This is a genomic window from Actinoplanes sp. NPDC051411 (assembly GCF_040682075.1).
In the GTDB taxonomy this organism is placed as follows: Bacteria; Actinomycetota; Actinomycetes; order Mycobacteriales; family Micromonosporaceae; genus Actinoplanes.
Genome location: NZ_JBFBAD010000076.1, coordinates 1 through 50,284, shown reverse-complemented (window position 1 = coordinate 50,284; position 50,284 = coordinate 1). Strand labels below are relative to the sequence as shown.

50 protein-coding genes are annotated in these 50,284 nt (G+C 71.5%); 30 read left to right on the top strand and 20 right to left on the bottom strand.

The features are described 5' to 3' along the window. Positions 1-93 precede the first annotated feature (93 nt). The 4 genes from AB0M88_RS34190 to AB0M88_RS34175 all read right to left on the bottom strand — a co-directional run bounded on the left by AB0M88_RS34190 (position 94) and on the right by AB0M88_RS34175 (position 4,130). Positions 94-1,272 (bottom strand): glycosyltransferase, encoded by a 1,179-nt coding sequence (locus AB0M88_RS34190; protein WP_364109855.1) that lies wholly within the window; start codon positions 1,270-1,272, stop codon positions 94-96. 47 nt (positions 1,273-1,319) lie between these two features. Then, on the bottom strand, positions 1,320-2,693 hold the full coding sequence (locus tag AB0M88_RS34185; protein WP_364109859.1) for a helix-turn-helix transcriptional regulator: 1,374 nt from the start codon (positions 2,691-2,693) through the stop codon (positions 1,320-1,322). 89 nt (positions 2,694-2,782) lie between these two features. Beyond that, positions 2,783-3,622, bottom strand: coding sequence for an aminotransferase class IV (locus AB0M88_RS34180; RefSeq protein WP_364109853.1), 840 nt, complete (start codon positions 3,620-3,622; stop codon positions 2,783-2,785). A gap of 31 nt (positions 3,623-3,653) precedes the next feature. Next, a complete protein-coding gene (locus AB0M88_RS34175) occupies positions 3,654-4,130 on the bottom strand; it encodes a carboxymuconolactone decarboxylase family protein (RefSeq protein WP_364109851.1) in 477 nt (158 codons plus the stop codon). Positions 4,131-4,315: 185 nt separating this feature from the next. On the opposite strand from AB0M88_RS34175, the gene AB0M88_RS34170 reads away from it, so the two are divergent. The 6 genes from AB0M88_RS34170 to AB0M88_RS34145 are packed head-to-tail and all read left to right on the top strand — an operon-like array spanning position 4,316 to position 10,130. Next, complete coding sequence (locus AB0M88_RS34170; protein WP_364109849.1) at positions 4,316-5,536, top strand: NAD(P)/FAD-dependent oxidoreductase; 1,221 nt, start codon at positions 4,316-4,318, stop codon at positions 5,534-5,536. 38 nt (positions 5,537-5,574) lie between these two features. Further along, complete coding sequence (locus AB0M88_RS34165) at positions 5,575-7,347, top strand: tryptophan halogenase family protein (RefSeq protein ID WP_364109847.1); 1,773 nt, start codon at positions 5,575-5,577, stop codon at positions 7,345-7,347. A gap of 24 nt (positions 7,348-7,371) precedes the next feature. Next, the gene (locus AB0M88_RS34160) at positions 7,372-7,935 is read left to right on the top strand and encodes a flavin reductase family protein (protein WP_364109844.1); all 564 of its coding nucleotides are present in this window, start codon (positions 7,372-7,374) and stop codon (positions 7,933-7,935) included. Continuing rightward, a complete protein-coding gene (locus AB0M88_RS34155) occupies positions 7,932-9,407 on the top strand; it encodes an AMP-binding protein (RefSeq protein ID WP_364109842.1) in 1,476 nt (491 codons plus the stop codon). The genes AB0M88_RS34160 and AB0M88_RS34155 overlap by 4 nt, the downstream gene beginning before the upstream one ends. Before the next feature lie 31 nt (positions 9,408-9,438). Continuing rightward, positions 9,439-9,915: an ester cyclase gene (locus AB0M88_RS34150; protein ID WP_364109839.1), complete on the top strand. Its 477-nt coding sequence runs from the start codon at positions 9,439-9,441 to the stop codon at positions 9,913-9,915. Continuing rightward, a complete protein-coding gene (locus AB0M88_RS34145; RefSeq protein WP_364109837.1) occupies positions 9,912-10,130 on the top strand; it encodes a DUF6059 family protein in 219 nt (72 codons plus the stop codon). The genes AB0M88_RS34150 and AB0M88_RS34145 overlap by 4 nt, the downstream gene beginning before the upstream one ends. 76 nt (positions 10,131-10,206) lie before the next feature. Here the strand turns inward: AB0M88_RS34145 and AB0M88_RS34140 are convergent, their stop codons facing one another. From AB0M88_RS34140 to AB0M88_RS34125, 4 genes are read right to left on the bottom strand one after another with little or no spacing between them, the layout of a single operon-like run. Then, positions 10,207-11,673 (bottom strand): FAD-dependent oxidoreductase, encoded by a 1,467-nt coding sequence (locus tag AB0M88_RS34140; RefSeq protein ID WP_364109835.1) that lies wholly within the window; start codon positions 11,671-11,673, stop codon positions 10,207-10,209. Further along, positions 11,673-12,074: a nuclear transport factor 2 family protein gene (locus AB0M88_RS34135; RefSeq protein ID WP_364109831.1), complete on the bottom strand. Its 402-nt coding sequence runs from the start codon at positions 12,072-12,074 to the stop codon at positions 11,673-11,675. The genes AB0M88_RS34140 and AB0M88_RS34135 overlap by 1 nt, the downstream gene beginning before the upstream one ends. An 18-nt stretch (positions 12,075-12,092) precedes the next feature. Next, positions 12,093-13,106, bottom strand: a complete 1,014-nt coding sequence (locus AB0M88_RS34130; protein WP_364109829.1) for an alpha-ketoacid dehydrogenase subunit beta — start codon at positions 13,104-13,106, stop codon at positions 12,093-12,095. 11 nt (positions 13,107-13,117) lie between these two features. Then, entirely contained in the window at positions 13,118-14,110 is a 993-nt protein-coding gene (locus AB0M88_RS34125; RefSeq protein ID WP_364109827.1) for a thiamine pyrophosphate-dependent dehydrogenase E1 component subunit alpha, read from the bottom strand. A 561-nt stretch (positions 14,111-14,671) separates the two neighbouring features. Between AB0M88_RS34125 and AB0M88_RS34120 the strand changes: the two genes are divergently transcribed. The 14 genes from AB0M88_RS34120 (at position 14,672) to AB0M88_RS34055 (ending at position 25,417) form a co-directional block, all read left to right on the top strand. Further along, positions 14,672-15,322, top strand: a complete 651-nt coding sequence (locus AB0M88_RS34120) for an ATP-binding protein (protein WP_364109825.1) — start codon at positions 14,672-14,674, stop codon at positions 15,320-15,322. Positions 15,323-15,368: 46 nt separating this feature from the next. Next, positions 15,369-16,004, top strand: a complete 636-nt coding sequence (locus AB0M88_RS34115; RefSeq protein ID WP_364109823.1) for a response regulator transcription factor — start codon at positions 15,369-15,371, stop codon at positions 16,002-16,004. A gap of 197 nt (positions 16,005-16,201) precedes the next feature. Beyond that, a complete protein-coding gene (locus AB0M88_RS34110; RefSeq protein ID WP_364109821.1) occupies positions 16,202-16,540 on the top strand; it encodes a TcmI family type II polyketide cyclase in 339 nt (112 codons plus the stop codon). Continuing rightward, positions 16,537-18,285: an acetyl-CoA carboxylase, carboxyltransferase subunit beta gene (gene accD / locus AB0M88_RS34105; protein ID WP_364109818.1), complete on the top strand. Its 1,749-nt coding sequence runs from the start codon at positions 16,537-16,539 to the stop codon at positions 18,283-18,285. The genes AB0M88_RS34110 and accD overlap by 4 nt, the downstream gene beginning before the upstream one ends. Further along, positions 18,285-18,800 carry an acetyl-CoA carboxylase biotin carboxyl carrier protein gene (accB, locus tag AB0M88_RS34100; RefSeq protein ID WP_364109816.1) on the top strand — a complete coding sequence of 172 codons (516 nt, stop codon included), beginning with the start codon at positions 18,285-18,287 and terminating at the stop codon, positions 18,798-18,800. The genes accD and accB overlap by 1 nt, the downstream gene beginning before the upstream one ends. Positions 18,801-18,806: 6 nt before the next feature. Next, positions 18,807-20,177, top strand: coding sequence for a biotin carboxylase N-terminal domain-containing protein (locus tag AB0M88_RS34095; RefSeq protein ID WP_364109814.1), 1,371 nt, complete (start codon positions 18,807-18,809; stop codon positions 20,175-20,177). 98 nt (positions 20,178-20,275) lie between these two features. Continuing rightward, the gene (locus AB0M88_RS34090; protein ID WP_364109812.1) at positions 20,276-20,536 is read left to right on the top strand and encodes an acyl carrier protein; all 261 of its coding nucleotides are present in this window, start codon (positions 20,276-20,278) and stop codon (positions 20,534-20,536) included. Between the two features lies 1 nt (position 20,537). Beyond that, a complete protein-coding gene (locus AB0M88_RS34085) occupies positions 20,538-21,005 on the top strand; it encodes an SRPBCC family protein (RefSeq protein WP_364109809.1) in 468 nt (155 codons plus the stop codon). Continuing rightward, a complete protein-coding gene (locus AB0M88_RS34080) occupies positions 21,002-21,421 on the top strand; it encodes a cupin domain-containing protein (RefSeq protein WP_364109807.1) in 420 nt (139 codons plus the stop codon). The genes AB0M88_RS34085 and AB0M88_RS34080 overlap by 4 nt, the downstream gene beginning before the upstream one ends. After that, complete coding sequence (locus tag AB0M88_RS34075) at positions 21,418-22,695, top strand: beta-ketoacyl-[acyl-carrier-protein] synthase family protein (protein ID WP_364109805.1); 1,278 nt, start codon at positions 21,418-21,420, stop codon at positions 22,693-22,695. The genes AB0M88_RS34080 and AB0M88_RS34075 overlap by 4 nt, the downstream gene beginning before the upstream one ends. Further along, positions 22,692-23,954: a beta-ketoacyl synthase N-terminal-like domain-containing protein gene (locus tag AB0M88_RS34070; RefSeq protein WP_364109803.1), complete on the top strand. Its 1,263-nt coding sequence runs from the start codon at positions 22,692-22,694 to the stop codon at positions 23,952-23,954. Before AB0M88_RS34075 ends, AB0M88_RS34070 begins: the two co-directional genes overlap by 4 nt. A gap of 2 nt (positions 23,955-23,956) precedes the next feature. Then, positions 23,957-24,304: an antibiotic biosynthesis monooxygenase family protein gene (locus tag AB0M88_RS34065; protein WP_364109857.1), complete on the top strand. Its 348-nt coding sequence runs from the start codon at positions 23,957-23,959 to the stop codon at positions 24,302-24,304. Beyond that, positions 24,301-24,771, top strand: a complete 471-nt coding sequence (locus AB0M88_RS34060) for a hypothetical protein (RefSeq protein ID WP_364109801.1) — start codon at positions 24,301-24,303, stop codon at positions 24,769-24,771. The genes AB0M88_RS34065 and AB0M88_RS34060 overlap by 4 nt, the downstream gene beginning before the upstream one ends. 10 nt (positions 24,772-24,781) lie before the next feature. Beyond that, the gene (locus AB0M88_RS34055; protein WP_364109799.1) at positions 24,782-25,417 is read left to right on the top strand and encodes an NAD(P)H-binding protein; all 636 of its coding nucleotides are present in this window, start codon (positions 24,782-24,784) and stop codon (positions 25,415-25,417) included. A 62-nt stretch (positions 25,418-25,479) separates the two neighbouring features. On the opposite strand, the gene AB0M88_RS34050 is transcribed toward AB0M88_RS34055, so the two are convergent. From AB0M88_RS34050 to AB0M88_RS34030, 5 genes are read right to left on the bottom strand one after another with little or no spacing between them, the layout of a single operon-like run. Beyond that, complete coding sequence (locus tag AB0M88_RS34050) at positions 25,480-26,388, bottom strand: LLM class flavin-dependent oxidoreductase (protein ID WP_364109796.1); 909 nt, start codon at positions 26,386-26,388, stop codon at positions 25,480-25,482. Beyond that, positions 26,385-26,765 carry a SchA/CurD-like domain-containing protein gene (locus AB0M88_RS34045; RefSeq protein WP_364109794.1) on the bottom strand — a complete coding sequence of 127 codons (381 nt, stop codon included), beginning with the start codon at positions 26,763-26,765 and terminating at the stop codon, positions 26,385-26,387. The genes AB0M88_RS34050 and AB0M88_RS34045 overlap by 4 nt, the downstream gene beginning before the upstream one ends. Before the next feature lie 11 nt (positions 26,766-26,776). Then, positions 26,777-27,550: an SDR family NAD(P)-dependent oxidoreductase gene (locus AB0M88_RS34040; protein ID WP_364109792.1), complete on the bottom strand. Its 774-nt coding sequence runs from the start codon at positions 27,548-27,550 to the stop codon at positions 26,777-26,779. Further along, entirely contained in the window at positions 27,547-28,515 is a 969-nt protein-coding gene (locus tag AB0M88_RS34035; RefSeq protein ID WP_364109790.1) for an amidohydrolase family protein, read from the bottom strand. Before AB0M88_RS34035 ends, AB0M88_RS34040 begins: the two co-directional genes overlap by 4 nt. A gap of 12 nt (positions 28,516-28,527) precedes the next feature. Further along, positions 28,528-29,013: a cupin domain-containing protein gene (locus AB0M88_RS34030; RefSeq protein ID WP_364109788.1), complete on the bottom strand. Its 486-nt coding sequence runs from the start codon at positions 29,011-29,013 to the stop codon at positions 28,528-28,530. A gap of 245 nt (positions 29,014-29,258) precedes the next feature. Here AB0M88_RS34030 and AB0M88_RS34025 point away from each other — a divergent pair, with 245 nt between their 5' ends. From AB0M88_RS34025 to AB0M88_RS34005, 5 genes are read left to right on the top strand one after another with little or no spacing between them, the layout of a single operon-like run. Continuing rightward, positions 29,259-30,149, top strand: a complete 891-nt coding sequence (locus AB0M88_RS34025) for an NAD(P)-dependent oxidoreductase (RefSeq protein WP_364109786.1) — start codon at positions 29,259-29,261, stop codon at positions 30,147-30,149. Positions 30,150-30,175: 26 nt separating this feature from the next. Next, positions 30,176-30,805 (top strand): NAD(P)H-binding protein, encoded by a 630-nt coding sequence (locus AB0M88_RS34020; RefSeq protein ID WP_364109784.1) that lies wholly within the window; start codon positions 30,176-30,178, stop codon positions 30,803-30,805. 28 nt (positions 30,806-30,833) lie between these two features. After that, a complete protein-coding gene (locus AB0M88_RS34015; RefSeq protein ID WP_364109781.1) occupies positions 30,834-31,844 on the top strand; it encodes a zinc-binding dehydrogenase in 1,011 nt (336 codons plus the stop codon). A gap of 35 nt (positions 31,845-31,879) precedes the next feature. Next, positions 31,880-33,097 carry a histidine kinase gene (locus AB0M88_RS34010; protein ID WP_364109775.1) on the top strand — a complete coding sequence of 406 codons (1,218 nt, stop codon included), beginning with the start codon at positions 31,880-31,882 and terminating at the stop codon, positions 33,095-33,097. After that, positions 33,094-33,753 (top strand): response regulator transcription factor, encoded by a 660-nt coding sequence (locus tag AB0M88_RS34005; protein ID WP_364109773.1) that lies wholly within the window; start codon positions 33,094-33,096, stop codon positions 33,751-33,753. Before AB0M88_RS34010 ends, AB0M88_RS34005 begins: the two co-directional genes overlap by 4 nt. 129 nt (positions 33,754-33,882) lie before the next feature. Here AB0M88_RS34005 and AB0M88_RS34000 read toward each other — a convergent pair whose 3' ends face one another. Together AB0M88_RS34000 and AB0M88_RS33995 are read right to left on the bottom strand one after the other, a co-directional pair. Continuing rightward, entirely contained in the window at positions 33,883-34,728 is an 846-nt protein-coding gene (locus tag AB0M88_RS34000; protein WP_364109769.1) for an ABC transporter permease subunit, read from the bottom strand. Next, positions 34,725-35,678, bottom strand: coding sequence for an ATP-binding cassette domain-containing protein (locus AB0M88_RS33995; protein ID WP_364109767.1), 954 nt, complete (start codon positions 35,676-35,678; stop codon positions 34,725-34,727). Before AB0M88_RS33995 ends, AB0M88_RS34000 begins: the two co-directional genes overlap by 4 nt. A 231-nt stretch (positions 35,679-35,909) precedes the next feature. Between AB0M88_RS33995 and AB0M88_RS33990 the strand changes: the two genes are divergently transcribed. Genes AB0M88_RS33990 through AB0M88_RS33975 form a run of 4 tightly spaced genes read left to right on the top strand, consistent with a single transcriptional unit; the run spans position 35,910 to position 42,172 of the window. Further along, positions 35,910-37,295 (top strand): 3-deoxy-7-phosphoheptulonate synthase, encoded by a 1,386-nt coding sequence (locus tag AB0M88_RS33990; protein ID WP_364109765.1) that lies wholly within the window; start codon positions 35,910-35,912, stop codon positions 37,293-37,295. A gap of 29 nt (positions 37,296-37,324) precedes the next feature. Further along, complete coding sequence (gene pabB / locus AB0M88_RS33985; protein ID WP_364109762.1) at positions 37,325-39,412, top strand: aminodeoxychorismate synthase component I; 2,088 nt, start codon at positions 37,325-37,327, stop codon at positions 39,410-39,412. A 27-nt stretch (positions 39,413-39,439) separates the two neighbouring features. Beyond that, positions 39,440-40,579, top strand: a complete 1,140-nt coding sequence (locus AB0M88_RS33980) for an AMP-binding protein (protein ID WP_364109760.1) — start codon at positions 39,440-39,442, stop codon at positions 40,577-40,579. Between the two features lie 27 nt (positions 40,580-40,606). Further along, the gene (locus AB0M88_RS33975; RefSeq protein ID WP_364109757.1) at positions 40,607-42,172 is read left to right on the top strand and encodes a class I adenylate-forming enzyme family protein; all 1,566 of its coding nucleotides are present in this window, start codon (positions 40,607-40,609) and stop codon (positions 42,170-42,172) included. A gap of 51 nt (positions 42,173-42,223) precedes the next feature. Here AB0M88_RS33975 and AB0M88_RS33970 read toward each other — a convergent pair whose 3' ends face one another. The 3 genes from AB0M88_RS33970 to AB0M88_RS33960 form a co-directional block, all read right to left on the bottom strand. Then, positions 42,224-43,357 carry an MFS transporter gene (locus AB0M88_RS33970; RefSeq protein WP_364109754.1) on the bottom strand — a complete coding sequence of 378 codons (1,134 nt, stop codon included), beginning with the start codon at positions 43,355-43,357 and terminating at the stop codon, positions 42,224-42,226. Positions 43,358-43,422: 65 nt separating this feature from the next. Next, the gene (locus tag AB0M88_RS33965) at positions 43,423-44,649 is read right to left on the bottom strand and encodes a VCBS repeat-containing protein (protein WP_364109752.1); all 1,227 of its coding nucleotides are present in this window, start codon (positions 44,647-44,649) and stop codon (positions 43,423-43,425) included. A 114-nt stretch (positions 44,650-44,763) separates the two neighbouring features. Further along, positions 44,764-45,795, bottom strand: a complete 1,032-nt coding sequence (locus AB0M88_RS33960) for a methyltransferase (protein WP_364109750.1) — start codon at positions 45,793-45,795, stop codon at positions 44,764-44,766. A gap of 293 nt (positions 45,796-46,088) precedes the next feature. Here AB0M88_RS33960 and AB0M88_RS33955 point away from each other — a divergent pair, with 293 nt between their 5' ends. Further along, positions 46,089-47,285 (top strand): cytochrome P450, encoded by a 1,197-nt coding sequence (locus AB0M88_RS33955; RefSeq protein WP_364109747.1) that lies wholly within the window; start codon positions 46,089-46,091, stop codon positions 47,283-47,285. 17 nt (positions 47,286-47,302) lie between these two features. Here AB0M88_RS33955 and AB0M88_RS33950 read toward each other — a convergent pair whose 3' ends face one another. Continuing rightward, positions 47,303-48,793, bottom strand: a complete 1,491-nt coding sequence (locus tag AB0M88_RS33950) for an MDR family MFS transporter (RefSeq protein ID WP_364109745.1) — start codon at positions 48,791-48,793, stop codon at positions 47,303-47,305. Then, positions 48,790-50,284 (bottom strand): FAD-binding oxidoreductase (locus tag AB0M88_RS33945; RefSeq protein WP_364109743.1); only part of this gene is annotated, 1,495 nt, incomplete at its 5' end. The genes AB0M88_RS33945 and AB0M88_RS33950, both read right to left, overlap by 4 nt.

Below are 50,284 nucleotides of genomic sequence, written 5' to 3'. Positions count from 1 at the left end.
CCGCGTGGTCCCGCTGCCCCGCTGCCCGGCGGACCCGGGTGTCGGCGGCCGCCCCCGCCAGCACCGCGGCCGCCGACGTTACGGCGAACGCCCTCAAACCTCGCATTTGATCTCCTCCTCGATCGACGGCGCGGTGGTGGCCAGCCGCGCTATCAGTACGGCGATGTCGTCGGCGGCTTCCGGGCGGGCCAGCCGGGCGGACGCCGCGCGCATGGCGGCCACCGCGCCCGGATCGAGGCGCAGGTCCCGCACTTCGCGCAACAGGTGCTGGATGCCCCGCACCCGGCGCCCTGCGCCGGCCGCGACCAGCACCTCGGCGTTGCCCCGTTCTTGTCCGGGCACATGCCAGGTGATCAGCAGCGGAGTGGCACAGCAGGTGGCCTCGGCGATCGTGCCCGGGCCGGCCTTGGTGACCAGCACGTCGGCGCTGCGCACCCAGTCAGCCATGTTGTCGACGTACGCCCGGACCGTCAGCCGGGCGCCGGTGCGGAGGGCGAACCGTTCCAGCGACCGCCGCACCCGTTCGTTGCGGCCGCAGATCGCGACCACGTCGATGTCGGGCAGCCGCCGGACCAGGGCCCGCGCCTGCCGGCCGAGCTTGGCCGCGCCTTCGCCGCCGCCGGTGAGCACCACCACGAACCGGGAGCCGCCGAGGCCCAGCCGGCGTCGCAGCCGCCGGCGGGCCGCGTCCGGAAGGGGCCCGGCTCCAAACGCGGCGGCCACCGGAAGCCCGAGGTCGACGCAGCGGTTCCCAGCCGAACCGGCCCGGCGGTACCACGCCTGCATCGCGCGGGACGGCACGACCACGACGTCGGCGTCGTTGCGTCGCCAGCTGCAATGACCGGTCACCAGGTCGGTCACCACGGTCATCGCCCGCGTGCCGGTGACCCGCCGGACGTCGGCCACGCAGCCTCCCAGTAGGGGGTGGAAGGAGACCAGCAGTCGTGGCCCGTGCCGGGTGACCGCCTGCCGGACCGGGCGCCCGGCGAACGTGCGGACCAGCCAGCCGAGCAGCGAGGCGATCGGGTGCCGGTCGGTGCCGTGGTAAAGCATTGACCAGAGCCAGGGTGCCCGGCGGACCGTCGGGCCGTAGAGCGTCACCAGGCGGCGTACCCACGGGTGTGCCTCGGGACCGCTGAGCGGGTCGCAGAAGATCGGGGTGAATGCGCCCGGAAAGCCGCGTTCCAGGGCCTGCTGCACCGCGGTCGCCGCCGCCCGGTGTCCGCTGCCCGTGTCGGCCAGCAGGAAGAGCACCGGAACGGGGGAAGCCATGAGCATACTGTGCCCGGCCGGCCCGTCGGCGTCATCGTCGTCGCCGGTTATCCGTCGTACGCAGATCTGCGTAGACCGGCCAGCTCGGTCCGCGAGCTGATCCCCAGCCGCCGGAACATCTTGCGCAGGTGGTAGTTCACGGTGTGCGCGGAGAGGCCTATCCGGTTGGCGATCTGCCCGTTGGTGAGGCCGTCGGCCACCAGCTGGGCGATGCGGCGCTCGGCCGGGCTGAACCCCGACCAGTCGGGCTGTGGGCTGGGCGGCGGGCCGGCGTCCCCGGCGGCGGCCGCCTCCCGTACGCGGGCGGCCTGCTCCGCCAGCGCGGCCGTCCGCGGGTTGCGCCGGGCCAGCTCGTCGGCGGTCGCCACGGCCGCCTCGACCAGCCGCTGGGCGCCGATCTCCCGGCCGGTCCGGGCGAACCACAGGGGAGCGCCCGGATGCTCGGCGGCCAGCGCGGTGTCGCCGGCCGCCCAGTAGCGGTCGGCCGCCAGCAGACGCGCGCACGCCTCGGCGCCGTGCTGCTGCAACGTTATCTGCAGGTCGAGCCAATGCGGATGCAGCGGCCACAGAGCGACCCCACCGGTCTCCAGCAGGACGCGGATCGCGTGCACGTGGTTGCGAGCCTTGTCCCAGCAGCCGTTGTGCAGCGCGACCTGGGCCAGCACCCGGTGTACCTGGGGGAGTACCAGCCCGGCTTCGCCGGCGCGGGCCGCCCGCAGCACCCGTTCGGCGATCTCGCCGGCCTCCGGCGTGTTACCACTGAGCAGATGGGCCTCGGCCGCTACGACGTCGGGCAGGTGCCGGTAGGCCGCGGCCGGGCCGGGTCCCGAGCAGGTCGCCGCGGTCGCCTGGACGAGGTCGGCCGCCTCGTCGAGCGCGCCCACCGCCAGCAGATGCCGGGCGTGCCCGGCGGCCACGGTCACCCACCAGGCCGGCAGGGCCGCCGGCTCGGCCGCGGCCACCGCTCGGGCCGACATGCGCACCGCCTTCTCCAGGTCGCCGGTCTGCCGCAGGTGACCGGCCATGGTGGACAGTACGACCGCGAGCGTGGCGCCGCCGCCCGGCCCGTCGGCACCGATCGGGTGGCCGGCCAGGGGATCGGCGAGGGCGAGGGCGAACGCCTGCATGGCCTGGAGGTCGTCGACGGTGGCGCCGTCCAGGCCGATCCGGGTCAGAGCACGGGCGGCGGCGTTGGCGGCCTCGCCGGCCCGGCCGCTCATCAGCAGGGTGTGGCACAACCGCGCGGTGAGCGCGGGGGTCGGTGCCGGGCACCGTTCCAGCAGCGCGAGGGCCGGTTGCAGATGCCCCGCGTAGAGCTGCGCGTCGACCAGGCGCAGCAGCTCGCTGTCGGTCCGGCGCGGCGCACTCTCGCGCGCTGTCGGCGACAGCGCGAGCAAGCTCGACCCGGCCTGCTTCAGCATGGTGCCCACCCCCCGATGGTCCCGACGTTCGGCGTATCCGGCACGAACGCTAACGACAGCGCGGGGGCCCGCGGCCGATTCGGGGACGATTACACGCGGTGGGGACCGGAGTTCCCGGCGTCGCCGGGACGAGGGCCGGGCCGGCCCGGGACGAGGGCCGGCGCCTCGGCGCGCGGCAGAATCCGGGCCCGCGCCGTCAGCCAGGCCTGCCACTCCGGCGCGTTGCGGGCCGGGCCGGCGATCATGTCCGTCCCGGCCCAGCCGCGCACCGGCCGGATGCCGTGCAGGGCATTGACCAGCCACACCTCACGACCGGCCAGCTGGTCCGGGGTTGATCGCCGATGGCGCAGCGGGATGCCGAGCTCGCGCGCCCGGGCCTGAATCCGCCCGGTTGTCACGCCGGGTAGGCAGGGCAGGCCCCGCGACGGCACGCACAGCTCACCGTCCACCCACCACACCAGGCTGGTGGTGACACCTTCCAGCAGCAGGCCGTCGGCGTTGCGCAGCAGCAGCTCGTCGGCACCCTGGGCGGCCGCGGCCGCCCGCAGCTCGGACAGCAGGATCAGATCGGGACCCTTGAGCCGGGGCCGGGAGCGGGGGTCGCCGGGCGGGGCGAAACGGGCGATCAGGCTGGTCCGGGCCGCGGGCACCGGCCGGACCCGAAGCCGGAGCCGGCCGGTGGCGGAGAGCTCGACGCGCGGGAACCAGCGCCCGGTACGCGGCAACGCCTCGACGGCCGCCGCCCAGAACCGGTCCACCGACCCCGGATCGGTCAGCCCGGCGCAGGCCGCACGGAACCGGGTGCGGTGGTCGCCGAGGAATCGCACCGCACCCTCGTCGACCAGCCAGGAATCGGCGGCCAGGAGGTCGTCTTGAGGCTCGGCGCCGGGCTCGAGGCGCCCGTTCGTGAATACGCTGACAACAGACACGGCACTCCCGACAGCCGACGCGGAAAATAGTCTAGGAAGTGGTCTCCGGCGGGCGCGGCAGCAAGCGCGCCGAGATGGCCAGGCGGTTCCAGGAATTCATCACGGTCGCTACAAAAATCAAATGCGCGACCAGCTCCTCGGGGAAATGCTTGCAGGCGGTCTCATAGGAGGAGTCGCTGACCGCCCCCGGCTGCAGGACGGTGACCGCCTCGGCCAGTTCCAGCGCCGCCTGCTCGGCCTCGGTGAAGAAGCCGGGCGAGTGCCGCCACGCGTCGAGCTGGAAGATGCGCTGCTCCGAGACACCGTCGGCGCGTGCCTCCCGACAGTGCATCTCCACGCAGAACGCACAGGCGTTCACCTGTGATACGCGAATCTTGACCAGGTGCACGACGGCCCGGTCCACGCCGGCGCCGAGCGCCGTCCGCGTCACCGTATCCGCGAAGTTCTTCATGGCGGAATAGCTTTCCTTGGCCTGTGTGAACAGCGGAAGCCGTGGCCAGTTGCTCATCCGTAGTCCTTACGCCCGATGGTCCGGTCCGGCGAATGCCGACCGGCCCACTTTACGGCCGCGCATTCCGGACGCTCCACTACCCGGGTTGGCAGAGGAACGCTACCCGCACTGGTAGTGGACGGTTCCAAAGGTATTGCCGAAGGCTGGGGAAACCGGACCGAGGATGGTGGGAGGGAAAGCCGATGGTGAATGAGCAGCCGGCCGAGTTGCTCGTCGTGGGGGCGGGCCCGGCGGGTCTGACCGCGGCGCTGGCCGCCCGGTCGCTCGGCATCGACGTGACCCTGATCGAGGCGGATCCGCAGGACCGCGAGCGGGCCGGCAGCCGTGCCCTCTTCGTCCACCACGAGACCCTGAACCGGCTGCAGCGGTTGAGTCCCGGGCTCGGCGACAAGATCGCCGGCTTCGGCATCACCTGGGAGTACGCGCGGACCTTCTACGGCGACCGGGAGGTCTACAGCCGGCGGTACACCTCGTCGCCAGGCGTGGGTCTGCCGCCGTACGCAAGCCTGCGCCAGCTCGACACCGAGCGGTTTCTGCGCGATGCCTGCCAGGGAGCGGGGGTTCGAGCGGTCTGGGACGCGGCGGTCGAGGAGGTGCGCAGCGGGCCGGAAGACGTCACCGTGCGCACCCGCGACGGCCGGGAGTGGACCAGTGACTACCTGATCGCCGCCGACGGTGCGCGGTCCACCGTACGTACCCGGATGGGCATCGAGATGGACGGCGACCGTTCGGACGACTACCGGATCGCGGTCGACCTCGCCGACGACCCCGCGAACCACGGCTCGGCGGAGTGTGTCATGTACTACCGGCATCCGGCCCTGGACGGCCGCAACGTGCTCGTCGTGCCGTTCGCCGGTGGTATCCAGGCCGACGTGCAGTGTCGCGGCCGGGAGGACAGCGAGCGGCTGAGCACCCCCGAGGCGGTCCGCCGGTGGATCCCGCAGGTGGTCCCGGCCGGCTACCGCGACCGGGTGCTGTGGATCGCCCGCTATCCGTGCCTGCAACGGGTGGCGACCTCCTTCGTCGACCGGCACCGCCGAGTACTGCTCACCGGCGAGGCCGCACATTTGTTCGCGCCGCTCGGCGCCCGGGGCATGAACAGCGCCATGGCCGATGCCGAGTCGGCCTCCACCGCGGTCGGCGTGGCGCTGCGCGCGGCCGGCTCGGAACGCGCCCGCGCCGCCGTCGAGGAATTCGACCGGTTGCGCCGGCAAGCGGCGCACCACAACCGCGCCCGTGTCGAACGAGCCGTCCGACATCTGCGCGCCGACTCGCCGGTGCAGCGGCTGCGCCAGGCCGGCGCCGCCCGGTTGGCGCCGTTACTGCCGGGCGCCGGCGCCTGGTTGCACCGGGCGCCGTACGGGCCGCGCGGCTCGGTGACCGTCACTACCGGCCTCTACTGACACCCGCCCAGCTTCTTAGTCGAAGGGAACGATCTGGCATGACCGGAAACAACTCCTACGCGATCGGGGACTCCTGGGCCGAGCGCATCGGTGCGCTCGCCGCCGGCCTGCCATCGGTCGAGGGGGACACGCTCGCCGCCCTCCTCGCCGACCCGGCCGACAAGGGCTCCGACGGCGGGTGGCGCTCGCCCCTGCCCGACCGCGAACGCGAGGCTATCGGCCGCGCGCCGGCCCGCCGCGAGGACGACCCCGATGCAATCCGCACCGTCGGCGTGATCGGCGGCGGGACGGCCGGCTATCTGACGGCACTGGCCCTGCGGGCGCGGCGGCCCTGGCTCGACGTCACGCTGATCGAGTCGAGCGACATCCCGGTGATCGGCGTGGGTGAGGCGACGACCCCGCCGCTGCTCGCCTTCCTGCACCACTATCTCGGCATCGACCCGCACGACTTCCTGGAGAAGGTGCGGCCGACCTGGAAGCTCGGCATCAAGTTCGACTGGGGGCCGTACGCCGACGGAATCATGGCCCCGTTCGACTGGGGGGCCAACTCGATCGGCGTGCTGGGCTCGCTGGCTGAGCGCAACGACCCGAACGCGTACACCCTGCAGTCGCTCTTCATGCTGCACAACCGGGTGCCGGTGTTCCGGCTCGACGGCGAGCGGTACGTCTCGCTGATGGACGACCTTCCGTTCGCGTACCACCTGGAGAACCGGGCCCTGGTGAAGTATCTGACCGATCTCGCCCGCGAGCGCTCCATCAAGCACCTGGACGCGCAGATCTCCGACGTCGAGCTCTCCGGCGAGGACTGGATCGACTCCCTGCGCACCACCGACGGGCGGACGCTGGAGTTCGACCTCTACATCGACGCCACCGGGTTCCGTTCCAAGCTGCTCGGCCAGACGCTGAAGACCGAGTACACGAGCTACTCGGACAGTCTGTTCACCGATACCGCGGTCACCGGCTACACCGAGCAGAGCGAGGCGATCGAGCCGTACACCACCGCCGCCACAATGGACGCCGGATGGTGCTGGTCGATCCCGGTCCACGACGAGAACCACGTCGGTTACGTGCACTCGTCGGCGTTCATGTCGGCCGACGCCGCCGCCGACGAGATCCAGCGGCAGCACGGCACGGTGAAAGACCTGCGGACGGTCAAGTTCCGCTCCGGCCGCTACGACAAGACCTGGCGCGGCAACGTGATCGCGGTCGGCAACGCCTACGCCTTCGTCGAGCCGCTGGAGTCCAGCAGCCTGCTGATGCTGGTCTTCACGCTGATGTCGGCGATGCCGCTGCTGCCCGACTCGTGGAAGCAGCCGGCACCGCGCGAGGTGCTCAACCGCGTCACCGCCGAGCGCTGGGACGGGTTGCGCTGGTTCCTCGCCTTGCACTACCGCTACAACCGCCGCCGCTCGACACCGTTCTGGCAGGAGGTGTGGACCCGCACCGATGTCTCCGGCATCGAGCCGTTGCTGGAGATCTACGCCGGCGGCGCGCCGCTGCACCTCCGCGATCCGCTGACCCGGCGGCTGGCCCGGGCCGCTGCGCCGACGTTCTACGAGCTCGACGGCGTGGATTGCATGCTGCTCGGCCAGAACTACCCGGCCACGCTGGTCGAGAACAGTGAGCCGCCACAGGCCTGGCGGGCCCGCAAGGCGGCGGCCGACGTCCTGGTGTCCCGGGCGCTCACCCAGCGCGAGGCCCTGAAGGCTTTCCATGCCCGCCCGGAGCTGACCCAGAACCTGGTCTTCGGCCGGCACAGCTGGGTCACCGGCTACGGCGAGGAACGCTGGCTGCGGCAGAGCCGCGCCTGACGACGGAGTGAGGCGGTGCGATCCATGCCCGGACCCTCGACGCCGGTCGGCCCGACGGCCAGCTGTCACCCCGACGACTACCGGTCGCTGATGAGCGCCTTTCCCACTGGCGTGTCGGTGGTGACGAGCGTCGGCGTCGACGGCCTGCCCCGCGGTCTGACCTGTTCCGCGCTGACCAGCGTGACGGTCGCCCCGCCCACCCTCCTGGTCTGCCTCAACGACCGCAGCGCGACGTTGGAGGCTTTGGAGATCAGCGGCCGGTTCGCCGTCAACCTGCTGCATCACGAGGCACACCGGGCCGCGCGGATCTTCGCCGGCCCGGCGGTGGACCGGTTCGGCCTGGTGCCGTGGGACCTCTCGCCCCATGGCGGCCTGCCGCGCCTGGTCGAGGACGCATTCGCCGTCGCCGAGTGCCGGGTCACCCGGACTTTCCGGGTGAGCGACCACGCGGTGATCGTCGCCGAGGTCACCCACGCGGAGCGGCAGACGGCCGTGCCTCTGTTGTACGGCCTGCGCCGCTTCGCGTCCTGGCACGACATGCCGGTCGCCGTGCCCGGCGACGAACCGCGGTCCGAAGGACAGTCATGAACGCCGTCACCCGCATCGAGGAACTGGCCGAACGCAACGGATGGCGCGACCGGGTGGCGTTCCGCGTGGACGCCGAACAGTACACGCACAGCGAGATCCACTGGCTGGGCGCGACCGCCGCGGCCGGCCTGGCGGCCCACGGTGTGCGTCGCGGTGACCGGGTGCTGCTGGCGCTGCCGGACGGCGCCGGTCTGGTGGCGGTGTTCCTCGGCGCGGCCCGGCTCGGCGCGATTTCGGTGCTGGTCAACCCGGCACTCACCGCGGCCGATCACGGCGGCTTCGTCGCCGACTGCGAGCCGGCTGTGGTGGTCGCCGGAGACGAGCTGGCCGACCGGTTCCCTCCCGGTCGGCGCCGCACCTTCGAGCAACTGCTGGCACTCGCCGACGGACTCGAGGCGCCCGAGCCGGTCGAGGTGGCCGAGGACGCGCCGCTCTACGTCCAGTACACCTCCGGGACGACCGGGAGGCCGAAGGGCGCCCTCCACACCCATGGGCAGCTGGAGACATACGTGCGGTGTGTCGGTCGCGGAGTCCTGGCGATCGGGCCGGAGGACCGGTTGCTCTCGGTCTCCAAGCTCTACTTCGCGTACGGGTTCGGCAACGCGCTCGTCTTCCCGCTCTACACCGGGGCCAGCGCCGTCTTGTTCGACCGGCGCCCGTCGCCCAAACAGGTCGCGGCGGCGGTCGAGCGGCATGGGGTGACGCTGCTGTTCTCGGTGCCCAGCTTCTACGCCAAGTTGCTCGGCCACCTGCCACAGGGCACCGCCGGCACGCTGCGGGCAGCGGTGTCGGCCGGCGAGACGATGCCACCGGCGCTCGGCGAACAGGTGGCCGAGGCGCTCGGCGCGCCGGTGCTGGAGCAGATCGGCTCGACCGAGGCCGGGCACGCGTTCTGTGCCAACTCGGTCTTCCACAACGCGCCCGGCACGCTGGGCCGGGCGGTGCCGGAGTGCGACCTGGAGCTGCGCGACCCGGCGGGGCAGCCGGTGCCGCCGGACGGCATCGGAGAGCTGTGGGTCCGGAGTCCGATGATCATGACGGGTTATCTGAACCGCCGCGCGGAGACCGACGCGGTACTGGCCGACGGCTGGCTCAACACCCGCGACCGGGTCAGCCGGCGGGACGACGGCGCGTACGTGCACCACGGCCGGACCGACGACGTGGAGGTCGTCGGCGGAATCAACGTGGCGCCGGCCGAGATCGAGGCGGTGCTGCGGCGGCACCCGGCGGTCCGCGAGGTGGCCGTCGTAGCCGTACGCACCGACATCGGCGCCACGGCGTTACGGGCGTACGTGGTCTCCGGCGGTGCGTCCGGGGGCACCGCGCTGGAGACCGAGCTGATCGCGATGGCCCGCGCCGAGCTGGCGCCGTTCAAGGTGCCCCGCTCGGTGCGGCTGGTCGGCGAGCTGCCGCGGACGCCGTCCGGCAAGGTTCGCCGCTTCCTGCTGCGCCAGGTGGGCGCGGAGGCGTGAGGGTACGAATCGACGAGTCGAGGAGACGACCATGTCCGAAACCACGGAAGAGCTAGTCCGCTTCATCACCGAGGAGGGCCTGAACAACGGCGAGTGGGGCTTCATCCACGACGTTTTCGCCCCCGACTACGAAGTGCACACGGCCGGGCTGGCGCTGCCCAAGGGTCCGACGGCGTTCCAGCTGGCCGTGCAGTTCTGGAAGCGGGCCTTCCCCGACTTCACCTGCTCCATTCAGCAGCTGCTCAGCTCGGGTGACTTCGTCACGCTTCGGTTCATCACTACCGGCACGCACACCGGCCCGCTGATGTGGATGCCACCCACCGGCCGGGGCTTCGTGGTGGAGGGCGTCGACCTGCACCGCATCGAGAACGGCAAGGTGGCCGAGTCGTGGATCAGCGACGACTTCCCGCGCATCCTCATCGAGCTCGGCATCGTGGAGGAGCCCAAGCCGCCGGCCGACGCCGCGCCGCCGACGTTGGTCGTGCCGGCGGCGACGGGCGGGGTGTGACGGGCTGGCGGGCCGCCCTGCGCTGTTGCACGCGGGTGGTCCATCACGGGCTGATCCACCTCGGTGCGTCCACCGTCGGCTTCGACGCCCGGGCGGCCATCGCCGCGATGCAGCGGCCGCCGCTCTGCGGACCGCCCCCGGACCACCCGGAGCGGCTGACGCCGGGGGTGCCGATGACGCAGAGCGAGATCCAGGTCTGGGCCCAGCTCTACTGACAACCAGATCTGAGCCCCATACGAAACTGCTCGGCCGGTCCGACCGGCCGAGCAGTTTCGTATGGGGCTCAGTGGATCAGGACGGTACGGCGCTCACCGCCGCCTCGACCGCCGCGACCAGTTCGGCCCGACTGGCCCCGGGCAGCTGCGGCGGCGGGCCGCCGGCCATCACCTTGCCGATCCGGGCTCGCACGTCGTCGTCGGCGTAGAGCGTCGAGGGCGGCTGGAGCATCATCATCACGTTCGCTACCCGCCGCCAGACTTCCTCGTCCTGCGAGGCGGCGGCGACGGCGAGACCGAACGTGACGAGGCCGGCCGGCGGGCGCTGCGGCGGCCGGCCCTCCAGCGTGGCCTGCCACAGACCGGCCCGGCCGCGGTCATTGGCCTTCGCCTCCTCCAGCCACGGCCGCATCAGCAACTCGGTACGGTGCAGGTACTCGGACGCCTGGGCGTCGTCGACGACCGGGTGGGCGGTCAACAGGTCGGCCAGCAGGAAGGCGTGCGCCAGCGCGAGCGACACGCCCCGGCCGTAGGACGGATTCGTCGTGCAGACGGCGTCGCCGACCGCGAACAGGCCGGTGACCGGGCGCTCCTGGCTCGGCGGTAGCCGCAACATGTTGTCGAGGCCGCCCATCGCGTAGACGCCGGAGATCGGCTCGGAGTTGCCCGGCGCGACCCAGCCCGCGAGCATGGGCGTGGCGCGCACGGCGGCCGTGAACGGTTCCGGGTGGCGCACGTCCTTGAGCGCCGCATCCTCGGGCAGCACGCCCAGCGAGATGGAGAACGTGTCGTTGTCACCGAGAAAGAGCACCGCCGTGTAGCTGTCCCACAGCCCGCCGGCGCCGAAACCACGGTTCAGCGGGCCGGGCGGCCGCTTCGCGAGCAACTTGTAGTGGCGGGTGTAGTAGACGATCCGGCAGTTCTCGGACTCGATCCGCGGCTCGGGCAGGCCGGCGTCGGCGAGCCACGAGCTCAGGGCCGAGCGACGGCCGGTGGCGTCGACCACGATGTCGGCCCGCCGCTCGGTGCCGTCGGCCAGCCGTACGCCGGTCACCCGTCGCGGGTCGTCTTCCGCCCGCAGCAGGCCGCGGACGGTCGCGCCGCGGACCAGCTCGACGCCCGGCCGAGCCAGTACGCGGCGGAGCAGGACGAGTTCGAAGGTCGAGCGCCGGACGGTGACCATGCGCAGGTCGTCGTCGCCGGGGCGGCGCCGCACCGGAATCAGCGCCGGCGGCGGATAGTCGACCAGGTTGATCTCCTTGCCGCCGGCCTCCAGCAGTGCCTCGTACACGTCCGCGGCCCGCTTCCGCAGCAAGTTGCAGGCGAGCGAAGCAAAGGCGTGCGAGTGCACCGCCTGCGGCACGGTGGCCCGCTGCCGGGCGGCCGCCGCGTCGATGGTGGCGGGCGCCTCCTGCGCGTCCCGCTCCAAGATCTGGACCTGGTGGCCGGCGTCGGCCAGAGCCAGCGCGGTGGCCAGGCCGGCCACGCTGCCCCCGATCACGATGGCCTGTTTGCCGGGGGTGTGCCCGTTCGCCACAGTCATCAGGCGTTCCAGAATTCGTCGGTCGCGTACACATCGTTCGGGTAGGTCCAGAATTCCGCGATCTTGCCGTCCTCGATCCGGGCGACGTTGACGAACGGCATCTCCAACACCCGGCCCTTGCGCTCGTACCGGGTCTGGAGAAGGGCGAACGCGTGCCCGTCGCTCGCGCCGATCTCCTTGGTCTCCATGTGCATCTTGCCCTGGGTAAGCTCGAACATCTTGTTGGCGAAGGCGGTGGAGTCCTTGAGGCCGTGGTGCTCGCCGGAAAGCGGGCTGCGGCCCGGGTAGTGGTGGACCGAGTCTTCCTTCCAGTACGTTCCGGCCGTGTCCACGTCGCCCACGGCGAACGCGGCGTAGACCTTGCGCATCAGGACGACGTTGGGGTGTTCCTCGACGGTCATCGCTTCTCCTTCGACTTCTCAGGCGGCGTACTCGTGAGTGGACAGTGAGCTACGGACGGCGCGGACGATCCGGCCGGCCGACGGGGTGTAGGCGTCCTCCAGCCCCGGGCTGAACGGAACCGGGGCGTGTGGGGCGGTGACGGTACGGACCGGGCCGCGCAGCGCGGCGAAGGCCTGGTCGGCCACGAGCGCCGCGACGTCGCAGGCGAAGCTGCACCGCGGGTTCGACTCGTCCACCACGACCAGATGGCCGGTACGCCGGACACTCGCGAGGATGCTCTTGGTGTCCAGCGGGGAGAGCGTGCGCGGGTCGACGACCTCGCACTCGATGCCGTCGGCGGCGAGCTGCTCGGCGGCGGCGAGGCTCTCCTTCACCATCGCGCCGACCGCGACGATGGTGCAGTCGCCGCCGGACCGCGCGATCCGGGCGGTGCCGAGCGGGATCTCGTACGACTCCTCGGGTACCTCGCCCGGGGCGAAGTAGAGCATCTTGTGCTCGAAGAAGACGACCGGGTCGTCGTCCCGGATCGCCGCGATCATCAACCCCTTGGCGTCGTACGCGCTGGCCGGCGCGACCACTTTCAGCCCCGGAATATGGGTGAACATCGAGTACAGCGCCTGCGAGTGCTGGGCGCCGCGCCGCATCCCGGTGCCGTACATGGCTCGCAGCACGAGCGGGACGCTGGCCTTCCCGCCGCCCATGTAGCGCAGTTTGGCGGCCTGGTTGAGGATCTGGTCGAAGCAGACGCCGGCGAAGTCGACGAACAACAGGTCGGCCACCGGCCGGAGCCCGGTCGCCGCGGCGCCGACGGCCGCGCCGACGAACGCCGCCTCGGTGATCGGGGTGTCGAGAATCCGGTCCGGGTGGGACTCGTGCAGGCCCTGGGTGGGACCCCACGCATTGCCCAGCCGGCCTTCGCAGCCGGTGCCACCGATGTTGTCCTCGCCGAACACCACGACGCTTCGGTCGCGGGTCATTTCCTGGTCGAGAGCTTCACCGATCGCTTGCAGGTAGGTCAGTTGCCTGGTCACTCCGCGCTCCTTCAGTAGGTGACGTAGACGTCGGTGAGCACTTCGTCCGGGTCCGGCCCGGCAGCCGATTCGGCCGTGCGGACCGCGTCGTCGATGAGATCGGCCACCACGCGGTCGAGGTCGGCGATGGTCTGGGCGGTCAGCGTCTGGTCGGCAACGCTGCGATCGGCGAACGATCGGATGCAGTCGTGCTCGGCGCGCACCCGCTCCACCTCGCCCTCGCCGCGGTACGCCTGCTGGTCCCAGCCCTCCATGTGACCGAAGAACCGTTGCGCGGTGCACTCGAGCAGCGTCGGGCCGCCGCCGGACCGGGCCCGAGCCACCGCTTCGTCGGCCGCGGCGCGGACGGCGAAGTAGTCGTATCCGTCGACCGTGACCGACGGGATGCCGAGCGCCGCACCGCGCGGGGCCACGGTCCGGCCGTTCAAGTGGAACGGCGTGCCGGTGGCCTGGGCGTACCCGTTGTCCTCGACGACGAAGACGACGGGAAGCCGCCAGACCGCGGCCAGGGTCAGGCTTTCGGCGAACGCACCCTGGTTGACGCCGCCGTCTCCGACGAAGGCGACCGCCACCTGACCCGTGCCCCGGACCTTGGCCGAGAGCGCGGCCCCGGCCGCCAGCGGCACGCCTCCCGCGGCTACGCCGTTGGCGCCCAGCATTCCGCGATCGAAGTCGGCGATGTGCATCGATCCGCCCTTGCCACCGCATACTCCGCCGGCTTTGCCGTACAGCTCGAGCATCATGCCCCCGAGGTCACAGCCCTTCGCGATCGCATGCCCGTGACCGCGATGTGTACTGGCGATGTAATCGTCGTCGTTCAGGGCCGAGCACACCCCGACCGCAACGGCCTCCTGGCCTGCGTACAGGTGCACAGCTCCAGGAATGCGGCCGGCCGGAAATTCGGTGTGCACCCGCTCCTCGAAGGCGCGTATCGCGCGAAGCAGGAAGTAAATGCGAGCCGCACTCGCGTCGGCGTCGCCGATCGCTGATTCCGGGATGTCCACAGAGGACTCCTTACGGATAAAATGGTGGAAAGGACCAATCGGACATGGCCGGGCGCCGCTTTCACGGAGTCGGATCGACATTTCGGGCGTGCCGCCAGAGCACAAAATGCATTGATGAAAGTGGCCGGCCGCCGGACCGTCGCCGCGTTGTCTGGAACATAGCCGCGAGGGCCGGGTCGGGCAACGGCAAGCAGGTTCGCGCGCCGGCAACCCGGACGCACGGAATGTGACGCACGTCTCCCGCCATCAGACCGGTGTTTGGCCAGGTCAGCGAGCTATCGTCCAGTCCGCCCCGGGGCTATTACAACGGCCGTGCTGTTTCTCGGGCCATGGGTCGGCCGGGCGACGGTCCCCGCGCCATTGTGTTCAAATCCCGGGCCGGTGGGACGAATTTCCCCTGTTCCGAGAGGCGGGCGGGCTCACCTAGAGTCGTTGACCTATCACTGCGCTGCCGCTAGAGTGGGCCCGGTCTATGTCATACGAATCACCGTGCCATTACGGCGGGGAGCGGTGGTCGCATCGACTGTCCAGTATTGGACATCAATGACGGGGGAAAGACCGATGCGCCTTCCCGGTGCACCAGGCGAGAGCGCCGAAATACTTTTACGGAAATGGCAACGGGATCTGCACGACGACGTGGGGGCAGCGCTGGCCGCGGTGGCCACCCAGCTGGAGCTGGCCTTACAGCTGATCGAACAGGACCGGCGGAAGGCGGCCAGCCTGATCGAGCGGTCCCGCGGGGAGACCGTGGCGATGATCGGCAAAGTGCGCGAGCTGGTCGTGGACCCTTACGCCGGGTCGTTGCTGGTGCGGGACAGGCCGGACGTCGTGGCCTGGCTGAGTGACGCCCTGTTTGAGCTGAGCGTCGCCTTCGAGGCACCCGCCGAGCTGACGATCGACATCGATCCCGGTCTGGCGAGCTTACCAGAGTCCACATTGGACGACATCTACCGGATTGTCCATGAGGCGGTGGTCAACGTCCTCCGACACGCCGGCGCCACCCGCTGTTGGGTGGAAATTTCCGTCGGCGAGGCCGAGGTGCAACTGCGGGTACGCGACAACGGGGTCGGGTTTCCACTGGGAAGGGTGCCCGAGGGCACCGGGCTGACAAGTATGCAAGAACGGGCGGAGAACCACGGGGGTTCTTGCACCGTCCGGCCCGCGACGCCCTCCGGGGTGGTTGTGGAAGCAGCCATACCGTTTTCGCGCTAGCTCTGACAGGAGATGCCCGATGACTGCCACTGCCCAGCTGTCAAGTGTGATCGACGTCCTCATCGCGGACGACCACCCGCTCTACCGCTCAGGCGTCAAGGGTCTGCTGCACGGCGCGAACCGATGTCGTGTCGTCGGTGAGGCGGCGACCGGTCGGGAGGCCGTGTCGATGGCTGAACGCCTCCAGCCGAAGGTGGTCCTCATGGATGTCAACCTACCGGTCATCAACGGCATCGAAGCGACCAAGGCGATCGTGCACCGATGCCGGCGTACCGCCGTGATCATGGTGACCATGCTGGACGATCGCCAGACGTTTCTCGCCGCCATGCGCTCCGGGGCGCGGGGGTTCCTGCTCAAAGGCGCCGACGGCAACGAGCTCAACCTGGCCATCGAGACCGTCGCCGCCGGAAGCATCCTTTTCGACCCACATTCCACGGGATGGGTGATCGAACACCTGACCAACCCGCCGGCGGACCAGGTGCCGTTCCCGGAACTGACGTCCCGGGAACGCGCGGTCCTGGAACTGATCGCCGACGGCAAGGGAAATGCCGCGATCGCCCGTGATCTCGGGCTGAGTATCAAGACCGTGCGTAACTATTTATCGCGTATCTTCGCGAAGCTGCGGCTGGCCGACCGAACCGAGGCGGCCGTTCAAGCCCGCCGGGCGGGGCTGGGCCACTGAACCTCCTGCGGTCACCATCCACCTCGGACTCCTGGCCTGGTTCCCGTTGCGGGACCGGGCCTTTTGCTGTCTCCTTCTCTTTCGCCCGAGGCCAGTTACCTATGCCGGTCAGGACGGGGGCCTCACGACAGTGGGACGCGCCCCGACGAGTCTGATGTCACGGCCCCATAAACATCAGACCGGCTCGAGGGAATGGCATGCATAGAACTCTGATCGTGGCGAAGATCGATCCAGCCGCCGAGGCGACCGTGGCCGATATCTGGCAGCAGTCCGATGCCACCGAGCTGCCTCACCTGGTCGGCGTGCGGCACCGCTCTCTGTACCGGCTCGGCGACCTCTACGTTCACCTGCTCGATACTGATGAGCAGGGACCGGCGGCGATCGAGCGGGGCCGGCGGCACCCCGAGTTCCGGCGGATCAGCGCTCGGCTCGACCCCTACATCTCGCCCTACCTGGCCACTTGGCAGTCGCCCGCCGACGCCCAGGCCCAGTGCTTCTACCGATGGAGCCCGCAGCCGCAGGGCGGCGGGCGATGAGCGCCGGGACAGCGTGGACGCACTGCGCGGGATGCGGTGCGCTGCTGTACGGCAAGAAGCTGAGCCGCAACCTGTACGTCTGCCCCCACTGCGAGCACCACCACCGGCTCACCGCGCCGGAACGGATCGCGCAGCTCACCGATCCCGGTAGCTTCCGGCCGCTGGCCGGCACCGTGCTCGCCACCGATGTGCTCGACTTCGCCGACCGGCGGCCGTACCGGGACCGGCTGGTCGATGCCCGGCGTGCGACGGGGCTGAGTGACGCCGTGGTGTGCGGCACGGCCCGCCTGGCCGGCCTGCCGGTCTGCCTGGCGGTCATGGACTTCCGGTTCATGGGCGGCAGCCTCGGCGTCGCAGTGGGCGAGATGATCACGCGGGCCGCCGAGCAGGCGCTGACCACCCGGATGCCCTTGCTGATCGTCACGGCCTCCGGTGGCGCCCGGATGCAGGAGGGCGCGCTCGCGCTGCTCCAGATGGCGAAGGTGAGCCAGGCGATCGGCGCGCTGGGGCGCGCCGGGGTGCCGACGGTCAGCCTGGTCACCGACCCGACGTACGGCGGGGTGGCCGCGTCATTCGCCACCAACTGCGACGTCATCCTGGTCGAGCAGGGCGCCCGGATGGGCTTCGCCGGACCGCGGGTGATCGAGCAGACCCTCCGGAGGAAGCTGCCGGACGACTTCCAGACCGCCGACTTCCTGCTGGCGCACGGGCAGGTGGACGAGGTCCGGCCGCGCCGCGAGATCCGGGACTGGCTCGTCGCCCTCCTGCGCGCCCTGCAGCCCGCCGAGTCCGTCGCGCCCGAGCCGGCCGGCACCGACGTGCTGGTCCGCGACCCGGGCGCGCTGGAGGCGGCCGACGCGTGGGCGACCGTGTCGCTGGCCCGGGACACCCGCCGGCCGACGGCACTGGACTACCTGCGTTCCGCGTTCGACGGTTTCGTCGAGTTGCGCGGCGACCGCTTCGGCGAGGACTGCCCGGCCATCGTGGCCGGGTTCGCCCGCCTGGCCGACCGCCCGGTCGCGGTCGTCGGGCAGCAGAAGGGCCACCACACCAAGGAGCTGGTCAGCCGCAACTTCGGCATGCCGCAGCCGGCCGGGTACCGCAAGGCGCTGCGCGTCATGCGGCTCGCCGCCAAGCTGCACATCCCCGTGGTATCCCTGGTGGACACGCCCGGTGCGTACCCGGGCGCCGAGGCCGAAGCGAACGGCCAGTCGTTCGCCATCGCCAGCAACATCCTGGCGCTGTTCGACCTCGACACCCCGGTGGTCACCGCGGTCACCGGCGAGGGCGGAAGCGGTGGCGCACTGGCGCTCGCCGTCGCCGACCGCGTGCTGATCGCGGAGCACGGAATCTACTCGGTGATCAGTCCCGAGGGATGCTCGTCGATCCTCTGGGGCGACGCCGGGGTGGCCGAGACCGCGGCGCGCGCACTGCACCTGACCGCGGGCGACCTGCTGCGGTTGGGCGTGGTCGACGCGGTGGTGCCCGAGCCCGTCGGTGGAGCCGGCGGGGATGCCACGACCATGATCGAGAACGTCGGCGCCGCGCTGGCGCACACGTTGGCCGAACTGTGCGCGCGCCCGGTCGACGAATTGCTGCACGAGCGGCGGGCCCGGTTCAGGCAGATCGGCGCCGACGGCTTCACCACGGCGCGGGCGGACGAGGCGATTGTGGTCCGCCCGGCGCCGGCCGGGCCGCGGACCCCGCGCCCGGCGCTGACCGCGGCCGGCAAGGCGGTGGGGTGATGGACCCCGACACACCGCCCGAGGCGACCCTGGTCGCGCTCTCGGCCCAGCTCAGCCGGATCGCGAAGGATCTGCCGGGCCCGCTGCGCCGGGTTCGCGTACACGCCGGCGACACAGCCGTAGAGGTGGAGTGGCAGGAGGCCACCGCCGCTGTGGCAGCGGCTCCCGCGCCGCCGGCCGCCGCCGTGCCGCCGGACACCCCGGCGGCCCGGCCCGCCGAGGGCGAGCCGCACGCCGCCGTTCCGGTCGCCGGTGAGGCCGTGCTCGCCTCGCCCATGGTGGGCACCTTCTACCGCGCCTCCGGCCCGTCCGAGGCGCCGTTCGTCGATGTCGGCGACACAGTGGAGGAGGGACACACGGTCGGCGTCATCGAGGCGATGAAGCTGTTCAACCCGATCACCGCGGAGATGCCCGGGGTGATCAAGGAAATTCTCGTCCGGGACGCCGAACCGGTCGAGTTCGGACAGCCGCTGATCCGGATCGCGGTCGGCGCCGACGGCCTCGGGGCGGGGTGACCGGCGATGTTCGGAAAGGTTCTCATCGCCAACCGCGGCGAGATCGCCGTCCGGGTCGCTCGCACGCTTCGGGAGATGGGCGTCCGTACGGTCGGGGTGTACTCCTCGGCCGACGCCGACCCCACGGTGCTGCGGCATTTCGACGAGCGCGTGCGCATCGGGCCGGCCGCGCCGGCGCGGAGCTATCTGAACGCCGCGGCGGTCGTAGAGGCGGCGCTGCAGACCGGCGCCGAGGCGATCCATCCCGGCTACGGCTTCCTCTCCGAGGACCCGGACTTCGCCGAGGTGTGCGCCGAGGCGGGGCTCACCTTCATCGGCCCGGCACCGGAGCAGATGGCCCGGCTCGGCGACAAGTCGTCGGCCCGGCGCCTGTTCCGCGATGCCGGTCTGCCGTTGCTGCCCGGCGGCGTCGCCCCGGCCGCCACGATCGCGCAGGCGCGGGCGGTCGCCGGTGAGGCCGGCTACCCGGTGATCATCAAGGCGGTCGCCGGGGGAGGCGGCAAGGGTATGCGGGTGGTGCATGGCGAGCCCGAGCTCGAAGACCAGTACCGGCTGGCGCGAGCGTCGGCCCGGATGGTGTTCGGCGACGACCGGGTGTACCTGGAACGCTATCTCGCCACCGCACGGCACGTCGAGGTGCAGGTGCTGTGCGACGGCCGCGGGAACGGCGTACACCTGGGGACCCGGGACTGCTCGGTGCAGCGGCGTCACCAGAAGCTCATCGAGGAGGGCCCGGCGCCCGCCCTCAGCCCGGCCACGCTCGAATCGATCACCGAGTCGTCGGTGGCGGCGGTACTGCAGCTGGGCTACGCCGGTGTCGGCACCTTGGAGTTCCTGGTCGACGCGGACGAGAAGTTCTACTTCATGGAGATCAACACCCGTATCCAGGTGGAGCACACGGTCACTGAGGCGATCACCGGCATCGATCTGATCCGGGAACAGGTGCTCGCCGCGGCCGGGCAGCGGCTGCGGCTGCGGCAGCAGGACGTGACGATCCGCGGCGTTGCCATCGAGTGCCGGGTCAACGGCGAGGACCCGGCCCGCAACTTCGCCCCGACGCCCGGACGGATCGACGTCTTCCACCTGCCGGGCGGCCCGTTCACCCGGGTGGACACGCACGCGTACGCGGGATATGTACTCGGCCCCCACTACGACTCGCTCCTGGCGAAGGCCGTGGTCTGGGCGCCGGACCGGGAGGGCGCGCTCGACCGGATGGACCGCGTGCTGGCCGAGTTCGAGGTCACCGGGCCGGGCGTGCGGACCACCATCCCGTTTCTCCGCGAGGTCCTCGCCGACGACCAGTTCCGCAAGGCCGAGCACGGCACCGGACTGGTCGACCGCCTGGCGCCGGACGGCCGCTGGACCCAGCGCTCCTGACCCACCGAGCGTTCCCGGTCACCCAGCGTTCCCCGCCACCCAGCGTTTCCGACCATCCAGCGCCCCTGACCGTTGACGTCCGAAGGAAAGGAAGCCCCATGACCACATCGGAGCAACAGGACATCGATCGTGACCTCCGGCGGATTCTCGTCAAGGCCGCAGGCGTGGACCCCGCCTTGCTGACCGACCCCGGTGACCAGTCGCTGGCCGGTCTCGGTATGGACTCGCTGGCCGCGATGGAACTTCAGGCGGTCGTCAAGACCGAGCACGGCGTGCAGCTGCCCGACGAGCTGCTCGAGCGCACCGTGCCGGAGGTCGCCGAGTTGATCCGCACCGGCCGGACCGGGAAGGGGCGGTGAGATGGCCGGGCACACCGAGAACAGCATCGACATCGCGGCACCGCTGTCGCTCGTCTGGCGGATCACCAACGACGTGGCCAACTGGCCCGACCTCTACACCGAATACGCCAAGGCCGAGGTGCTGAGCGACGACGGAGACACGATCACCTTCCGGCTCACCATGTACCCGGACGAGAACGGCGTCGAATGGAGCTGGGTGAGCGAGCGGATCCTCGACGCCGAGCGGCAGGAGGTGCGCGCCCGGCGGGTCGAAACCGGTCCGTTCGAGTACATGAACATTTTCTGGAGCTACCGGGACACGGGCGACGGGACCCGGATGACCTGGAAGCAGGACTTCCACATGAAGCCGGCGGCGCCCGTCGACGACGCGGCCATGACGAACCGGATCAACACCAACTCGGCGGTCCAGATGAAGGTGATCAAGGACCGGATCGAGCAGATCGCGCTCAAGGAGAAGCAGAGTTCATGACCACAGTGACGAACAAGGTGATCTCGTGGCGCGACCAGCCGGCGAACACCCGTCGCGGTGCCGAGATCCGGGTGGTACTCGGGCCGGCGACGGTGGGCAGCACATCCGGCTTTCTCGGCGTGGCCACCTTGCAGCCGGGCGAGGCCATCGCCGAGCACTACCACCCGTACAGCGAGGAGTTTCTGTACGTGACGGGCGGTGAGCTGACCGTCGATCTGGACGGCGAGGCCATCGTCGTCCGGTCGCAGCAGGGCATCCTCATCCCGGTCAACGTCCGCCACCGGCTGCGCAACCCCAGTGCCGAGGTGGCCAACGCGGTGTTCCACCTGGGGCCGCTCGCGCCCCGGCCCGAGCTCGGTCACGTCGACACTGAGAGCGCCGCCGACGCTTCTCGGCGTGCGGCGGAACCGGCATGACCGCGCCGATGCGCCGGCGGACGGTGGTCACCGGGATCGGCGTGGTGGCGCCGGGCGGCGTGACGCGCAAGGCGTTCTGGTCGCTGCTGACTGACGGCCGTACGGCCACCCGCCGCCCCACGCTCTACGATCCCTCGCCGTTCCGGTCCCAGGTCGCAGCCGAGTGCGACTTCGATCCCACCGCGGCCGGGCTCAGCGCCACCGAGATCGCCCGCAACGACCGCTACATCCAGTTCGCCCTGGCCGCGGCGGCCGAGGCGCTGAGCGAGAGCGGCCTCGAGCTCGACGGCGAACTCGCCGACCGTACCGGTGTGGTGCTGGGCTCGGCCGTCGGCGGGACGATGCGGCTGGAGCAGCAGTACGTGGCGGTCAGCAACCATGGCCGCGACTGGCTGGTCGACCCGGGCCGGGCCAAGCCGTTCATCTACGAGGCCCTGGTGCCCAGCAGCCTCGCGGCCGAGGTGGCGATGCGCTACGGCACGCACGGGCCGGTGCAGGTGGTGTCGACCGGATGCACGTCCGGCATCGACGCGATCGGGTACGCCCACCAGCTGATCCAGGACGGCGAGGCGGATGTGGTGATCAGTGGAGCGGCCGATTCCCCGCTCTCGCCGGTGACCGCCGCCTCGTTCGACGCGATTCGCGCCACCACCCCGGACAACGACGACCCGGCGCACGCGTCGCGGCCGTTCGACCGCGACCGGCACGGGTTCGTGCTGGGCGAGGGTGGTGCGGTGCTCATCCTCGAGGAGCTGGGTCACGCGCTGCGTCGCGGGGCACCCATCTACTGCGAGGTCAACGGGTACGGCGCCCGCAGCAACGGCTTCCACATGACCGGCCTGCGCCCGGACGGCCGGGAGATGTCGCTGGCGATCGACGACGCGATGAACCAGGCGCGGCTGAATCCGGAGGACGTGTCGTACATCTGCGCGCACGGCTCCGGGACCAAGCAGAACGACCGGCACGAGACCGCCGCGTTCAAGCGGTCGCTGGGCGACGCCGCGTACCGGACGCCGGTGAGCTCGATCAAGTCGATGATCGGGCATTCGCTCGGCGCCATCGGGGCGATCGAGATGGCGGCCTGCGCGCTGGCGATCGAGAGCGGCACGGTGCCGCCGACGGCGAACTGGGCCAACCGCGACCCGGAGTGCGATCTGGACTACGTGCCGAACACCGCCCGGGAGCTGCCGGTCGACGTCGCGCTCTCGGTCGGCAGCGGCTTCGGCGGCTTCCAGTCGGCGATGCTGTTCGGCCGGTTCAGGGACGGGTCATGAGCCGCCGAGCGGTGATCACCGGGCTCGGTGTGATGGCGCCGAGCGGTGTCACGGCCGAGGAACACTGGTCGACCGTCGCCTCGCGGACCAACCGGTTGGACCGGATCAGCGCCTTCGACGCGAGCGGCTACACCACCACCGTGGCCGGCGAGGTGCGCGGTCTCGACGACCTGACCCGGGACATCCCGAACCGTCTCACTGTGCAGACCGACCGCTGGACCTGGATGGCCTTCGTCGCGGTGGAACGGGCGCTCGCCGACGCGCGCCTCGACCTCGACGCCGAGGATCCGTACCAGGTGTCGGTGGTGCTGGCCAGCTCGTCCGGCGGCAACCACTTCGGACAGCGCGAGCTGCAACGGTTGTGGAGCCAGCCGGAGCGGACCGTGGGGGCGTTCCAGTCGATCGCCTGGTTCTACGCCGCGACCGTCGGGCAGCTGTCGATCCGGCACCAGGCCAAGGGGCCGAGCAACGTGCTGGTGGCCGAGAGCGCCGGGGGACTGGACAGCCTGGCGCATTCGGCCCGGCTGATCGCCCGGGGCGTCGACGTGGTGCTCGCCGGTGGGCTGGAGGCCCCGCTCAGCCCGTACGCCCTCACCTGCCAGTTGGGCAGCGGCCGGCTCAGCCCGGTCGCCGATCCGGCCCGTGCCTACCTGCCGTTCGATGCGGCGGCAAGCGGATACGTCCCCGGTGAGGGCGGCGCGGTACTGGTCGTAGAAGAGCTCGAGCACGCCGTCGGCCGCGGCGCGACGATCTACGCCGAGGTCGCGGGCTGGTCAGCCACCCACGACGGTGTGCTGCCCGGCGGCCCCGACGGGGTGCCACATCAGCAGTACGCCCGGGCATTGCGCGAGGCGATCGGCAACGCGGGACTCGCTCCGGAGGACATCGACCTGGTCGTGCCGGACGCCCAGGGCGTTCTCGACCAGGACCGGGCCGAGGCGGCGGCGATCCGGGCCGTCTTCGGCCCCGCGCGGCCCCCGGTCAGCAGCGCCAAGTCGCTGATCGGGCGGCTCTACCAGGGCGGCGCCGCCCTGGACGCCGCCACGGCGGTGCTGGCCATGCGGGCCGGGCAGATTCCGGCGCATTCCGGCACCGGCCGGCCGGCCGAGGGTTGCGACCTCGACTTCGTGGCCGGCACTCGCCCAGCCCGTCTGGAGGCCGCATTGATCGCCGCTCGCGGCTACGGCGGTTACAACAGTGCGGTCGTGCTGCGCCGGCATCCCGGAACGGCCGCCGACAACGGAAGGACAGCGTCGTGACGATGAGAACGACCGAGCGCGCGCGGATCATTTTCCTGATCCGGGTGCCGGAGGAGCGGACGGTCGACTTCCTCCAGGCCTACGAACAGATCCGGTACGCCGTCGCCGACGGGGTGCCCGGGCACATCACCGATCAGGTGTGCCGGTCCAGCACCGACCCCGAGCAGTGGTTGATCACCAGCGAGTGGGAGTCTCTCGCCGACTTCGCGGCCTGGGAGGACGGCGAGGACCACCGCAGCCTCGTGCGGCCGATGCGGGTCTGCATGTCCGAGGCGCGGTCGATGCGTTTCGTCATCCAGGCCGAGACCTCCGGGCACCGCCTGGCCGGCAGCATCGGGAGGAGGGCATGAGCACGCTGGTCTCGGTGCTCGGCATCTGGGTGCTGACGTCCGCGGCCGTTCAGCTCGGCACTCTGTGGATCATGAAGTTGTCGATCCTGCCGATGCTCAACACGCTGCCGTACGACCGGTACGTCACGGTGTGCCACCTCATCGACATGCACGTGTTCCATCCGATCGCGGTGTGGAGCGGCGTGATCGCCGCCGGGGTAGGTGTCTGGGCCGCCATCGCCTCGGGCAACGCGCTGGTGGCGACGCTCTTTCTGATCGGTTCGGTCGGGATGGTGGTCGTCGGCCTGGCGTCCGAGGGCGTCAACCGGCCGATCTGGCGGCAGATCGAGGTCTGGAGTCCACGCCGTCCGGCCGAGGCCTGGGCCCGTAAGCGCCGGGTCTGGCACAACGCCCACCAGGTCCGTACCTATGCGGCGGTCGTCGCGGTCGGCGCCTACGCCGCGGCGATGCTCGGCGTGGTCGTGTGAGGGGGCCGGCATGAAGGTGGTGGTGATAGGAGCGGCCGGCCGCACCGGCCGGCTCGTGGTCGGGCGCGCGCTCGCCGACGGCCACCGGGTGATCGCGGTGGTCCGGCACCCGGAGACCATGCCGGTCGAGCACCCGGACTGCGTGGTCGTCCGCGGGGACGTGCTCAAGCCGGAAACCCTGGTCGACCCGCTGGCGGCCGCCGAGGCGGTCTTCTACCTGGCGGCCGAGCCCGGCCGGGCGACCTCGGTGACCCGGTCGTTCGGGATGGCCCACGTCGTCGACCTGGTCCGCGACAGCGGTGGCACGGCGCGCGTCTTCGCGGTCTCCCCGAGCGCGATCGACGTGAGCGCGTCGGCGTCGCTGTGGCGCCGGCTGAGCGTCCGCATGGTGATCGACAAGGTGCTGCGCAACCGGTTCCTGGACCACGAGCGGACCGAGGATGAGTTGCGCAACGGCGGTGTGAGCTGGACGGTGGTGCGAGTCCGCGGGCTGATCGACGGCCCGGCGGGCCGCTATCGCACCGAGGTGGGCAACCACATCGCCGGCGAGCGGCCGGTGAGTCGCGGTGACCTGGCGGACTTCCTCGTCAAGGCGTTGACCGACCCCGACCTGCGGGACCGGGTGGTCTCCCTCAGCGGGGACTGACCGCGGAACGCCGCATACGCAAGGAGGGCCCCGCCGGAGCGGGGCCCTCCTCGTTGTGCTGGTCAGCGAGCGTCGGCAACCGCCTCGCTGAGCAGCTTGATCTGATCGGGATCGGCCGAGCAGGGCGCCATGATGAGCTCGTCGCAGCCGGCGGCGGCGAAATCGCGCACGGTCTGCCGAACCGCGTCGGCGCCGATGGCGGCGGCGTTCACGACAGCCTGCGCGTACGGCGGTGCGAAGCCGTAGTAGTCGCGCAGGTACGCGTTGGCCAACTCGTCGGCCCGGTCGCCGAGGCTGAAGTAGACCAGCGCGTACGTCCGCGGCCGGCCGTCCCGGCCGGCGCGGGCCCACTCGGCCCGGACGGCGCCCGAGCCCTTCCGGAACATGCCGAGCCCTCCGCTGCCGCTGATCCAGCCCGAGCCGCTGTTGGCGGCGCGCCGGATCGCGGCCGGCGAGTGGCCGCCGAAGACCATCGGCGGCCCGCCGTGCCGGGTGGGCGTCGGGCCCACCCCGCCGGCGAACCCGCGGCGTTCGCCTGCCCACAGCCGGCGCAGCTCGTCGATCTGCGCGTCGAGCCGGCTCCCACGGCCGGCGTGCGGGGTGCCGCTCGCCGCGAAGTCGTCCGGGCGGGACCCGACCGCCAGCCCCAGGGCGAGCCGCCCGTCGGAGAGGCGGTCCACCGTGGCCACCTGCTTGGCCAGCAGCGCGGCGTTGGTGTGCAGGGGGGCGATCAGAATCCCGGTCATGAGCTTGACCCGGCTCGTCACGGCGGCGGCCGCGGCGAGCACGGTCAGGCTCTCGTAGTTGTCGTAGACCAGCCGGTCCAGCGTGGCCAGCGTGCTGAAACCGGCCTGTTCCGCCTCCGCCGCCCAGCTGACCAGTTCGTTGCCGCTCACGCCGGGAACCGTGTTCGGGATGCCGATGCCGACCTCCATACCGGCGCCGTCCTCCCGCCCGCCCTGGGCGCTCACGCGTCGGCCAGTGGCTCGTCGTGCCGGCGGGACAGGACACACTCCAGCGACGCGTCCCGGAAAAACGCCTGGGCGCCCTGAGGTGTGCGCATGTCCCTCTTCGCGGCCAGGTGGTCCTCGAGCTCCACCTCGAAGGCGCGCACCGCCGGCTGCCGGCTCATGTGTGCGGCGACCAGGGGCAGCGGGCCTTCGATCTCGATGACCCGCACCGCCATCTGTTTGCCGACGAACGCCATCGTGCCCAGCAGACGGCCGATCACCCGGCCGTTCTCGTCGCGGACGTCGAACTCCGGCCGCCCACTGGTGCGGAACAACTCCTTGACCTTATCCTCGCTGCCCGGCTTGAGCGGGTAGAAGAGGGCGTTCCATGTGCTCATCTCGAACTCCTTCACTGGCTGGCGGTGACGCCGCCGTCGACGTACAGGACCTGTCCGGTGACGAACCCGGCGGTGGGGGACAGCAGATAGAGAACCGCGCCGGCGATCTCCTCGGGCTCGGCGAAGCGGCCCAGCGGGATACGCCCGCGGACCGACGCCACGAACGCCGGGTCGCGGGTGGCGTCCTCGACGAAGTCGGTGGTCACGAAGCCCGGCGCGACCGCGTTGACCGTGATGCCCTGCCCGCCCCACTCCGCGGCGAGCTGCTTGACCAGCAGGTTCAGGCCGGCCTTGCTGGCGCCGTACGCGGAGAAGCCCCGGCGGGCCCCGACCGCGCCGCGGACCGACGACAGGTGCACCATGCGCCCGCCGCCACCGGCCGCGATCATCACCCGGGCCACCCGCTGGGAGAGGAGGAAGGCGCCGGTGAGGTTGGCGTCGATGATCTGGCGCCAGGTGGTCTCGTCGAACCGTTCGGCCGGTTGGACCTCGAGCTTGCTGGCGCAGTTGATCAGCGTGTCCAGGCCGCCCAGGGCCTCGGCGGAGGTGGTTACGGCCGCGTCGATGCTGGCCGACGAGGTGATGTCCATCGCGACGCCGACGGCCGGCACGCCGGACGCGGCCAGCCGCGCGGCCAGTTCCCCGGCCTTGTCCTCGGACCGGCCGGCCACCGCGACCGCGCTGCCCAGGGCGGCCAGGCCGGTGCAGATCGCCGTGCCCAGGCCGCCGTAGCCGCCCACCACGAACGTGCGCCGGCCGGCCAGTGGTGCGTTGACTTCGGTCATGTCCCCTCCGTGCCGGTGAGTCCGAACAGCTCGCGAGCGTTGCCTTCGCGGATCCGTCGCCGCTCCTGCTCGTCGCGGGCGACGCTGTCGACCAGATCGAGCGCCTGCTCGACCGGCGCGGCCTGCGGCGGCGAGTCGGTGCCGAAGAGCAGTCCGCCGGGGCCGAAGACCTCGAGCGCGGCGGCCAGGGCCAGCCGCGACGGGGTGGCGGTATCCACCCGTACCCGGCGCAGTTGCTCGGCGATCGGCGACGGCGGCCCGGCCGATGGTCGGCCGGACGGTGGGCCGGACGGCGGGCCGGCCGTCCGGTGCCAGGCCAGGTCGAGTTTCTCGCGCAGCAGGGCCAGCGCGCCGCCCGCGTTCGGGGCGATCAGCTTCAGCTGCGGATATTTCGTCAGCCAGCCCGCGAACAGGATGGCGGCGACCCCGGTCGTGATGTCACACGGCCGCGCGACGTGCTCGATCATCCCGAGATGCCCGTTCAGGGCGGGGCTGCCGACGGGTTCGGCCGGCGGGTGCAGCAGGATCGGACAGCCGGTCTCGGCGGCCAGCGCGAAGACCCCCTCGGCCTCCGGCGCGTTCAGGTACCGGCCGCGCACGCTGGTGTTCACGATCAAGCCGACGAACTCCTCCTGCTGCAGCCGCTTGGCGACGCGGGTCAGGTGGTCGTCCTCGGCGTACGGGTTGACGTAGGCGTACGCGCGCAGATGCCCGGGATGGGCCCGGACGGTCTCGCCGAGCCACTCGTGGAAGGACTCGATCCGGTCGGCGGGCTGGTCGTAGTTGTCCAGCCCAGGCATCGGGACCATGGTGCCGACACCGACCGGGCTGCCGACGATGGTCAGGTCGATGCCGGCCGCCGCCTTGCGGGCGATCATGCCCTCGACGTCGCCGAGGCTGGCCGGCATCGGGAATCGTTTCAGCAGTTCCGGCGGCGTGACGTGGCCGTGGACGTCGATTGTCATAGCGTCCTCCGGTCAGGCGCGCGGCGGGCCGAGGACCTTGCCGCCGAACCGTTCCACCGAGGCGATGATCTCGCCGAAGTCGGGGAAGTCGGCGGGGTCGAACGCCGGGGTGGTCAGGCTCTCGGCCGGCTTGCCGGTCTCGAAGAACCAACCGTCGAAGCCGCCCGGCGTGCCCAGCACGAGCCACCGGGCGGTCGGCGACTCGACCTTGTACGAGTGCGGCAGGCCGCGCGGCGCGAACACGGTGGAGCCCACCGCCGGGCGGTACATCACGCCGTCGATCTCGATGCTCAGCTCCCCGTCGAGGACGTAGAACGTCTCGTCCTCCCGGCTGTGCACGTGGATCGGCGACGCGTACCCCAGGTTGGATGTCTGCTCGGCGAGCCAGAACGCATTGCCGGTCTCCTCGCTGGTGGCGCGGAACTGCAGCAGCGCCCCCATGTGCCAGATCGCCCGGCCCTCCTCAGGCCCGGTCAGATACGGCTTCGCGTCGGACATGTGGTCTCCCTCGAACGGGTGGTGCGGACGGTCGGAAACCCTGAGACTCGTCCGTCCGCTTCCTCCGCACAGGAGCACCGCACATCGCTCGGCGGGGAAAAGATCCGGGTCCGGATGGGCGGTGCGACCCGGTGCGGCGGGGCGATCGGCGTTCCCAGCCGGCGCGGGACCGGAGACTCACGACGCTGGGCACCGGCGGCAGCAGGGTGATCCGTGCCGCTGAACCGCGAGGATGAGGGTGAGTCATGGACAGGCAACGCATCGGCTTCGTCGGTCTGGGTGTGATGGGCTCCGGCATGGTGCGCCGGCTGCTGGCCGCCGGCTTCGAGGTCGCGGTGTTCAACCGCAGTGCGGACAAGGCGGCCGAGCTGGCCCCGCTCGGCGCCCGGCTCGCCGCGTCACCGGGCGAGGCCGCGGCCAGCTCCGATGTCGTGCTGATCAGCGTCGCGACCGCGGACGCGGTGCGCGCCGTGCTCACCGGCGACGACGGCGTACTGGCGGCCGCGGCTCCCGGCACCGTGATCGCCGATCTCAGCACGGTGTCGCCGGACGCGGCCCGCGAGTTCGCCACGATGATCGCCGGCGCCGGGCACCGTCCCCTGGACGCGCGCGTGCTCGGCAACGGCCGGCACGCCGAGCAGGGCGAGCTGCGCTTCATGATCGGCGGCGAGGCGACCGATGTGGACGCCCTCAAGCCGGTCCTCGACGTCCTGGCCAAGGACGTCGTACACCTGGGCGGGCACGGGCTCGGTGCGGTCGCCAAGGTGGCGCTCAACATGCTGATGGGCGTCCAGCTGCAGGCCATGTCCGAGGCGGTCGTGCTGGGCGTACGGGCCGGGCTGAACCGCGAGCAGCTGATCGAGATGATCGTCGCGAGCGGCTACAGCTCGCCGATGATGCGCTTCAAGGGACAGGCCATGCTCCGGCGCGACTACCAGCGGGCCGACTTTCGGCTCTCGCTGATGCGCAAGGACCTGATGCTCGCCATGACCGAGGCGCAACGGCTGGCCGTTCCGCTGCCCGCCGTGACCGCCGCGTACGAGATGCTCACGGCCGCCCTGAACGACGGATCCGGCGAACTGGACTGCGCGGCCGTGCTCGGCCAGGTGGAGAAGGCCGCCGGGATCCAGCGCTGAGGGCCAGGTCGGGGAACGGGGGTGATATGCGGGTCGCGGTGTTCGGAGCGACCGGCGGCACCGGCCGCACCTTCCTCCACCAGGCCGAGGCCGCGGGTCATCGGGTGACCGCGCTGGTACGCCGGCCCGGCGGCCTGCCCCGGTCGGACGCGGTCCGGGTCGTGCGGGGCGATGTCGGCCAGGCGGACGCGGTCCGCGAGGTGGTCCGGCACGCCGACGTGGTCGTCTCCGCGCTCGGCATCGGCATGCACCGGCACGCCACCACCGTGTACTCGATCGGCACCGCGGCCATCCGGGACGCGATGGCCGCCGAGGGCGTCGAGCGGCTGCTCGTCGTCTCCACCACCTCGCTGCAGGTGCCGAGCCCGCGCCGGACGGCCGAGTGGATGGTTTCCCGCATGCTGCACGTGATCCTGCGCGCCCCGTACGCCGACATGTCGCTGATGGAACGCACCGTACGCAACAGCACCCTGCAGTGGACACTGGTGCGCGCGGCCCGGCTGACCAACGGCCCGGCGACCGGCCGCTACCGCGTGGCGTATGACGCCAAGTTGGCCGGCGCCTGGTCGATCTCCCGGGGCGACGTCGCCGGTTACCTGCTCACCCACCTGACGGCGCCGGACACCTACCGGCGGACGGCCGAGCTGGCCTATTGAATCCATCGATCCTGACCGGAGGACCACAATGCAGGCCAATCAGGTCTTTGTCCGCAGCCGGGAGCTGTCCGGCGCGCTGGAGCTGCGGACCGTCCAGCTACCCCCGCCGGCAGCCGGTGAAGCTCAGGTACGGGTCGAGGCCGCCGGCGTCTCCTACGGCGACCTGCTCCAGCAGCGCGGTGTCATCCCAGGCGGGCCCAAACCGCCCTTCGTGCCCGGGTTCGAGGTGGCCGGGACCGTCGAGGCGATCGGGCCGGGGGTGACCGGCGTACGCCCCGGGCAGCGCGTGGCCGCGCTGGTGAAGGTCGGCGGCTACAGCAGCGCCCTCAACCTGCCGGCCGAGCGGCTGGTGCCACTGCCCGCCGAGGTGACCGCGGTCGACGCGGCCGCGGTCGCGCTCAACTACTTCATCGCGTGGCAGATGCTGACCCGAGTGGCCGGTGTGACCAGCGGCGACCGGATTTTGGTGCACGGCGCGTCGGGCGGGGTGGGGGTGGCGTTCCTCCAGCTGGCCGAAACGATCGGCGACGTCACGGTGTGGGGCACCGCGTCCGCGCGCAATCTTGATGTGGTGCGCTCGTACGGCGCCGCGCCGATCGACTACCGCACGGAGGACTTCGTCGCGACGATCAACGCGGCCGGCCCCGGACTCCAGGCGGCCTTCGACCCGATCGGGGGACCCCATTTCCGGCGTAGCTACTCGCTGTTGGCCCGAGGCGGCACGATGGTCGGCTACGGACAGAACAGCGCGCTGCGCAACGGCCGGCGCAACCTCGCGGTGGGCGCGGCCGGGTTCCTCGGCGGCATCGTGGCGCCCAAACTGGTTCCGGACGGCCGCCGGACGGCCTTCTATAACGCCTGGTCACTGGAGAAGTCGCAGCCCTCCGCGTACCGGGTGGACCTGGGCCGGGTGCTGGCGATGCTGAGTGGCGGGCAGATCGCGCCGCGGGCGATCACGGTCTTCCCCCTGGCCAAGGTGGAACAGGCGTTTCACCTCCTCGAGGATGGCGCCAACAGCAAGATAGTGCTCAGTGGGTGACTGGTGGTCGCAATGCGGCCCCTAGACTCCCGGGCATGACGCGTGCACCGGCCGAGCACGGTGGCGACCGCCCCGCGACGCGGCCCGGGTGGTGGCCGGCCCGGCTGATGGCCGGCCTCGGTCTCGGCATCGTCACCCTGTTCGGAGTGTTGATCGCCCAGATCCCTCAAGTCGGCGGGCGTTACGACATCCGGCATCTGGACGTCTGGGGCGCCCTGTTGATCGTCATCGCGGTCACGCTGACCGTGCGGCTGCTCGGCAGTGCCCCACTGCCCTCGCTGGTCGCGGCGCTGCTGCTGGTCAACGGCTATTTACTGCTGCACTATCCGTACGGCCCGGTGCAGCTCTGCATCGTCGTCGCGATGTACGAGGTGGCTCGCCGCCGCCGGTTCGTCCCGTCGTTACTGATCTGCGGCCTGGCCGCCGTCGTGACCTCGGGCACCATCTACGTTCGGCTCCTCAGCGACGTGAACCTGCCGTGGGTGCTGGCGCTCGCCTGGGTCGGCTGGCTGGTCGTCCCGTGGCTGCTCGGCGCCCTCATGCAGACGGTCGCGGCGGGACGCGAACGCTCCCGCCGGCTCCTGATCGCCCAGGGCGCCATGGGGGAGCGGGCCAAGCTCGCGGCCGAGGTGCACGACGTGGCCGGGCACGGCTTCGCCCTGATCGCGATGCAGGCCGGTGTCGCGCTGCTCGACTTCGACAGCAGACCCGCCCAGAGCCGCCGGTCGCTGGAGGCGATCCAGACGACCAGCGGGAAGTCGCTGAGCGAGCTGCGCGCCATGCTGGACACCTTCCACGACGAGTTCCGCCCGGTCCCGGCGGCCGAGCTCGCGCCGCCGGCCGAGGCCGGTGCGGGCGACGAGGTCGGGCTCTGTGGTCTGGTCGACCTCATCACCCAGGTCCGGGCGGGCGGGCTGCCGGTGCGGCTGGACGTGCACAACCTCAGCCGCGAGCTGGACGCGGAGACCGACTCGGTGTTCTACCGGGTCGTGCAGGAGTCGCTGACCAACGTGCTCCGGCACGCCGGGCCGACGACCGCCGAGGTGGCCGTGGAACAGTGCGAGGAGACGCTCGTGATCCAGGTCCTGGACCGTGGGCGCGGTGTAGCGGTCGAGCCGGACGGCTCGGCTCGCGGTCTGGCCGGCATGCGCCGGCGGGTCGAGGCGGTCGGCGGTAGCTTCACCGCCGGCCCACGCGAGGGCGGCGGTTTCCGGGTGGAAGCCCGGCTGCCGATGGCGAAGGGTGCCGCATGATCCGGGTTGCGCTGGCGGACGACCACGAACTGGTCCGGATGGGCCTGAGAGCGCTGATCGACCGCGAGGACGACATGGAGGTCGTCGGCGAGGCGAGCAGCGGCATGGAGGCCATCCAGCTGCTCAAGCGGTCCGGTCCGGACATCCTGCTGCTGGACATCCGGATGCCCGGGCTCGACGGGCTGGAGACGCTGCGCCGCATCCAGGCCGATCCCGCGATCGCCGGCACCCCGGTGATAGTGGTGACCACGTTCGAGGTGGACAGCTACGTGTTCCTCGCCCTTCAGGCGGGTGCGGCCGGGTTCATCCTCAAGGACGCGGTGCCGCAGGAGCTGGTCCGCGCCATCCGGGTGGTGTCGGCCGGTGAGGCGATGCTGTCGCCTTCGGTCACCCGTCGCGTGATCTCGCTCTTCGCTCAGCAGACCGCCGTCGACCCGGCCCTCGACCCGAGCCTGGACGAGCTCACGGAGCGGGAACGGGAGATGGTCGCCTGGGTGGCCACCGGATCCTCGAACGAGGAGATCGCCGCTGCGCTGTTCGTCAGCCCGGCGACGGTGCGTACCCACGTCAGCCGGGCGATGGTCAAGCTCGGCGCGCGCTCCCGGGCCCAGCTCGTGGTGATAGCGGTCCGGGTCGGCCTGACCGTGCCGCGCTGAGCGGTACCGCCGGATCGGGGGTGGCGACTCGCGCCCAGGTCGGGAGCTGACCCGGGAGCTGGACGCGAGTCGCCGGCAACGGCGCAGCGGACGGGGGATCACGACGCGCCGTTGGCTTGGGGGAGGCGCTCAGCTGACGTCGCGCCGGCGCAACAGCTGGCCGCACGCTACGGCGAAGACCGCGATGTAGACGCCGAGCACGATCGCGGCCTGTGCGCCGCCGACCGCGTCGCTCACCCCGGGGGTGCCGCCGGGATCGCCCTGCGACGGTACGCCGAGCGCGGCGGCCACACCGCCCGCGTTCGTCCCGGGAAGCACTTTCTGCAGCCCGTCGAGGAAGCCGATCGAGCCGGCGAACAGGCGCAGCAGCGTCTCCACCGCGAGCGACCAGACCAGGCCGAGGCCCACGGCGAGGGCGGTGCCGCGCGTCACCACGGCCAGGAACATGCCGAACAGGGCCCACATTCCGACGATCAGCCACGCGCCGAGCACGCCGCGGATCAGGTCGCCGACGCCCGGCCAGTCCACCGGCCGGTCGGCGAGGCCGGCCACCAACCGGGCGGCCGGGGCGTCGAGCAGAAACGTGACCAGCACCAGGCCGAGCAGCACCAGCATCAGGACGACGACCTTGCCCAGCAGCACCTGAGCCCGCGCTGGGCCCGCGGTGAAGATGACCCGCAGGGTCTGCCAGCCGAACTCGCTGCCCACCATCAGCACGCCGAGGATCAGGGCCAGCGCGCCGGCGAAGAGGGGATAGCCCTGAACCGCCGCGGCGACCAGCTCATGCGGCACTGCCTGGGCGATCGGGTCGTCGCCCGCGGTGGCGGCGGCCGGGGTGCCGGCCTCGCCGCGCCAGCTCAGATAGGGCAGCAGGTAACCGAAGAGCAGCGCGAGGATCAGCCACACCGCGCTGATCAGCCACGTCGCGGTGCGCTTGCGCAGGAGGAACCACTCGGCCCGGAGACTCGCGGTCATGACGTGCCCTTCCGTTCCCCGGCGGGCTCGAGAGCCGGCTCCTGGGTGACCTCGAAGAAGATGTCCTCCAACGAGCGTTCCTGCCAGCTCAGCCCGGACACGTCCACCCCGGCGGTGACCAGCGCGCGGTTGACCCGGGACGCGTCGTTGTCGCCGGCGAGCAGACTCAGCTGCCCGTCGACCACGCTCACCCGGTCGGTCCCGAGGACCCGCCCGGCCACCTCGCGCGCCTGTTCCAGCGGCCGGGCGGCGACCGTCAGCCGCCGGCCGCCGCGCAGCTCGTCTACCGTGCCCTCGCGGACCATCCGGCCCGCGGCGATCATGCCGACCCGGTCGCACACCTGCTGGACCTCGCCGAGCAGATGGCTGGAGAGCAGGATCGTGTGCCCGGCATCGCTCAACCGGCGCAGTGAGCCCCGCATCTTGGCGATGCCCGCCGGGTCGAGGCCGTTGGTCGGCTCGTCGAGGATCAGCAGCGGCGGATCGGGGAGCAGCGCCGCGGCCAGACCGAGCCGCTGCTTCATGCCCAGGGAGTAACCCGCGAACCGGGCCCGCCCGCTGCTGGTGAGCTCGACGAAGTCGAGAACCTCGTCGACCCGGGAGTCCGGGAGGCGCCGGTAGCGGGCGAGAGCCCGCAGGTTGTCCCGGCCGGAGAGGTACGGGTAGAAGGCGGGGGACTCGATCAGCATCCCGATCCGGCGCAGCACGGACGGCGAACCCGGCGACCCGTCGAGCACGCGGACGCGGCCGGCGGTGAGCCGGACCAGCCCGAGGATGATCCGCAGCGTCGTGGTCTTTCCCGCCCCGTTGGGGCCGAGGAACCCGTACACCTCACCGCGCCGGACAGTCAGGTCGATGCCGTGCAGCACCTGCCGCGACCCGTACCGCTTGGTCAGGCCGGACGCCCGGAGCACCGGGTCGGGTATCGCGTCGCTCGATGTCTGACTCACCGGATCAGCGTGCCCGCCGCCCGGCCGCGGGCGCATCCGACGGCGAGAGTCCTCGACGTACGTCGTCCGTCGTACGCCGGCGTCGCTTCCGAGGGTCCCCCGAGGTCCGGCCCGGCCGCGAATCCCGCGCCCCTCAGGACGGACGACCCACGCTGGTGGGAAGGCGGTCTGCCAGGCTTTCCGCACCGGGGCCGACGTGCCACCGGGGAGCCGGATCGAGAAGAGGTGGACGTGGACCGTCTCGAAGAGGCCATGACCGGCAGCGAGCAGGCGCCGTGGTGGCCGGGCCTGTGGCGGTCGCTGGACTCGTTACAGCAACCGGACTGGACCGGCCCCGAGCTGAGCCGCATCGTGCGGCTGCTCGCCGCGCTGCCCCCGCTGGTCGCGCCGGCCGACGTCAGTACGCTGCGGCACCAGTTGCGCGAGGTGCAGGCAGGCCGGGCGTTCGTGCTCCAGGGTGGCGACTGCGCCGAGCACCTGGGCCGGCGAGCCGTGCTGGACGCGCAGGCCAAGTACCGGCTGCTGGGACGGATGGCGGCCACGATCAGCGAGCGCACCGGGCTACCGGTGGTGACCATCGGGCGCCTGGCTGGGCAGTTCGCCAAGCCCCGCTCGCGCCCGGTCGAAGAGGTCGGCGGGCGCCTGCTGCCCGCCTTCCAGGGCCTGCTCGTCAACGGGCCGGAGGCCACCGACGCCGCTCGCGCTCCCCGTCCGGGCCGGCTGGTCGAGGCGTACGCGACGGCGCGGGACGTGCTCGAGCTGCTGGCCCGGCTGGCCGGGCCGGGGTCGACGCGGGCGAGTGCCGTACCGGTCAACAATTGGCTCGGCGCGCGCGGCTGGTCGGCCGATCCGGTCCCGCTGAGCGCCGAGGGCGCGGCCTACGGGCGCACTTCCCGGGTGCGGGACCAATGGATCCATCGTGGACTGTGGGCGAGTCACGAAGCGCTGATCCTGGACTACGAGGAGCCGTTGGCCCGCCGCGACCCGGAGACCGGCGAGTGGTACCTGAGCTCGGCGCATCTGCCGTGGGTCGGATACCGCAGCAACCATCCGAACGGCGGGCACGTCAGGTTTCTGGCCGAACTGAGCAATCCGGTCGCGGTCAAGGTGGGCCCGGACACCGATCCGGCGGACCTGATCCAGCTCTGCCACCGCCTCGACCCGAAGCGGACGCCGGGCCGGCTGACGCTCGTCTCCCGCCAGGGCGCCGCTCTGCTCCGGTCCCGCCTGCCGCGGCTGGTCGCCGCGGTTCGCGACGCCGGCCATCCGGTGATCTGGATGTGCGACCCGATGCACGGCAACACCGTCCGCACCGCCTCCGGCCTCAAGACCCGGCACTACGACGACATCGCCGCCGAACTGAGCGGATTCTTCGAGGTGCTGACCGGGATGGGCCAGCTTCCGGGCGGGGTGCATCTCGAACTGGCCGCGGACGACGTCACCGAATGCGTCGGTGGGGGAGGCCCGCAGCTCGCCGATCTGCCGACCGCCTACCGGACGCTGTGCGACCCGCGGCTCAACGACGTGCAGGCGGTCGCCCTGACCGAGCTGACCGCCGACCTGCTTCGGACTCCCGGGGCGGGCCGGATGCCGGTGCTGACGGCGGCGGCCCGATGAACGGCCGGGTCAGATCCGAGGAGGCGCGCGTGCAGACGCTGCTGATCGACAACTACGACTCGTACACCTACAACCTCTTCCAGTTGATCGCCGAGGTCAACGGAGCCGAACCGATCGTCGTCCGCAACGACGTCGGGATGGACCGGATCGAGCGGTTCGACTTCGACAACGTCGTGATCTCACCGGGGCCCGGTCACCCGGACCGGCCGGCGGACTTCGGGATCTGCCGCCAGATGATCGCCGAGACCCGCGTGCCGCTGCTCGGGGTCTGCCTCGGCCATCAGGGCATCGCGACCGCCTTCGGCGGCCGCGTCACGTCGGCTCCACAGCCCCGGCACGGGCACCTGACCCGGATCCGCCACGACGGCACGGACCTGTTCGAGCGGCTGCCGCAGGACTTTCAGGCGGTGCGCTACCACTCGTTGCACGCCGAGCCGCCGCTGCCGGAAGAATTGCGAGCGATCGCGTACGCGGAAGACGGCGTGGTGATGGCCGTGGGCCACCGCAGCCGGCCGATCTGGGGCATCCAGTTCCACCCCGAATCGATCGGAACCGAGTACGGCGCCGCGCTGCTGAGCCACTTCCGGAACCGGACCCCGCGGCGTCCCCGCCGTACGCCGCGCCCGATCTCGCGGACGCCGAAGGCCCCGGCCGCCGCCACGAAGAAGTACCGGGTCCGGGTTCGGGTGATCGACCGCGAGATCGACTCGGAAACCGCCTTCGTCTCGCTCTTCGGTGCCTCCCCGGACGCGTACTGGCTGGACAGCTCACACGTCGAGCCCGGGCAGGCCCGCTTCTCGCACCTGGGTGACGCGCTCGGCCCGGTCGGCGAGCATGTCCGGTATTCGGTCGGCGACGGACACGTGACGGTGCTGCGGGGCGGCCGGCCGGCGCAGCGGATGCCGGGCACGATATTCGACTATCTCCAGGGCGAACTCCGGGCGCGGACCGTCGACGCACCAACGCTGCCGTTCGATCTGCACGGCGGCTACGTCGGGTACTTCGGCTACGAACTCAAGGCCGACTGCGGGGCCACCGCGGCGCACCGGTCGTCCTACCCGGACGCCCAGTGGCTCTTCGCCGATCGAGCCGTCACCGTAGATCACGAGCAGGGCCGAACCTACCTGCTGGCTATCGAGGACGGCACGGCGGCCGCGGTGGCCGCCGTCGAGGCATGGCTGGACATCGCGTACCGCACGCTGTCCGGATCGCCCGGCGCGTCCCGCCCGAACCGGCCCGACGTGCGGTCGGATCTGTCCGCGGTGGAGCCGTGGCTGGTCCGCGACCGCCCCCAGTACCTCGCCGACATCGGCACCGCGCAGCGCAAGCTGATCAAGGGCGAGAGCTACGAGATCTGCCTGACCAACGCGCTGCGGATTCCGGCGGTCGACGACGGACTTCAGTACTACCGCCGTCTCCGCCGGGCCAACCCGGCGCCCTACGGGGCGTACCTCCGCTTCGGTGGTCTCGCGGTGGCCTGCTCGTCGCCCGAGCGCTTCCTGCGGATCGATGCCGACCGGGTGGTGGAGAGCAAGCCGATCAAGGGCACGACGGCGCGCGGCAGCACCCCCGAGGAGGATGAGCGACTGCGCGCGGAGCTGACCACCGGCACCAAGACGTACGCCGAGAATCTGATGATCGTCGACCTGTTGCGCAACGACCTGGGCCGGGTCTGCGAGGTGTCCAGCGTGCACGTGCCGCGCCTGATGGCCACCGAGACCTACGCGACCGTGCATCAGCTGGTTTCCACCGTGCGCGGCACCCTGTCCGTGGGCACCGACGCGGTGGAGTGCATCCGGGCCTGCTTCCCCGGCGGTTCGATGACCGGGGCGCCGAAGTTGCGGACCATGGAGATCATCGACTCGCTGGAGGGCGCGGCCCGCGGGGTCTACTCCGGCGCCATCGGTTTCCTCGGCTGTGACGGCACCGCGGACCTCAACATCGTCATCCGCACCGCCGTGCTGCACGACGGCGAGTGGCACATCGGGGCCGGCGGCGCGATCGTGCTCGACTCCGTCCCGGCCGACGAATACGACGAGATGTTGCTCAAGGCGGCCGCGACCGCGCGGGCGCACCCGGCGGTCGGCGCACCCGGCCGGGCCGGCGCGCCGGCCTGAGCCGCGGCGAAAGAACGGGGGAGCACGGTGAACTTCGCGCTGGAACTCCAGTCGGCTGCCGTTCGCGGCGGATGGCTCGGGCGTACGGCGGTGCACAGCGAGGTCGGCTCGTGGAGCTACGCCCGGCTGTTCGACACGGCGGCCCGGGTGACCACGATGTTGCGGCGGCACGGCGTGCTGCCTCGCGACCGGGTGTTGATCGCACTGCCGAACAGCATCGCCTGGGTCGTCGCTTTCCTCGCGGTCGCGCGGGCCGGCGCCACGGTGGTGCCGGTCGATCCCGAGTTGTCCGCGGCACAGCACCTCGATCTGACCGCCGACTGCGACCCGGTCCTGGTCGTCACGGCCGAGTTCCTCCGTCACCACTTCACCGGGCTGACCTGTGTGACTGACGCGCGGATGCTGGGCGGCGCCGCGGCCGCCGATCCGGCCCGGGCGCAACGGACTGACGGTCCGCTCTATGTCCAGTACACAAGCGGGCGAGCGCACGGAACCCGCGGCGCCCAGCATCCGCACGGCAACCCGGGCCGCTACCTGAGGGCCGCCGGCCGGGCCCTGGGCGTGTCCGCCGGGGACGTGACCCTCCCGGTCTCCGGCTTTCACCTCGCGCACGCGTTCACCGGTGCGTTCATGGCCCCGCTGACCGTCGGCGGGGCGGTCGTGCTGACCGAGTACCGCCCTGATCCGGCCGAGGCTGCCGCCCTCGCGGAGCGGTTCGCGGTCACCAAGTTGTACGCGGATCCGTCCTGGTTGGACACGCTTCCGGCCGCCCCGGCCGGGTTCGACAAGCTGGCCGCCGTGCACACCTGCGGTGGACAGCTGCCCCGGGTCCTCGCGGCGCACGCCGCCGCGGCGCTCGGCGCGCCCGTGCTGCACCAGTTCGCCTCCCCGGAGACCGGTGGCGCCGCGTTGGCCAACACGGCGCGGCATAACAACGCCGGCACCGTCGGCCGGCCGGTACCGGGATACCGCGCGCAGATCCGGGATGCCGCCGGACGGGTGCTGCCGGACGGTGCCGAGGGGGAGTTGTGGCTTGCCGGGCCCGGGATGATGAGCGGTTACCTCGGCGACCCGGCCGTAACCGGCGTGACCGGCGGGTGGTTGCGTACCGGCGAGCGGGCCCGGCGCGAACCCCGTGGTGCGTACATCCACATCGGATCTGCCTGAAACCACGCCGACGAAAGGAAAAGACCCATGCCGAGGTCCGAGGATCATACGAGCTTCCAGATCGGCCTGATGTTCGCCGACGCCGCACGCCGCCACGCCACCGTGCCGGTCGTCCTCGACGAGCCGCTGCAGTTCGCGCCGGAATCCGGCACCCGGACCACCGTGGGCGACCTGGCCGAGCTGATCGACGAGCTGGCCGCGCGGCTCTGGGCGGCCGGCATCCGGCCGAGTGAGCAGGTCGCGATCTACAAGACCCACAACTTCGACATCGCGCTGATGGCCTGCGCCTGCTCCCGGATCGGCGCGGTGCCGGTGCTGCTCTCGCCGGGCCTGCCCCCGGCGGTGGCCGGTGAGCTGATGGGCCGGCTCGACGACCCGTGGCTGCTCAGCGACGCCGACAAGATCTCCTCGGCGTTCGCCGGCACCGCGCCGACCGATCTGGCCCGGCAGGTTCTCCTCACCGCTGGTCACGACGTCGCTGGGGCCGTGCGGCTGGACACCTGGGCCGGTGCGCCGCGCCGCGAACCGGTCCGCCTGCACCCGGGCCAGCCGTCGCTGATCACGCACAGCTCGGGCACGACCGGCATCCCGAAGTTGGCCGTGCACAGCGGCGACTCGCTCTACAGCCGGCTCGTGCCGCAACGGATGATGGCCTGGCCGATCCGCCGCCGCGAGACCGTGGCCCTCTGCATGACCTTCGCCCACTCCCGCTTCCTGAACGCGCTGCGGGTGTTTCTGGACTACGGCAACCCGCTGGTCATCGCCGGCTCGCACGAGCCGGACCGGATCCGGCAGCTGTTCGTCCGCACCCGGCCCGGTTACGTCGAGACCCATCCGAACACGTACATCGAGTGGGAGGAGCTGGCTGCCGAGCCGGACGGGCCGCTGTCCAACGTGGCCGTCTTCGGTGCCACGTTCGACGCCATGCACCCCCGTACGATCCAGCGGATGCTCGCCGGATCGGGCCGCCGCTTCCCGGTCTTCGTGCAGCTGTACGGCCAGTCCGAGACCGGACCGGTGTGCATGCGCTGGTACACCCGCCGGACCGCGGCGGCGGCCGACACCCGTTGTGTGGGCGTGCCGGTCCCGTGGTTCGTCCGGCTGCGGGTGACCGACAAGCAGGGCCGTCGCGTGCGCCACGGCCAGACCGGTCACCTCGAGGTACGCCTGCGGAGCCGGGTGCTCACCTATCTCGGCGAGAACCGTCGGTACGCCGAGGTGTTCAACGGCCGGTGGTGGCGGATGGGGGACATGGGCTTCCGGGGCCGCTGGGGCACCGTGTTCCTGCTGGACCGGGAGGTCGACCAGATCGAGTCGATGGACAGCAACCTGCGCGCCGAAGACATCCTGATGTCCCGCCTGGACGAGCTGCGTGAGGTGGCCGTCGTGGCCGGTCCGGGCGGTGAGGCGGTGCCGGTGGTGTGTATCCGCGGCGAGGAGCCGCTGGACCTCGACCGGTGGCGCACCGCCACCGAGGACCTGCCGGAGCTGGCCGACCCGGTCCAGCTGCGGTTCGACCAGGTGCCGCGCACGTCGACCTGGAAGGTGCAGCGCCCGGAGCTCGTCCGCATGCTGCAGGACGCCGGGCGCTGAGCGATCAGGAAGCGGCGGCCACCTCGGTGACCGCCGCTTCGTCGTGTCAGCTCAGTAGCGCCGGTCGGCGATGAGCAGCAGAACGGCCCCGACCCCCTGGGCGGCCGCGATCATCGACAGCGTCGCGGTGAACCCGAGGCCACCGAGGGCGTGGACCGCCGGCGGAGCGAGGCTCGCTCCGACCAACAGGGCGAACGTGTAGAGCGCGGTCCCGGCGCCGCGGGCCGGCCCGGACAACGTGCCGACCAACTCGGTCAGGCCGGGCGAGACAGTCGCCACCGCACCGGCGAACAGCAGCAGGAGCCCGGCGGTGGCGGCGAGCGACGCGCCGCCGGTCACGGCGAGCACGACCAGCACGACGGCCGCGGTGGCGAGTGCCAGCGCACCGCGCCGGGCCGCGCGGATCCGGTCGAGGAGCGGCGCAAGGAACGGCGCCGCCACGAGCGCCGGCAATGCGCCGGCGCGCAGTGCCAGCATCGCCCGGGGCTCGGCCAACCCGGCCGGGCCGAGCAACTGTACGGTGGCGTAGGCGGCGACGAACCCGCCGACCACGGTCACCGCGGCCAGGTAGATCAGGACGAGGACGGGACGGGACACCAGCCGCCCGAGCGATCCGAGATAGCCTGCCAATCGTGGTTGTTCGCGCCGGTCCGGATCGGGTCGCAGGATCAACCGGCACGCCACCGCCAGCACCGTCAGAGCGACGGCGTTGATCGCGATCACCCCGCGCCAGCCGCCCGGGCCCGAGGCGGCCTGGCCGGCCAGCTGCCCGCTGATGGTGGCCGCCACCATGGCGGTGACCAGACAGGTGAGGGCGACCGGCCGGCGCCGCGCCGGGATTCGTTCACCGACGTAGGCCAGCGCGGCCGGAGAGAAGCCGGCCGCCCCGGCGCCCTGCACGATCCGGCAGCCGATGGCGAACGGCAGTGACGGCGCCACCGCCAGGACGGCGGTGGCGGCAGTCAGCACGAGCAATCCGCCGAGCAGCACCCGCCGGCGGCCGAACAGGTCGGACAACGGGCCGGTGATCAGGAACCCGACGGCGTAGGCGAGGCCGAAGACGGTGACCGTCCAGAGCGCCCGGCCGGGCGTGACCGACCACGACCGGGCCATCTCGCCGACCATCGGCAGCGGAACGTAGAGCTGTCCGACGACGAGCAGCCCGCCGACCGTCAGCACGCTCACCGTCCTGGTGAACGGGGCCGACGTCGAAGGGCTGCTCGCCGTGACGGACGGAGGGATCGCCGTCACTAGTGCGAGGCCGAGGTGTTGTGCCAGACCACCAGCGTGTTGGTGTTCAGATCGGCCGCGGCGACGTCGAGTCGCCCGTCGCCGTCCACATCGATCGGCAGGATCGCCGCGATGGCGCCCTCGATCGGGAAGATGGTCCTCTCAGCGAACCTGCCGTCACCGTGGCCGAGCAGCACCGCGATGCCGGCGCCCTGGAGACCGGGCGGCGGGGGCGGTGAGCCCGGGTCACGGTTCTGGTCGGGTGAGACGGAGTCGATCAGGTCCAGCTTGCCGTCGCCGTTCAGGTCGGCCGCGGTGGCCTCGTTGACGCCGGTGCTGCCGTCGTAGGTGACCGGGGGACCGAAACCGCCCGCACGACGGCCCAGCACCACCTGAATCTTGTTGGTCACGAATTCCGGCACGGCGGCGTCGAGGATGCCGTCCCGGTTGAAGTCGCCGACGGCGACGTCGTTGCCGGAGACCGCGACGTTGTACTCGTGCGTCTTGCCGAACGTGCCGTCGCCGCGGCCGTACGCCACCGACAGCGAGTCCTTCGGGCGTCCGAAGTTGCCGGTCAGGATGTCCGGGATGTGGTCGCGGTTGGCGTCGGCGATCTCCAGGCCCTGCGGGCCCGGGCCGACCTCGTACTTGTGCTCGGGCTTGAAGGTGCCGTTGCCGTTGCCGAGCCGGACGCTGACGTCGGCGGCGAAGTTGTTGGTGGTGATCAGATCGCTCTTGCCGTCGTGGTTCAGGTCGGTGGCGACGAGCTGATTGGGGCCGAAACCCATCGGCGTGACGACCGGGGCGGCCAGGGTGCCGTCGCCCTTGTTGGCGAACAGCTGCACGTAGCCGACGGGATTGCCGCCGGAAATGGCGAGATCGGGCTTACCGTCGCCGGTGAAGTCGGCCGCCACGACGTCGAAGGTCAGGAAGTAGGGCAGGCTCTGCGCGACGTAGTCCGTCCGGGGCAGGAAGGTACCGTCGCCCTTGTTCAGGAATACCGAGATCGTGTTGTTGCCGTTGCCGGTAGCGATGTCGACCTTGCCGTCGCCGTTGAGGTCCACATCGACCAGGGACCAGAAGCGGGCGGCGGCCGGGTACTGCACCGGGTCGGCGAACAGAGACGCGGCCGCGGGAGTGGTCGCCAGCCGGGTGTCGACCCGGGCGATCGCCTGTGCTCCACCGGCCGTGACGGCCAGCACGACCGCGCTCGGCAGCGCCGCGATCCGGATCAGTTGTTTCCTCACTCGATCCTCCATCTGAAGTTTCCGGCTGATGTCAGAGGTGAGCATGGCGGCGGATCGTTCCCAGGGTCGTGGGCCGGGAATCTTCACCGGCCCGGGAATCTCGATCGCCCGCCGTCACCGCGAGGGACGGGCCTCCACCAGGCTGAATGCGGTGCTGGTCGGCACCACGCGGGTCAGCTCGTAGCCGCCTCGGCGGAACACGTCGGCGTACTCGGCCTGGCTGCGCACGTTGCCGTTCATCGTTACGGTCATCACGAGATCGAAATTCTTCACGAACGCCGATGTCTTGTCGTCGCGGACGAACTCGGCGGCCACCAGCCGAGCGCGCGGCGACGCTTTCCGGCAGCTTTCCAGCAGGCGTACGACGTTGTCGTCGTTCCAGCTGTGCATCACCTGCTTGACGACGTACATGTCGACGTCGGCCGGCACCGCCTCGAAGAAGTCGCCGCCGTACAACTCCAGCCGCCCCGATTCCAGCAACTGGGCCAGATCCGGTCGCGACCGGGCCTGCTCGACCACCGACTCGAGGTCGACGAGCACGCCCCGCGCGACGGCCGGGTACGCCCGCAGGATCGCGTTCAGATAGCTCCCGGTGCCCCCGCCGAGATCGGCGATGACACCGTTCGAGGCGAACTCGGGGTACGCGGCGGCCACCTGGTCGCCGAGCGCCTCCGAGAAGTCGGTCATCGCGCCGTTGAAGATCGTCGCGTCCTCCGGGTGCCGGGCGAGGTACTCCCACAGCGTCGTGCCGTGTGCCAGCTCGAAACCGGGCCGGCCGTCGGTCAGTGCCTCGGACAGCTTGCCCCACGAGGCCCAGAGCCACGGCGAACCGACCAGGCACGCCATCGCGTACTGGGATCGCGGATGATCGCGGCGCAGCAGCCGCGACAGCGGGGTGTTCTCGAAGATGCCCGGCTCGACCTCCCGGAAGATGCCCTCCTCGATCAGTACCCGGAGCACCTTGGCCAGTCCGCCGGGATCGGTCCGGGTGCGCTCGGCCAGCTCGGTGGCCGTCAGACGGCCGTCGTCCAGGACGTCGGCCAGGCCGTGCTGCGCCGCCACCGAGATGCACAGCCCCACGGTCGGGAACATCAGCTGCGAGATGGCAAAGGCGTCGTCGGCTTCGGCGTTGAACGGGTCGCTCATCCTGCTGCCCTGCTTTCGTCGTCCGCGAGATTTGTCTGACCCCCAGCATCTGGTGCGATCGGTCCCAGGTCGTGGGGCGGCAGTCTCGGCGGCCGGGGAAATCTGCGACGGCGGCCGGGACGCCGCCGGTGCACGCGGGAAATCCCGGCCTCGCAGCGGGCTTGCCCGGTGAGCCCGGGACCGCAGGCTGACGACGTCGGGATCAGCGCTCGGCACAGTGAGCTCATCACGCTCCGCCGACCGGCCGAGCTGAAAGGCCGAGCTGAAAGGCCGAGCCGGAGAAGAGGAGTCCCATGCCGCAGACGTCGTCCCTGCCGCCCCTGCCGCGCGCCCGCACGCACCCGTTCGACATCCCGGAGCAGTACGCCCTCCTGCGCGGGGAGGCGCCGATCAGCCGATTCGTCTGGCCCAACGGCGTCGAGGGCTGGCTGGTGACCACCTACGATCTGATCCGTACGCTGCTGGCCGACAACCGGCTGAGCATCGATCGCGCCGGGAACATGCCGCCGTCGCTGGCCATCGGCCGCAAGCCGGTGATGATGCCGCGATCGCTGGTCGCGATGGACCCGCCGGAGCACACCCTGTGGCGCCGGTTGATCCTGCGCGATCTCACGCCGGGCAAGGCGCGGGCCATGCAGCCGCGGATCGAGCAGCTGACCCGCCACTATCTGGACCGGATGCGTGAGCAGGGGCCGCCGGCGGATCTGCTGGCCGGCCTCGCCTTCCCGGTGCCCTCCCAGATCATCTGCGATCTGCTCGGAGTGCCGGCCGCCGACCACCAGTTCTTCCAGCGGCAGACGCAGGTGCGCAGCGCCGTGGACAGCACCCCGGACGAGGTGGACGAGGCGACCGTCGTGCTCACCGACTATCTGCGGGAAATCGTCGCGGAGAAGCTCCGCCACCCGGGCGACGACGTGCTCAGCCACCTCGGCCAGGAGACGGTCGACGGCAAGCCGGTCTCCGCCGAATATGTGGTCGGCATGGGCATGTTGCTGCTGCTGGCCGGGCACGAGACCACGGCGAGCACCATCGGCATCGGCGCCGCGAACGTGATGGGCGACGAGGACCTGATCCGGCGGCTGCAGAGCCCGGGCGGCAGCGAGGCGGTCGTCGAGGAGATCCTGCGGATGCACTCGATCATCCAGTACGGCGTGACCCGCCGCGCCACCGCCGACGTCGAGGCGGGCGGCGTCACGATCCGGGCCGGCGAGTGGGTGACCTGCCTGCTGGCCTCGGGCAACCGCGATGAGTCGGTCTACCGGTGCCCGCATGCCATCGACGCCGACCAACCCCGGGTGCCGCACCTCACCTTCGGGTACGGCGTACACCAGTGCGTGGGCATGAGCCTGGCCCGGGTGGAGCTCAACGTGGTGCTGCGCACGCTGTTCACCGAGTTGCCCGGCCTGCGGCCGGTCGAGCCCCTCGAGCGGATGCGCTTCCGCGACGACATGTTCGTCTACGGGCTGCACGAACTGCCCGTCACCTGGTGAGTCCCGGCCGGCCGCGTTCAGCGGTCGTCGCGCAGCGGCTCCGCCCGCAGCGTCAGCGCCACCGCGAACGCGGCCAGCGCCACCAGAGTGGCCAGCAGGAACACCGTGTCCACCGCGTCCGCGATGCCGCCGGCAACGGCGCCGCGGATCGCGGCGGGCAGCAGCCGTACGGCCGCCGGGCCGCTCTGCACCGCGTCGGCGTCCAGCGCGGCCCCCGGCGGCAGCGCCCGAGCGAGGTGGTCGTTCAGCTGATGGGCGAAGATCGTGCCGAACACCGCGGCGCCCACCGAGCCGCCCAGTGACCGGAAGAGGTTCGCCGAGGCGGTGGCGATGCCGAGGTCCCGGCGGTCGGCGCCGTTCTGCAGAGCCAGCACGAGCACCTGGGTGACCATCCCGAAGCCGAGGCCGAACAGCACCAGGCAGGCGCCGACGGCGAGCAGTGACGTGCCGACCGTGACCCGGGACAGCAGGAACGCCGACATCGCCTCCAGCGCCAGGCCGGTCGCCGGCAGCCACCGGTAGTGACCGGTTCGCGCGATAAACCGTCCACCGAGGACGGTGGACACCGTGATCCCGGCCGTCATCGGCAACAGCAGCAGGCCGGACCGGGTCGCGCTCACCCCCGCCGCGGTCTGCTGGAACAGCGGCACGAAGATGACCACGGCGAACATGACCGCAGTGGTCAGGAACAACGCCACGGTGACAACCACGAAGACCGGCCGGCGGAACAGTCGCGGCGGCAGGATCGGTTCCGCGGTACGCCGTTCCCACCACACGAAGACGGTCAGCAGGAACGCGCTGCCCGCAAGCAGCCACCACCGGGCGGCCGCGCCGCCGACCTGCTCGGTGAGCAGCAGCAGCCCGGCCACGCCGCTGACCAACAGCAGCGCCCCCGGGACATCGAGGCTGCGGTCGGTGGACCGGGCCGGCAACCGCAGCCGCGAGCCGAGCACCGTCACCGCGAGCGCGCCGAACGGCAGGTTGAGATAGAAGATCCAGCGCCACGACGACACATCGACGATCAGGCCGCCGACCAGCGGCCCGATCACCCCGGCGAGCGCGAACACCAGCTGCAGATAGCCTTGCACCCGCGCCCGGATCCGGGCCGGGACGATCTCCGCGATCACCGCCATGGACAGCGTCATCATCCCGCCCGCGCCGACGCCCTGGACGGCCCGGGAGGCGGTCAGCTGGACCAGGTCGCGGGCGAGACCGCAGAACGCGGACCCGGCCAGAAAGATGATCACGGCCGCGAGCAGGAGTCGCTTGCGGCCGTAGAGGTCGCTGGCCCGGCCCCAGAGCGGCGTGCTGGCCGCGGCCGCGAGGTGGTACGCGATGATGATCCAGGAGAGCTGGTCGAGCCGGCCGACCGAGCCGGCGATCTCCGGCAACGCGGTCGCCACCACGGTCTGGTCGAGCGACGCCAGGAACATGGCGACGGCCAGGCCGCCGAAGACCGGGGCGAGGCGCCGGCCGTGCAGCGCGGGCTCGGCGACCGGCGCGATCATCGGCCGACGGCCTGCGGGAAACGGAAGAACCCGTACCGGTCGTAGCTCCGCTTGACCGCGGCCAGGCGCGGGTAGTTCTGCCCGTAATAGGCGGTGCGCCAGTCGGGCAGCCGGGGGTCGATGAAGTTCACCTGCCCCTCACGACCGTGCGCCGCCACGATCTCGAAGCACCCGTCGGCCCACGACTGGGCCGCGGCGCGCGCGTCCGGATCGGGTACGGCGACCGGCAGCTGCGCAGTCACCGCCACGTAGTGCCGTGCCGACCGGTGGACGTAGGCGGTCGCGTCCGGCGCCACCCGGTTGATTCGGCCGCCCAGCGCGGCCCAGGAGACCACCCGCAGCTGCCCGTCGGCCGGCGCTGATTCGAACGCCGTGAGCAGCCGGTCGATAGCCGGCGCGGGCAGCGGCCGGGTGAGCAGGCGGCCGCGGTTGACTACGAACGTGTGCCGGGCCAGTGTGCCCTGGGGTGTGGCACCGGTGCGGTGGCACTGGGCGGTGCTGAGGTCCGCGCAGCCGAACGTGCGCATCATCGAGGCCGTGTACGTCTGGTCGGTCACCTGGTTGCGCAGAGGGACCACGCCGACCGCGGCGATCAGCGCGTCGAGCTGCGGGGTGAGCCCGTCCGGGTCGCCGCCGAGCCATCCTCCGGACACCGACACGCTGGGCGTGGCTCCCGGCGTGGCGTTGGGCAGCACCAGATTGAGGTTCGCGACCAGGTCCTCCGGCGCCTGCTCGGCCCACGTCTGGTAGGCCGCGATCACGTCGGCGGTCCGGTCCCACGACCAGACCAGTGCATAGGTCACCATGCGGTCGGCCCGCACCGGCGTGATCTCGAACCGGGTGACCACGCCGAAGTTTCCGCCGCCGCCGCCGCGCAGGGCCCAGAACAGATCGGGGTGGTGGCGCGCCGAGACGTTCTCCACCGTGCCGTCGGCCAGCACCACCTCCGCCGCGACGAGGTGGTCGCTGGCCACGCCGAATTTGCGGGCGAGCGGGCCGATGCCGCCGCCCTGAAGATAGCCGCCGGCGCAGACGGTGGGGCAGTTTCCGGTGACCGCGGCGATTCCGTGGGCCGCGAGCGTGCCGAGCACGTCGACGGCCTGAGTGCCCGGCCCGACCGCGACCGTGGACCGCCCCACGTCGATCCGGTTGAGCCGGCTCACGTCCAGGACCAGGCCGGTGGTAGTCGAGTAACCGGCCGCCGAGTGGCCACCGCTGCGGATCGCGGTGGGCAGGGCACGGTCCTGGGCGAAGCCGAGAACGGTGCGCACGTCGGCGACGCTTGCGCAGTACGCGATCGCCGCCGGCTCGACCGTGTCGAAGTAGCCGTTGTCGAGCTGGCGGGCGACCGGGTACCGGGGATCGCCCGGCCGGATCAGGTCACCGTCCAGGCGATCGGCCAGGCCCCGAAACCGGTCGCGCGGGGGCGGCGGGGGGCGCGCCGGCGGGGCGCCCGCCGCGGGGGCGGGGGGGGGTGGGAGGGCGGGGCGG

Bases quoted from the DNA above. Each gene is read 5' to 3' on its own strand.
- AB0M88_RS34190 (WP_364109855.1), bottom strand. From the start codon at position 1,272: ATGGCTTCCCCCGTTCCGGTGCTCTTCCTGCTGGCCGACACGGGCAGC.
- AB0M88_RS34185 (WP_364109859.1), bottom strand. From the start codon at position 2,693: ATGCTGAAGCAGGCCGGGTCGAGCTTGCTCGCGCTGTCGCCGACAGCG.
- AB0M88_RS34175 (WP_364109851.1), bottom strand. From the start codon at position 4,130: ATGAGCAACTGGCCACGGCTTCCGCTGTTCACACAGGCCAAGGAAAGC.
- AB0M88_RS34170 (WP_364109849.1), top strand. From the start codon at position 4,316: ATGGTGAATGAGCAGCCGGCCGAGTTGCTCGTCGTGGGGGCGGGCCCG.
- AB0M88_RS34165 (WP_364109847.1), top strand. From the start codon at position 5,575: ATGACCGGAAACAACTCCTACGCGATCGGGGACTCCTGGGCCGAGCGC.
- AB0M88_RS34160 (WP_364109844.1), top strand. From the start codon at position 7,372: ATGCCCGGACCCTCGACGCCGGTCGGCCCGACGGCCAGCTGTCACCCC.
- AB0M88_RS34155 (WP_364109842.1), top strand. From the start codon at position 7,932: ATGAACGCCGTCACCCGCATCGAGGAACTGGCCGAACGCAACGGATGG.
- AB0M88_RS34150 (WP_364109839.1), top strand. From the start codon at position 9,439: ATGTCCGAAACCACGGAAGAGCTAGTCCGCTTCATCACCGAGGAGGGC.
- AB0M88_RS34140 (WP_364109835.1), bottom strand. From the start codon at position 11,673: ATGACTGTGGCGAACGGGCACACCCCCGGCAAACAGGCCATCGTGATC.
- AB0M88_RS34135 (WP_364109831.1), bottom strand. From the start codon at position 12,074: ATGACCGTCGAGGAACACCCCAACGTCGTCCTGATGCGCAAGGTCTAC.
- AB0M88_RS34120 (WP_364109825.1), top strand. From the start codon at position 14,672: ATGCGCCTTCCCGGTGCACCAGGCGAGAGCGCCGAAATACTTTTACGG.
- AB0M88_RS34110 (WP_364109821.1), top strand. From the start codon at position 16,202: ATGCATAGAACTCTGATCGTGGCGAAGATCGATCCAGCCGCCGAGGCG.
- accD (WP_364109818.1), top strand. From the start codon at position 16,537: ATGAGCGCCGGGACAGCGTGGACGCACTGCGCGGGATGCGGTGCGCTG.
- accB (WP_364109816.1), top strand. From the start codon at position 18,285: ATGGACCCCGACACACCGCCCGAGGCGACCCTGGTCGCGCTCTCGGCC.
- AB0M88_RS34095 (WP_364109814.1), top strand. From the start codon at position 18,807: ATGTTCGGAAAGGTTCTCATCGCCAACCGCGGCGAGATCGCCGTCCGG.
- AB0M88_RS34090 (WP_364109812.1), top strand. From the start codon at position 20,276: ATGACCACATCGGAGCAACAGGACATCGATCGTGACCTCCGGCGGATT.
- AB0M88_RS34085 (WP_364109809.1), top strand. From the start codon at position 20,538: ATGGCCGGGCACACCGAGAACAGCATCGACATCGCGGCACCGCTGTCG.
- AB0M88_RS34080 (WP_364109807.1), top strand. From the start codon at position 21,002: ATGACCACAGTGACGAACAAGGTGATCTCGTGGCGCGACCAGCCGGCG.
- AB0M88_RS34075 (WP_364109805.1), top strand. From the start codon at position 21,418: ATGACCGCGCCGATGCGCCGGCGGACGGTGGTCACCGGGATCGGCGTG.
- AB0M88_RS34070 (WP_364109803.1), top strand. From the start codon at position 22,692: ATGAGCCGCCGAGCGGTGATCACCGGGCTCGGTGTGATGGCGCCGAGC.
- AB0M88_RS34065 (WP_364109857.1), top strand. From the start codon at position 23,957: ATGAGAACGACCGAGCGCGCGCGGATCATTTTCCTGATCCGGGTGCCG.
- AB0M88_RS34060 (WP_364109801.1), top strand. From the start codon at position 24,301: ATGAGCACGCTGGTCTCGGTGCTCGGCATCTGGGTGCTGACGTCCGCG.
- AB0M88_RS34055 (WP_364109799.1), top strand. From the start codon at position 24,782: ATGAAGGTGGTGGTGATAGGAGCGGCCGGCCGCACCGGCCGGCTCGTG.
- AB0M88_RS34045 (WP_364109794.1), bottom strand. From the start codon at position 26,765: ATGAGCACATGGAACGCCCTCTTCTACCCGCTCAAGCCGGGCAGCGAG.
- AB0M88_RS34040 (WP_364109792.1), bottom strand. From the start codon at position 27,550: ATGACCGAAGTCAACGCACCACTGGCCGGCCGGCGCACGTTCGTGGTG.
- AB0M88_RS34035 (WP_364109790.1), bottom strand. From the start codon at position 28,515: ATGACAATCGACGTCCACGGCCACGTCACGCCGCCGGAACTGCTGAAA.
- AB0M88_RS34030 (WP_364109788.1), bottom strand. From the start codon at position 29,013: ATGTCCGACGCGAAGCCGTATCTGACCGGGCCTGAGGAGGGCCGGGCG.
- AB0M88_RS34025 (WP_364109786.1), top strand. From the start codon at position 29,259: ATGGACAGGCAACGCATCGGCTTCGTCGGTCTGGGTGTGATGGGCTCC.
- AB0M88_RS34020 (WP_364109784.1), top strand. From the start codon at position 30,176: ATGCGGGTCGCGGTGTTCGGAGCGACCGGCGGCACCGGCCGCACCTTC.
- AB0M88_RS34015 (WP_364109781.1), top strand. From the start codon at position 30,834: ATGCAGGCCAATCAGGTCTTTGTCCGCAGCCGGGAGCTGTCCGGCGCG.
- AB0M88_RS34010 (WP_364109775.1), top strand. From the start codon at position 31,880: ATGACGCGTGCACCGGCCGAGCACGGTGGCGACCGCCCCGCGACGCGG.
- AB0M88_RS34005 (WP_364109773.1), top strand. From the start codon at position 33,094: ATGATCCGGGTTGCGCTGGCGGACGACCACGAACTGGTCCGGATGGGC.
- AB0M88_RS34000 (WP_364109769.1), bottom strand. From the start codon at position 34,728: ATGACCGCGAGTCTCCGGGCCGAGTGGTTCCTCCTGCGCAAGCGCACC.
- AB0M88_RS33975 (WP_364109757.1), top strand. From the start codon at position 40,607: ATGCCGAGGTCCGAGGATCATACGAGCTTCCAGATCGGCCTGATGTTC.
- AB0M88_RS33960 (WP_364109750.1), bottom strand. From the start codon at position 45,795: ATGAGCGACCCGTTCAACGCCGAAGCCGACGACGCCTTTGCCATCTCG.
- AB0M88_RS33955 (WP_364109747.1), top strand. From the start codon at position 46,089: ATGCCGCAGACGTCGTCCCTGCCGCCCCTGCCGCGCGCCCGCACGCAC.
- AB0M88_RS33950 (WP_364109745.1), bottom strand. From the start codon at position 48,793: ATGATCGCGCCGGTCGCCGAGCCCGCGCTGCACGGCCGGCGCCTCGCC.